We start from the raw sequence: 57531 nt of genomic DNA, 5'->3' as shown, positions 1-57531 counted from the left end.
TCCAGGCGGAATACTTCCGGGATCAAGGTTGGAGGGAACACGAACACTTGATCGAAGCTCTTTAATGAAGTGCTGAGCATCCAAACAAAAGGAAATAGCATAACGAATGAAATAAGACTCAAAAAGGCGTATCCGAACCATCGAAATGCGAATTGTTGCAATCTCATTGATAGTGCACCCACCTTTTGGAGACCTTCATCTGGATAAACGTGATGAGCAGAAGGATAACAAAAAGCGCTGTCGCGGCTGCGGAAGCATAGCCGATATCAAAAAAATCAAAGGCATGTTGGTAAATGTAATAAATCATCATATTTGTGCTTTCAGCAGGCCCGCCTCGCGTCATCGAATACAGCAGATCAAAATCCTCAAAAGCGCCAATTAGCGCGACGATAAGAACAAAAAAGATATAAGGAGAGAGCAGCGGCAACGTAATATTTTTAAACAACTGCAGCCTTCCCGCTCCATCCATCTTGGCCGCTTCATACAGCGAATCCGCTATGTTTTGCTTGCCGGCCAGCAGAATCACCATGTAGTAACCGACCACCTTCCATACTTTCGTAATGATTAGCGCAGCCATGGCCCACCCCGGCTTGGCCAGCCAAGGAGCAGGAGGAATCGAGAAGAAACCGAGCACCCAGTTAATAAGACCGAAATTCTGGTCGTACAGCCATACCCATAGGGTACCAATAGCCGCCATAGGCGTAATGTAGGGCAAAAATACGACCGAACGAAACAACCTGACGCCCCGCAGTTTTTCGTCCAGCACAACAGCCAGTACTGTAGCCAGCAAGACCGTAAAGCCGACTGAGAAGATTCCAAATATAAACGTCTGTCCAACCACCTTCCAAAATTCGGGCGCGGTAAGCATCTTCGTATAATTGCCTGCGAAAATCCAATTAAAATCAGGGGCAATCAGATTCCAGTCCGTCAGGCTCAAAAAAAATGTCATACACATCGGGTAAAGATGAAATACAACGAGCAGAACAACGGCTGGAAAAACCAAAAAATAAGCGGTTAAGTTCGTATACGCCCATTTGGCTCCGTTTTTTTTGCTTTTCACCGATTGCTCGCTCAAACCCCTCTTCCTTTCCAAAATTCTATGGTTATCCATGTGCCATGGATTCAAGTCAGATTCTCCTCTCTCATTTTCAATGGAGACAACGCCGCCCTGATCAATGCAACAGCCTCCTGCAATTGCGTCATGGATGTGGCGTATGAAAGCCGAATAAAATGGGGAGCCTGAAACATTTCCCCCGGCGTCACAACGACACCCGCCTGCTCCAGCAAGTATTCGGCAAAGTCTTTGCTGCTAGCAATCGTCCCCTTCTCATAAACAGAACCAAAGTAACGGGACACATCAACCATCAAGTAAAAAGCGCCTCTCGCATTGGGACATGCCAATCCTCGAATCGATCGAATCTCACGAATCAGATATTGCCTCCGTTCATCAAATGATTCGGTCATTTTCTTTACCGTATCTCCTTCATCTTTGAGCGCGGCAATCGCCGCGTATTGACCGATCGAGCTTGGATTGGAGGTGGTGTAACTTTGAAGGACCGTCATTGCCCGAATCACAGGCAATGGGCCGCAGGCGTAACCGATTCGCCAGCCCGTCATGGCAAACGCTTTGGATAACCCGTTTATCGTAATCGTCCGAGATTTAATTGCCTCGCTTAAAGCCGCGATCGAAGGAACTTTATCGCCGTAGATCAAATGTTCATAGATTTCATCCGCAATGATGTAAAGTTGATGACGAACGGCAATCATGCCAATGGCATACAACGTTTCCCGATCAAGCACCGTTCCGGTCGGATTGTTGGGATTTGTCAGCAAAATAGCCCGCGTCTTGGAAGTTATTTTACTGCTAAGCCGCTCCACGTTTAGTTGAAAATCTTGTTCCGGTTCGGTTTCAACAAACACGGGACGCGCCCCTGCATGTGCGATCATTTCCGGGTAACTCCCCCAGCAGGGAATCGGCAAAAGAACTTCGTCGACTTCGTTGCATATCGAGAGCAACGCATTCGCCACTGCTTGTTTGGCTCCGGTGGTGATTATCACCTCCTCCGGGTTATAACTAAGACCGTTTTCTCGCTTGAGTTTTTCGCTGACTGCCTGCCGAACTTCATATGTACCCTGCACGGGGGTATATTTCGTCACACCTTTAATAATCGCTTCTATACCTGCATGAGCGATATGGATCGGTGTGGGAAAATCCGGTTCGCCCACGTTAAGAGCGATGAGCTTGCGCCCCGATCGGCGGAGCGCTTCGACTTTATCTCTTAATTCCGCTCCGATGTAAGGATTTAACGCACAAACACGATGGCTCAGTTCGTAATTCAATGATTGTTTCCCCTTTCGTTCCATGTGGTTTCTACATAGAAATCTTAACATCTGAATGTAATACAAGTGTAAAAACAACGTAAATGTATTGTTAATTTTATAAAAAACCAATATAAAACAAATTAAAAACAACATTTCATTTGTTTCCAAACGACGTGTTGTTTTTATCGCACTTGAATTTAGATAGAAACCCATTTTAATGAGGACAATTCGATGTGTGTTTTCCATTCTTCAGGCAAGTTCGTATCCGTAATAATCATGTCCACTTCATGTATGGTTGTTACTTTATACAGATGCTTGACTCCCATTTTAGAGGCATCCGCTACAAGCACTTTCTTTTGGCTTTGAGTGAGCAAGCCTTTCATCATTAGCGCGCTCTCGCTTTGAAACGTACTTATATTATCAGGTGTAACGCCTCCGCAGGAAAAAAAAGCTTTGTTTACGGTAATGTCCTTTAACATGTCTTGAGCGAGTACGCCCGACATCCCCATCGAAGAAACTTGAAGCTCTCCGCCTATCTGAATCACTCGCCCGTCAAATACTCCGTTTCGCTTATATTGAGCGAATTCAAAAATGATAGGAACGGAATTGCTGACTACCGTAAGCTCCTTTTTGTCTCTTAAGAATGGCGGCATTTGGGCGATGGTGCTCCCTGCCTGGAGGAATATAATATCGTTGTCCTCCACCCATTTGGCTGCCTCGGCAGCCAGTTTTCTTTTGACCTCCAGATTGATCGACTCTCGATCGTTATATACCCATTCCAGCTTTTGATGGCTCGTTTTGATCGCTCCGCCAAATATTTTTTTTAATTTGTTCAGACCTTCCAGCTTGTCCAGGTCTCGACGAATGGTCTCGGTTGTCACGCCGAATTTTTCGGCAAGCTCTTGTACATAGACTTTGTCGTGTTCCTCCAGTTCCTTCAATATCTCTTTCCTTCTTTTTTCCACTTCACTATAGGAAGAATGCATCCTTACCCTCCAAACTATGTATGTCATTCCATTACATTTATCTTAACTGAATCACACCAAAGAATCCATGGGGAAATGACGTATTTAACCTTGCTTTTTGATCATTTACAATTCAATAACAATGCAATTTCATCCTATTACCACATTCAGTCGGAATTTACAATATAAAAACCACATATTGGATTATTCAAGTATTTGGTAGTATAAGCCGATTAGATTTTGTTCGGTATATATACTAAGCGTTATGTATACAAGATGCAAGAATACTACTACCTGACAGATTAATTTGCTCATTTTATTACGGAGACTTGACATTATTCTGCCCGACTAGATGAGCGAGGCCGCACAAAATTCTTTCGATCTGGACATAAGAAAACACTGCCCGCGAAAGGCAGTGTGCTTCAGCCTTGAAACAAAGATACGCAATCTTGCAGCGCTTATTCGAGTTCCTCTTTTTCTTTTTTAGTGCCATCACACTTTCAACCTCAAAGCCTTGGGAGTCCAATGAATGTGTCGGATCCCCGTCATGCTTTTTCGTGAATTGCGAGGGGTTAATCTGTATTTTTCCCTCCGGTTAGACCATACCGGGATACCGTCCACCGAATGCATTTGGACTAACGGCATCAATACGGGCTAAATCATCAGAAGTAAGTTGAATATCTAATGCCCCAACATTTTCTTCAAGATATTGTCGGCGTTTCGTACCTGGAATCGGCAAAGTGCCTTTAGCAATTGTCCATGCTATTGCCAACTGTACAACCGTGCAGTTCTTCACTTTGGCGATTTCCCCAAGTTTGTCAACGATGTCAACATTCTTTTGGAAGTTTTCACCTTGGAACCTAGGCAAATTTCTACGAATATCATCGACTTTAAGATCCTCATAATTACGAAGTTCGCCGGTGATAAATCCCCTGCTTAGAGGACTGTAAGCTACAAAAGTGATGCCCAACTCTCTTACGGTAGGAAGGATTTCTTCTTCAACGTCCCGACTCCAAAGGGAGTATTCCGTTTGTAATGCAGAAATGGGATGTACAGCATGTGCTCGACGAATAGTAGAAGCATCTGCTTCAGAAAGACCAAGATAACGCACTTTCCCGGCCTTAACTAGATCAGCCATTGCACCAACCGTCTCCTCAATTGGGACATTAGGATCGACCCGGTGCTGGTAATAAAGATCGATATAATCCAGATCAAGACGTCGCAGGCTCTCGTCGATTGCTTTCTTTACGTAATCAGGGTGTCCACCGATGAACTCCCAATTGGATCCAAATGAAAACTTGGTAGCAACAATTGCTTGCTCCCTCCGCCCTTTTAAAGCTTTGCCTAAAAGTTCCTCGTTATGACCGTTGCCATACGTATCAGCTGTATCAAGCAACGTTACTCCAAGTTCCAGAGCTCGATGAATGGTCTTGATGGACTCTTCATCATTGATGGTGCCGTAGATTCCCGGGGACATCCCCATCATACCCAATCCGATAGAAGGAAAATGGACTTCAATCCGTTCGAATGGATGAAATCGCAAAAGTGATGGAGATTAGCAGAGTGACTCTATATAAATATTTTTCAACCAAAGAAGAAATAATCGGATTCATCGTGGATGGATTTGTTGATTACATGAATGATCCGACTTTCTGCCCATTGGATTCGGATCAAAGTTTCGGTACCCGATTCCAGCAAATATTCGAGCAGTCCGTTTCACTTACCGAATATTTCACGGATATTTTCTTAAAGGAACTCGAAACCAGTTACCCGGATTGGTATGATCGATTGAATGCAGCCATGAAGCAGCGAGAACAGCAGGTTTTGACTTTCTACGATGAAGGAATTCAAAAAGGGATTTTTAATCATATCAATGGCAAGCTGTTAATTAAGCAGGATGAAATTCTAAGGGGGATGTTCAATGCTAAATATCTAATGATGAATCAATTAACTGTTCAACAAATTTTATATGATTATTATCAATTAAAGAAAATTCAGTTATTCAAATCCGAAAAGCTTTCAGCAATTGATGATGAAATCATGATACCGAGAATTGAGTATTTGACTCAAAAGATTACCAAAAACCTTTTTTGACATAAATACGCAGATGACCTGCGTGTTTCGGTTTCGTTAAATTGCCCTTTTCAGCGATACCCCAATAACAAGAGGCTCCCACTGATCTGATAAGCTTCTTGACACTATTTCGGTGTTTGAAAGGCAAAAAACCCGCCTTTCCGTTCGGGATTGGCGCGTTCCTCATTCGATTTCCGCTTGGTCCTTGCCGCCACTTCGCATTTTTCATTTTTGGGGCATTTTAACTCGAATCCATGCCGTTACGAACAGGAGCAGTCCGAGAAAAACGTAGAAGAAATCGAACACAACTTGGCTCGTTGCCAAGTAAGTCTCGAATACGTCCACGCTTGAGGGTCCCCACATGCTGATTACGAGAGTAAAAAAGCCGATCGGGAACACAATCGCCCGATATTGTTTGAGTCCGAGCCATTGGGCCGCCCCCAATACTGCCGTATACAAATAGGAAGTCAGTTGAACGAACGTACCGAGAATCCAGACGGCCAACATCAAAACGTCAATGTGCTGGAAAAATTGGCCGACGCCGATATAGCGGACAACTTCAATGAACGGATAATTCAACGTGTGGGCATGCTTGCCGAAAAGTAAGACGGATACGAGCCCGGAAACGGATAGCGTAACCATGAGCCCGAACCAGGTTGCCATCATGCACCTCATCGTTTTCTTCTGATTCGACACGAACGGAAAATACAGTCCGAGCATCATATAGCCGGAGAACCAACTGAACGGGACAATGGCCCCCTTGGCGGAAGGAGCGATCCCTTTGCCCATGATCGGTAAAATACGGTTTGCGTCCCATTCGGGAATCGATAAGATAATCAGCAGTCCGAACACGAGGAATGTGAGCGGCAGGAACAGCTGTGCCAGCCGCCCCAACACCTCGACGCCTCCTCTGACCGCAAAGGAAACAAGCAGCAGCATGCCGCCCATGGCGACAAGTGCCGGTGTTTTTTGCAAAAAGACGACCGATATGAAGTCGCCATACTCTCTCAAGATGACGGAAGTCAAATTTACACCGTAAAAGATGACGGTAAAGCCCGCCGCTTTGCCCAGCCACGGACCGAGCAGCCGCCCGCTGTACTGGATGATGGTTTCCGTCGGAAACATACGGCTAAGCCGAAGCATCGCAAGCACGAAGAGCAAACCGGCCAGGTGGGCCCAGATCGGCGACAGCCACAAATCGCGCTCGGCCTCCTCCCCCGTTATCTTCGGAATAAACAGAATCCCGTCGTATGCGGCTACCGCATAAAAAAGAAGTCCTAGCTGTGCTGCGGAAATCTTCCCTTTCTCCACCATCGGCAAACCTCTCCCCTCACTTCAACCCGGCGGTCAGCGGTTTGAGTACACTATTGAATAGCTCGATCGGTCCGGGCATATTCGGAAAAACAAGGACGAGCACGGCCGCGATCCAGCCGGCAGCTGTGACGGCGATCAATGCCGCCCGTTCTCTCTTGCATTCGAATTCGAGACCGCGCCATTCGGCCCAAACCATCAACGCGGCTGCGCACGTTACTCCCGCTAAGTTCAACCAAGTCACGGGCACAACACCTCTTTTCGCAGTTCATCCGGCGGGCTCGTTATACATCCCGATATGCCGGACGCTCACCTTGACCTTCACCTTGACTTGCATAGAAGGAAAAATCCGCTCCCAGCGGTCTTGCAATTGTTGCCATTCCCTCGGATGACGGCGATTGATCACTTCGCCGAAACCGAAAATGTCGGCCCCCATCCCCTGGGCTTGCTTGATTGTGGTCTTCACACGATGGCGGATGTCGTCGGCCGCCGCTTTTTCGACCTGGCGGATGAATTTCGGATCGGACGTTTTGAAGCGAGTCGTATTTTGAACGACGCTCACCTCAGCTTCGATCCCGACCTCCATTCGCGGCATTCCTTCCTCCAAGCCAGGAACGAATCGGGTGCTGGAAGTAAGAACGCCAATCGATATGAGCGAAGATGTAGGCTCCTTCAACTTCACGGTTTCGACATCGCCTTTCACTTGATGAAGCAGCCATTTCACTCCCGAGAACGACTCCCCTTGGATCACTCCAGCCATGCGGTCGCGGGAAAAAACGGCGTAACCTTTCACATAAGGAACGCTTTCCTTGCCGTCCCGCGTGATATCTAGGTAAGGCAGAATCGCCGTTTCCGATTTTTTGCCGAGCTTTTGCACCAGGAGGTTGAGCGTTATCGGCCAACGGAAGACGCGAGCGGCTTCACCGCCCAGAAAGTCCGCTTTGGTCTGTTCGAGCGGTGAGGCGGAAGTGAGAAAATCGCGCACGGCTCCCTTGCAGACGAACGGCTGAACCCTCAAGCGAATATGATTGTCGCGCACAAAATAATCCAACTGTTCCCGGAACTGATCGCGGGACAACGCCTCCCCTACGACCAACATTTCCAGTTGCCCCCAGTAGATGTCGCGGGGCAGCTTGCGCTGCAGCTTGGAGGCTGCGGCAGCAGCCGTCGCTCCCGAAGCGGACCAGATCAAAGTCGGACCGCTTCTTTTGGAGGTGTTGCCGCTCATCTGCGTCTTGCTTCCTTCCTGCTTCGGCACGACGATCTCCAATGTCAATTCGATCTCCCCGTCATCCTTTCGGTCCAACCCGGCGATCGTCACGATCGCCAGATCGTTCACTTCCTTTCGGTCCCAGCAACCCGTCGACAATAGCAAAGCGGACACCGCTATCACGAGCGAAAGCCGCTTGCAGGCACGTATCCAGGGGAATGCCCTCCTTATCTTCATATTCCGTCAGCGTCCGCCTCCTTTGCCTGGCTCCGGTTTCTGCCCCCGGGCAAGTCGCCGGCGGTTTCGCATACTCGCAAAACCGGGACGCATCGTCATATTCCATCTTGGAGCCCGAATCGCGGTATCCTTCATTTCGTTTGCCTCCAATGGCGCGAACGGGGATAAATAAGGGACGCCGTAGGAGCGAAGCATGCACAAATGGATGGCAACGGCGATAATGCCGAACATAACGCCGAGCATGCCCAGCGTCCCTCCGAGCACGATGAGCGGCAGCCGCAAAAGGCGGATGGCGAGCTCCAGCGAATAATGCGGAGCCGTAAATCCTGCAATGCCCGTGAACGCGATGATGATGACGATCGGCGCCGACACGAGCCCCGCCGATACTGCGGCTTCTCCGACGACGAGCGCACCGACGATCGTAACGGCCGAACCGATTTGCCGCGGAAGGCGAAGCCCGGCTTCGCGCAGCACCTCGAATGCGAGCTGCATCATCATCACTTCCACGAACGTCGGAAACGGAATTGCCTCGCGTGCGGAGGCGATGCTGGTCAACAATTTGCCCGGTACCATTTCATGATGAAAATTCAAAATCGCGACGTACACCGCCGGAAGAACCATGGAAATGAACAGTGTTATGTAGCGTAAGAAACGCAGAACACTGGCGTATAATGCGCGGTTGTAATAATCGTCCGCAGCTTGCAGAAGCGTCGCCAACGTCGCGGGAACGATCAGCGCATCGGGCGTGCCGTTGACCAGCAGAACAATGCGGCCTTCGAGCAGGCCCGCAGCCGCTATATCGACCCGTTCCGTAAATTGCTGTTGAGGAAACGGCGAGAACGGATTGTCTTCCGTCAGTTCTTCTATGTATCCCGATTCCAGCACGCCGTCCAGATCAATGTGCTCGAGCCGGCTTTGCACCTCTTGCAGCAAGGAAGGCTTGGCCAGACCGTCAATATAAGCGATATAGACTTCCGTCCCTGTATAGCGGCCGATCCTTTGTGATTTTAGCTTCAGCTTGACACTCTGAATTTTGCGTCGCAACAGCGATAGATTGGTCGCAATCGATTCGGTGAAGCCTTCTCGCGGCCCCCGCAGCGACGGTTCGGTCTTCGGCTCTTCCACATTGCGCTTGTCCCACTTGGAGATTCCAAGCAGCAGAGCGCCGGTGCAACCGTCGATCAGGAGCACGGTATACCCTTTGATCAATTGCCCGGCGCATTCCTCGACAGTCGCGACCTCATCGGCGGACACGACGGGCAAAAGTCTGTGCTTGACCGCTTGCAAATCGGCGCATACCGCGTCCTGTGATTGCATGAGCGGCTTCAGGACGCTGTTGTCAATCTCCTGCCCGTCCGACATGCCGGGGATGTTGACGAGCTCCGCCCGGATCGTTCCGGCCACCTGGAAGGAGCGGAACGAAACGTCGTCGGCTTCGCCCAAGACCTGTTTCAGCGCCTCTACATTGCGGTCCAACTCCGGAACCAAAGCCGTGTGATCAGCGGATTCGAAGCTGCCGTCACAGGTAGAATTTCGTGTCCGCATGGCCCCCTCCTTGCCGTTCGATTCCATCACTGGCCGTATCATCTTGTTAACGCACCATTATTTTATCCATAAAACGGCTTTTCATCCCATCTTTCACCAGCCGTAGTAACAAGTATGGACATAATTTTCATTCATTTGTGGCGCCGCCACGGCACCGTGGAAGTCTGGATATCCGAAATTTTATTGTGATTGCTTTCATTTGCTTCGCGCGATACAATAGACCAAATAAAGGAAGTGAAATAGGATGGGAATTGATGAGATTATTCGTGTAGTTGCTTATGATGAAAAGTGGCCTACTTTATTTCAAAATGAAAAAGTAAATCTTTTTCAAGCTTTTGGAAATGCTATCGACATACAGCATTTCGGCAGCACCTCGGTACAAGGGATGTTTGCAAAACCGATTATTGATGTTTTGGTAGGCGTGAAAACGCTTGAGTTAAACAACACTGTAACTAACAACCTAATACAGCTTGGTTATGAAGGGTTCGGAGAAACAAAGGGAAGATTATATTTTCGAAAACGCCAAGAACATGCCTATAATCTTGCTGTTGTCATTTGGAATGGTGAGCAATGGGTAAATAACCTTCTCATAAGAAATTACTTAAGAGATAACCCGCATGCAGCCAAGCAATATGGCGAAAGAAAACTCAACGCCATCAATAAAGGATATACGACACTGCTCTCTTATTCGGACGAAAAAGCCGATCACGTATCTAATTTACTCGAACAAGCAAAGAAAAGTAATGGATAGGTACAGACAGAACCGTTACTACTTCAGCGGCCCCTGTTAGTCATGCACAGCTGATTCATATTGTAATTATAATGTAAAAAAAGCCGAGTCAGGGCTTAAACTGCTCCTGAACTCGACTTTTCTCGCGCCCTTACACTTGCGACTGTACATAGTCAATCGTAAATACCGGCTGCTCCATGTTATTGATGTAGATATGAAAACTCCCCGGCTCGACAGTCCATTGCAAATCGGCATCGAGATACTTTAGATCTTCCAAGCTGATGGACATCTGGGCGGCATACTCTCCGAACGCCGGGACTTGAATAACTTGATATGCCTTCATTTCGCGTATCGGGCGAACCGTCTTGGATACAAAGTCTTCAATATATAGGATTACGATTTCCGAGTAGTCATATCGGCTCGGATTGTGAATCTTAAAGGTTACCTTCAGTTCCTGATCCTCGCTGATTCGATGACTCGATATGTTGAAATCCGAGTACGTCGTTCCTGTATAGGTCAACCCGTGTCCGAACGGAAAGAGCGGCCCGATCTCGCAATCCTGATATCGGCTGCTGTAGCTGGACGAATTGGCCGGTCTGCTCGTGCTGTATTCGTTGTAATAAACCGGTGCTTGCGCCGAATAACGCGGGAACGACATCGTCAATTTCCCCGAGGGGGTTGCTTGGCCGGTGAGGAGCGCAGCGACTGCCGCACCTGCGCTGGTACCCGGGTACCAGCACCAAAGCAATGCCGGTATGTCGTCGATAATATCCTGCAAAGCCAACGGCCGGCCGGAATAGCAGACGCATGCGTAAGGCAGATTCGTTTTCTTCACGGCCCGAATCAGCTGCTGCTGCCGTTGTTCCAGCTCAAGCTTGACGCTGCTGTGGCCTTCACCGCTTCGCTCCCAGTGTTCGCCGATCGTTACGATAATATAATCGCAAGTGGCCAAAATGTCATTCGGGCAATCCTCGAGTGTCTCATAAGCGGCGATTTGAAGCGAGTTATCCGCCTGCTTCAAGCCCGTCGCCAGTGTCACCACATCGTCGAAGCTTCCTTTGCAGGCCCAATTGCCGAGCAGCTCCCTCGTATCGGCAAAAGGTCCGACAAGGAGAATATGTTTATGCTCCTTGCGCAGCGGTAAAAGTGCATTTTCGTTTTTCAAGAGCACACAGCTTTTACGAGCCGCATCTTCAGCAGCTTCCAAAGATTCGCGATTCAAAATAATCGTCGGTTCCAAGCCTTCGTCCGCATACGGATTTTCAAAAAGGCCCAACTCATTTTTCAACTGCAGCACTTTCAGGACAGCCGCATCCACATCTTCCAGCAGCGCCGGCTGCTGTTCGATAATCGCTTCAAAATTTTCCAGGTAGAGAGTGGACACCATTTCGATATCGACCCCCGCATTTAATGCCAGCTCAGCCGCTTCCTTGCCATCCTGAACCACACGATGCTTTTGAAGCTCCGCAACTGCGCCCCAATCCGAGATAAGCAAATCGCCAAATTGATATCGATCCCGCAGTATATCTTTTAACATGGTTCGGCTCGCTGTAACCGGAGTCCCATTGAAACTATTAAATGAGCTCATGACGAATTTGGGCTTTTCCTGCAAAGCAATCTCATAGGGCTTGCCATAATAGGCAAAAAATTCTCTCATCGACATATCAACGGCGTTGTAGTCTTTTCCGCCGATGCCCGCCCCATAAGCAGCGAAGTGTTTCAAGCAGGCCGCTACCCCGCTCGGAGAAATTTTCCCCTCGTGAATTTTCTGGTAGCCCTTGATCATCGCTTTTCCCAGATTTCCGGACAGCAAATGCTCCTCCCCGAACGATTCCATGACCCTGCCCCATCTGGAGTCTCGCACGAGATCCACCATCGGGGAGAAATTGACATGGATTCCTGCAGCTCTTAATTCGGACGCGGTCTTTTCGGCCACCGTCTCTACAATCTTTTCATCCCAAGTACAGGAAAGTCCCAACGGGATCGGAAAAATCGTCTTATAGCCATGTATGGCATCGTGCATAAAAAGCAGAGGAATCTTCAGTCTGGATTTCTTCAAATACTCCGATTGAATCAGATTTGTAATCTTGGCGCTGGATGCGCCGATGACGCTGCCAATCGTGTACAAGGTCTCGTCTTCAAGTATGCGCCGTGAATACTCCGGTCCGGTTTCGACCATTTCCTGATCGATTCTGCCTACATAGGGTTCACCTGTAACTTGAGTGAGCTGTCCGAATTTCTCTTTCAGCGTCATTTTCTGAAGCAATTCGTGCAATTGATTGTTATCCATGATCTTATTTCCACTCCAGGGCAGGAAGAATTTCCTTCTGCAGCTCGCACATCTCGTCAATCATGGCACAAGCCTGATAATAAGTCGGCGCTTGCGGATCAAGCAAAATCGCTTGCAGCAGTTTGGTTTTCGATTTTTCAACAAACGCCTCCAACAGCAGTTTATGGATCGTCCCTTGGATATGGATCGTTCCGATAACCGCCGTCGGCAGTTCGACGGTCATTGGCTTCAGGAAGATGCCTTTTCCGTTCACGATAGCTTGAGTTTCCACCACCATATCGTCAGGAAGCCCTTTAATCGCTCCATTATTTGGCAAATTGACCGAATTCAACTGAATTTCATCGTCAAAGAAAATCGCTTCGACGATCGGAATGGCATATTCACCGCTCGACTTCACCGTTTCTTTACGAAACGTATACGCCTCATTCGTCCATGTTTCCTGCGTCTGTACAGGCTCGTACAATCCTTTGTCCAAAATGTTGCCGCTCGCACTATAGACAAAGTCCGGTGTTCTCGAGTCTTTCTTCCAGAGCTGCTCCTGCGTCGGTTCATATCTGTATTGAAGCGCTAGGCCCGCGTAGAAATCCTGCGCATAGGAGATATATTCTCCGATATGATTCGTTCCCGGATACGGGTAATAGCCGTAAAGATGATACATCGTTCTGGAGAGCCCGATGTGGTCGAAATGAGCCAGGCGGTTAGCCTTTTGTTCCTTTTCGCGGAAGAGCGGGTACAAGTCTTCGCCTGTCTTCTTATCCCAAATTTTGGTGAAAAAGCCAAAGTGGTTCAAGCCGCCCCCTTCCATGCCGATTTCTTCGGGCTTCCGCTCGAGAAAATCGCACAGCTGATGAATCCCTATATCCAGACCATGACAGAGACCCACGATCTTAATGGAAGTTAACTTGGAGATGGCTTCCACCAATTTCGCTTCCGGATTCGTATAGTTGATAAACCAGGCGTCGGGGCATACTTTTTCCATCATCCGGGCAATCTCCAGCATCGGCCCCAGGTTGCGGAGCGTATGGAACATGGAGCCCGGACCTCCGTTTTCCCCGTATATTTGCTTGCTTCCGAAGCGACGCGGGATGTGGAAATCTTGAGACCAATAATAATAGCGGTTCACTTCAATGGCTACGATGGCAAAATCCGCATTTTGAAGAGCTTTTTCCAAATCGGTAGTTTGCCAAATGTTGGCCGGATGAGAGAAGGAGGTGAACATCTCATTCGCATACTTAAAAGTCCGATTCACATTTTCTTCCACTATATCCATAAGAGCGATTTCAAGATCGACCTGAGTTTTCAATCTCGCTGACAATACAATATCTTGCAATGCTCCTAAGGCAAACGAAACGCTCCCTGCTCCGATTAATGCAATTTTCATCTTTTTCATGGTTCCAGCTCCTTTGATAATGTAGAAATTATAATTTAGTGCAGGCTATTCCTTTAATGCCCCTACCATAACACCTGACATAATGTTCCGCTGAAAAATAACGTAAATGACAGCAGTAGGCAATGCCGAGATAACCGCTGCGGTAGCAATCATCGGATAATCTATTGTAAATTTGGTTTGGAAAAAATTGAGTCCTACCGGAAGTGTCCGCAGCATGTCGTTTTGAATAAGAATCGTCGGAAGCATGAAGTTGTTCCATGTCCCGATGGCTGTAAACACAATTAGCGAAACTAACGGAGGATACAGCATCGGTACGATGATTCGGAACAAATTTTGCGTTTCGTTCGAACCGTCGATTCGCGCCGACTCAAGAAGCGCTACCGGTATATCCTTCATGAACCCTCTTAATAAAAAGATGGAGAAAGGAATATTCAACGCGATTTGCGGCAAAATGATGGCCCAGAGCGTATTCAGCAAGCCGATGGATTTCAAGTTTGTAAATAAAGGGATAATAATCAGATCCAATGGCACCGTAAGTCCCCACAGGATCAAGAGAAAAAGCATACCCTTCCCCTTGAATCTCATATAAGCGAACGGATAGGCACCGAGCAAGGATAGAAGGACTACCACCGCGACAACAACGATGGTGATAATGACGCTATTCTGAAAATAGGTCACAAAATTTCCGACATCCCAAATGCGTGAATAATTTCCCCAATGCAGCGCTTGCGGCAGTGCCAAAGGACCGTTGATATTGATTTCGTCCGTTGTTTTTAGAGAAGTATTGATAATGAGCAGGAACGGAGCGATCGTCAACAGCGCCGCTGTAATCATGACTGCGTAGACGAGTGTGCGGCTGATATGCGAAATTCTGGTCATAAGCTTATTGATCCTTTTCCCTGATCAGAATGATGGTTCTGGTAACAATTAAAATGAACACTGTCAAAATAATGGAAGCCGCTGCCGCAAACCCCAAACGATTTTCAATAAAGCCTTGGTTATAGACGTAATATGAAATAACATAAGAGCTGTATCCCGGACCGCCCTTGGTCGTTGCCATAACGATATCAAACACGCTGAAAGAGCCGATCGTCATTAAAATGACGACGGTAGTTATCGTTTGCCGCAAGCCAGGAATCGTAACATGGCGGAATTGGCCCCACGCCCCGCATCCGTCTATATTTGCAGCATCATACAATTGCGAATCGACACCCTGTAAAGCCGCAGTAAAGAGCATCGTCGTATATCCGTAGCTTCCCCACAAGAAAATGACGAATAACGCATACATCACAAGATCGGGATTCCCAAGCCAACCCGCGGCAGGCTTGCCGATGCCGATGTTATCCAGAATTGCGGACAAGGGTCCGAAGTTCGGGTCATAGATCCACTTCCAAATAACAGCGGCTATCACAGATGAGATGACTTGCGGAAAGAAGAACCCCATCTGAAACCATTTGGTAAATTTGACATTACCTCTTACAAGCAGGTTTGCAAAAACGAGCCCGAGCCAAACGGGAATCGTAGCCCCGCCGACAACCCACATTAAAGTGTTCTTGATCGCCTGCCAAAACATCGGCTCTTCGCTAAACAGACGATAATAATTTGTAAGGCCTACAAATTTCTTGGGACTAATTCCATCCCAATTCGTCAGGCTGATATAAAAAGTTTGCAGCGCCGGCCAACAAACAAAATAGATGATCATGGCGAATGCCGGAAGCAGAAATAAGTATGCAAGCGGATTTGTTTTCCCCGCATCCTTCCGTTTATTGCTGCGCTGCAATAAGGGTATGGCTTCTTGTTTCACAAGAATCGCCTCCTCTTATAGGATGGATGCCCATTAGCCCATGGCAGGCTAAAGGACATCTTGTTTCAACATTCAATCTTATTGGCCTTGTGCAGCTTGTACCAGCTTGTTATATTGATTTTTAATTTCTGTCCAAGCCTGTTCCGGAGTGGCCTTATGAAAGAACATCAATTGCAGCTGCTTATTCAAAATATCTCCAAGTCCAGGAACAGCATTGTCCAAGTAGAAGCCCATCTGTGTCGATTGTACCGATTGGTCCACTTCTTTTTTCAACTCAGAAGCTTTAGCACTGGACATATCAGCCTTAACCGTCGGTGTAGATCCGCCTTCATACCAGAGTTTCACGACATCAGGATTCAAGAACGTGTCGACGAAATCCAAAGCGGCTTGTTTCTTGTCGCCGCTCAGCTTCGCATTGAGCGCCCATCCGCCGTCTGTCGCATTGACGGTCGGGTTCGCCGAAGCATTTGCATTAGCCGACGGGAAAGCAAATGCGCCGGTCGCAACCTTTGTACCCTCGAATGTCGGAATGTCCCAGTTTCCGGCAAGCACCATTGCTGATTGGCCCTTTGCATAGTACTGCGGTACTGCAGCTCCATCGATGGAAGCATCGTCACTCCGGTAATATCCTTTATCGGTCCAGTCGTTAATTTGATTCAGAGCGTTTACAAACCCTTTTTCAAACGCCGGTGTGATACCTTTTTGGAAATAAAACTGTTTGATGTCGTCCATCGGTACTTGATTGTAGAGAATATCGAACAGCGACCACATCTTCGGCAAGTTGGACAATCCGCCATTTTCCATCGGCACGTAGCCCGCTGCTTTTACTTTATCCAAAATGGCGTTGAATTCATCCATCGTTTTTGGCGGAGTGAGGTTCAATTTACTAAAAATATCTTTATTGTAGAAAACCGTAACAGGTGCCGTCATGAAAGGAACACTGTAATACTTGCCTGAAGTTCTTGCGTTTTGGAAGTCGAATGCGCCGGGAACCTCTTTATCCATCCAACCGCGGCTTTTCACATCATTGGTGATGTCCATCAAGTAGTTATTTTTTTGCAGCATTTGCTGCATCGTGTCATCCACATACACAATATCCTGCCCGGAATCGGTATTGAAAGACAGCTTTAAATTTTGAGCATAGTTGGACCAAGGACTCGGATCGTATTTAATCGTTACGTTCGGATGCGTCTGGTTAAAAATTTTGATCGTTTGATTCATAATGTTAACACGGGCTTCGTCGGTCATCGTAGAAGTTACCGTCAAAGTAACTTTTCCGGCGCCAGCGCCGCCTGAAGCTTTTGCGGCATCATTTGATCCGGATGTGCAGCCGGCCATGCTGAACGCCGTCATCGACAGCAGGAAAAATATTGAATACGTTTTTAATTTTTTCATGTTGCATCCCCCTATTTTTTATTTTGGCCTATATTAACGATGCGGCCGCTTCATCCAGGCAAACGTGCACATTCGGATGCCGCTGCAGTACCGTAACAGGAACTTGATTCGTCACTTCATCGTGCAAAGCTTTTCTCATGATCTCCGCTTTTTTGGCTCCATCGGCGATAAGAATGGCTGTATTCGCTTCCAGCACATGCTTGATTCCAAGCGTTATTCCTTGCTGTACATCCTGCTGCTGATTTTGGAAATATTTCACGGAAACTTGTTTGGTAACGGAATCGAGATCGATAACATGCGTGTACAGATCAAAGCTGACGCCTGGCTCGTTAAAGCCCAGATGGCCGTTCATACCAACTCCAAGCAGCAATAAATCAATGCTCCCATGAGTCTTAATCAGTTCATCCATCGACTTGCATTCGGCTTCCAAGTCGCTGCTTTTGCCATTGAAAAAATGAATGTTTCTTTCCTCGATGCCGCATGGTATAAAAAAGTGTTCATTCATCGTTTGTCTGCAGCTGCCCTCATCCGATTCATCGAGTCCGACCCATTCGTCGAGGCTGATAAAGCGGCACCGGTCAAAATTCACCTCGCCTCGACGTGCTGCTTCCACTAAACAAGATAATGTACCGAGCGGTGAATTTCCGGCTGCAAAGCATACTAAGGAATCAGGCTTTCGATTGATACACTGAATGATCAGTTCGGCTGTCTGCAAAGACATTGCCGTATAGTCGTGAGCTACATACGTTTTCATGCCGCACCTCCTTGTTGGTTAAATATGCCCATTTGTTCGAAAGCAAGAGCAACGGCTCCGACAGCTCCCGCTTCCTCCCCTAAAGCTGTAAGCACGATCTCCGTCGGAATCGGCGTTAAATTGGCTACGGATTCACGAATGAGATCGATTACAAAATGAAGCGATTGAGAAACTCCGCCGCCAAGTATAACTTTTTTGGGGTTCAGCAAGCTGACGATATTGGCAATTCCGATGGACAAGTCGGCGACAAAACGATCAATAATCGAAATCGCTTTTTCGTCCCCTTCGGCATACTGCTCAAACAAAATGTGGGGCAAAATGCCATGCTGAGACAATGCCACCCCGGATATTTTTTTCTCGAAAAGCCCGAATTGACCGAACGCATTGAACTTGTTGTCAAGAACATCCTGCTCCGAAACGAGATAACCGACTTCACCCGCCATATGACTGCTTCCTTGGATGAGGGAGCCGTTCGCAACAATCGCGCTTCCCACTCCGGTTCCGATCGCCACAACCACGAAGTCGTTCGAATTCGGTGCCGAGCCGATCCATCGTTCGCCTAATGCCGCACAATTCACATCGTTTTCTACAAAGACGGGCTTATTCAAATACTGCTGCATTTGATCTCTGAATGGAACATGGCTCCAATTTAATGCGGGAGCTTCGATAATAATCCCTTCTTTGCTATTCGTGACACCCGGCACGCCGAAACCGATTGCAACAACTTGTTCCAGCGATATAGCGGCGGCACTTAAGCTTTTCATAATGTACCCATAAATTTTTTCAAGCCCTTCCGTCGTTTTTACTTTTTCCTTGTAAACGATTTCTCCGTTTTGATTGGCAATTATGACAATAATTTTTGTTCCGCCGATGTCGACTCCAACAGCATAGGTTTCTTCAGCAGAGGTTTGCTGAGAATTGTTCGTACTTAACATAATTTTTTTTTCTGCACCTCAGTTCGGCAATTTGAAAATGCGTTGTTTAGTTAGTTTGTTCTTCGAACGTACTATCTAAAACGAATATACACCGTTTTCATAGTTATGTCAATTAAAAAACAAACTAAAAAAACACAGCTTGTTTGTAGTAGACATACAAACAAGCCGTGTTTAGATTATCCCGTGCATGATAAAAAAATCATTACATAATATTCTGCTCTTGTTCGAAAGCATAAGCAATAACCCCAAGTGCTCCTGCTTCCGATCTCACCGCAGCAGTTTCGATGGTCGTTTGAATCGGCGTCATTTTACTTACCTTGGATTGAACTTCGTTCAAAACAGGCTGCATATAGCCTGACACTTCACCGCTGATAATCACTTTCTCCGGATTGAGCAGACTGACCATATTGGCAATTCCAATAGACAAACTGGTTACAAAGCGGTTCACAGCAAGGACAGACTTCGGTTCCCCCTGCTCGTATGCACGGAACAACTGTTGTACCGAGCCTTGGCTCCCCACGAGTGCAGTTCCCGAAATCTTCTTCTCAAAAACTCCGAATTCGCCGGACACGTTCGTCCGATTGCTCGATACATCTTCCTCAAACAGAAAATAGGCGATCTCTCCGGCCATAAAATCTTTTCCAAGCACCAAATTCCCGTTCGCTATAATCGCACTGCCGACACCGGATCCCATGCCTATATAAATGTATATAAAATCTTCCAGGTCTTTGGCCCCGCCAACCCATCGTTCACATAAAGCCGCGCAGTTCACATCGTTATTGATGTAAATGGGTTTGGCCAAATACTTCTTCATTTCATCGACAAAGCGGACATTTTTCCAGCCAAATTCGGGTACATCAACGATAATTCCTTCTTTGCAGTTGGTTAAACCGGGAATGCAAAAACCGACCGCGACCACAGCATCCATTGGCACGGAAGCTTTATCTAAACTTGAGAGAATGCATTCATAAATCGTCCGATAGTCTTTATCGGTTTCCCTCCGCTCCTTCCAGACAACATTCCCGTCAAGATCCGTGATGCAAATAAACAGCCCCTTTAACAGGAGCTCAACCCCAACTCCAAAGCCGGACCGCGGGTTAAACCCTAGCTCGATCGCCTTCCGTCCGCCTTCTCTGGTAGATGTACCGAACCCGGTCTCCATCACAAACTTCTTGGAGATCAATTCATCGACGATAGCGGAAACGGTCGAGCGGCTAAGGTTTAATTTTTGCGCTACCTTGGCCCGACTGATCGGTTGGTCGGAACGAATCATTTCCAATACGAGGTTGCGATTTAATTTTTTCAAATGTTCCAAACTGCCTTTTTTCAATTTCCCTGTCTCCTTGGATTTCGTATAAATTTAATTTAAACGAAGAAGCCGATCACGTCAATGAACGCAACTTTCCTTACGGCGAACTAGCCAAAACTGGTACAGGACAACTCAATGGAAAAATTTACAGAGGATGCTGTATAATATTCCAATAAGTTGAGGAGGATCAGCATGGCAGGAGATGCTACAGATTGCCAAGGAAATGGTTAGCGAGTGACTGAGAGGAACACGGGGATAGGCTCTTCCTTGAAGCTTTATTAAATAATGAAATTATTGTAAAATATAATAAATCATATCGGAACGAGCAGAAGGGGAAGGCTATGGACGAAAGAACGCTGCTATTACTTGGAATATTAAAGTCCCAAAGTCTGCATGGCTATCAAATTAATGAATTTATCGATAAAAACTTGAGCAGGGTTACCTCCATGAAAAAAGCTACAGCGTATGCCATTTTGGACAAGCTGAACGCTGCAGGTTTTATCAGCGTACGCGAGGACCAGGAAGGAAACCGCCCGCCGAGAAAGGTGTATTCCATTACTCCGGCCGGCGAAGAAGAATTTTACTTGCTTCTTCGTGGAAACCTGTCTGAGCAGGATACTACGTCCTTCAAGGGCGATATTGGACTTATGTTCATGGACTATCTACCCAAAGAAGAAGCGATCGATTGTCTCTTGCTGCGTTTGAATGGGTTGACCGAACAAATCGAAGAATTGCAACAAATGCCTAAACATAAGTTCTCAAGAGGGGTTGATTTATCGATCGAGCATCATCTTGTATGCAAACAGGCTGAGAGGAACTGGTTGCAATCTGTTATTGAAGAATTACAAAAAGAATAGGCCTTCTTTCGATTCGTACATTTCATAGCGGGTTTTGCGCTGCAGCGCAGAGCCTGCTTTTTTTGTGTCGGTTTTAGCATGAATATTACCAAGAAAGAAAATTAAAGATAGTCAAAATTCAAATAGTCAGTATTGACTAATCATATCATGCAATATATAATCAATCATGAATTAGTCAGTTATGACTATTCAAAAATAAACTATTCAGGAGGAAATCATGTTATTATTTTTCGCGGTTCTGTTTATAAACTTAGCGTTGGTTGCTTATACTATCGGTGTCTGGGCTGAAAAAATTTCAGGTCGGCTGAAACCGAAGCATCTCGCTTTCTTCTTTGCCGGTCTATTGTTCGATGGAATAGGTACTGGCTTTATGGGGCAGCTGAACCCAAACAGAGAGATTAATTTGCACGGTATTACAGGCATGGTCGCCCTTCTGCTGATGCTAATTCATGCCATATGGGCAGCAATTGTATTATGGAGAAAGAAGGAAAAGCAAATCGGTCAATTCCATAAGTTTAGCTTAGTGGTTTGGGGATTGTGGTTAGTACCTTACTTGATTGGGGTCGGACTAAGTATTTTCAAATAAGCCATCGCTTTGCCCCATCTCCCGGATATTAAGGGATATGGGCATGGCAAAAAACGCCTCTGTTATACTTCATAACAGAGGCGTTGCTGTCTTGTGGTCCCCGACTCCGGCGCGTACCGGAACTTCACGTTTTTCGTTCCCGCGGAAGCACAATAGATGCTGTTCCACCGAACGGCTGCATCGGTTAAAGCATTAAAGTTGAAAATGATGAAACTCGGTCCCCCCATAGAGAGAGAACCGAGTTCATTAGGCGGTTAAGGATTATTTTTTGTAAAATTGTTGATACGCCTGTCTTCTTTCTTTCATAATGGCTTCGCCCCCCGCATCCTTCCATTCCTTGAGCTGCTGGTCATAGATACTGTCGACTTCGGTAGACTTGGCGGTAATAATCTTAGCCAACATCTGCTTGACCTTGTCGTTCAGAATCTGCGAATACTTGATTTCCGCTTGAATTGGAATGTCGACGCGAGGACCTGTATAGCCGTCACGCGCACCGGTCTTAATGCTGCTGATTGTAAAGTCTTTAAATTGCGGATCGGCTGCGTTGGCTGCAATGTTCTTGTCTGGCGAGTCCGTGCTTACATATTTGCCGTTCATAATCATGGCGTAATCTTGATTATTAAAGAGAATTTGGGTGGCTTCAGGCGTTGTCAATGCAAATGGAATGCCGTCGTCGCCTGTTTTGTAAGAAACGCCTTCTTTTCCGAATTGCAGTGCGATAAGATTGTTCGGTTCCGCCATCCAGTTCAAATATTTGATAACCGAATCGACGTTTTTGCTCGCTGCCGGAACCATCAGATAAATACCGCTAGGGGAATACATCGGTTTAGGATACTTGCCGTTCGACGCTTTGAACGGATCGATCGTCGCGAGAACAGCTTCAGGATTGTTTTTCTTCAGGTTCGCATAGTAGCCGCTGTAAACCGGATCATTTGTGTTCGGTGTAGCAGACCCTGCGAGGCCGTTGACGACTTGTTTGTTGAATGTCTGACTGAAGTCTGCCGCAAGCGGGAAGTCTTTATCGAGCAGACCTTCATTATATAGTTTGTTTAAGAACTTGAAGGCTTCCTTGTTGCCAGGCAGCGTCCATCCATCCGGATCGGCGAACAGATCCTCTTCTGTGATTTTGCTCCAATCCCAGAAGGAGTTGGTTAGCGGCTTAATATGGAACATATCGATCAACGAAAAAGGAATAACCTTTCCGCCGGTATTGCCCGGATCCTTCTCTTTAAACGCTTTCAATGTTTGATACCACTCGTCCGTTGTCGTTGGCAGCGGCAGATTCAATTTATCCAGCCAATCTTTACGAACGATTGTTGTCGTTTGCGATTGAATGACCCGCAGCGCCGGAATGGTATACTGCTTGCCGTTAAAAACGCCGTCCTTCAACGTAGGAGCAAGAACTTTCTTCAACTGTGGACCGTATTTGTCGATCGCCGGCCCGAGATCTGCGATACCGCCGCTTTGCACGTAGCTTTGAACGGTTGGCTTGTCATACGTAAAAACGAGATCCGGGGCTGTTCCTGATGCCATCAATACATTCAGCTTCTTGACTTCCTCAGAGCGAGGAATGGTGACGAACTTGACAGTAATGTTGTTCGGATCGCCAAAGTTTTTCTGGATGTACTGCGTCATGAAATTGTCAGTGATTGGCGGGGCGCCTGCCGGCGCATTACTTCGATCAAACAGCTCGACCGTTAAAGTGATCGGCGGACCCTTCGGGGTCTCGTTCGCCGCTGGCGAACTTCCCGGAGTGGTCGAGTTACTTGAGCTGTTTTGCGAGCTGCTGCAGCCTGCAAGCGAGATAGCGGTCGTCGCTAAAACTGCCATTGCTACGTTAATGGTTTTGCGAAATTTGACTCGCATGTTTGTATCCTCCCTTTAATCTGTCGAATGTATAGTGAATTCAACCGCTTGAAACGGTCGAGACAGCTATCAGCCTTTTACTGCACCTACAAGCATGCCTGAGATAAAATAACGTTGGAGCCACGGGTATACGAGTAGAATGGGCACCGTTGCGAACATGATGCTCGCCGCCTGCAAGCTCTGCGGCACCGGGGCAGAGCCTCCAAAGCCTTCTTGGGCAGTGGCGTCGTTCACCTGGCTGTTGATCACGATCTCATAAAGCTTCTGCTGAATCGGATAAAGATGTGAGTCGTTGATATAGAACAGCGCATCCTGAAACATGTTCCATCGATCGACCGCCGAATAAAGAGCCAATGTCGCTATAATCGGCAACGACAGGGGCAGCGCGATCCGTATCAAATAACGGAAGTGCCCGCATCCGTCCATCCAGGCGGAATCTTCTAATTCAGCCGGGAGCTGAGAGAATGAAGTTTTTAAGATAATCAATAAGAAAGCATTGATAAGCAAAGGAATCACTAGCGACCAAACACTGTTCAACATATGCAGCTGTTTAATCAACAAGTAATTCGGGATAATCCCAGGATTAAAAAACATCGTGATGATAATGAGGGCAAACAACAAGTTCTTTCCCTTGAAATTCCGCCTGCTAAGCGGATAGGCAGCCAAGATAGTGGCGATCAAACTCACGCCCGTATAACCGGTCACGAGCCAGACCGTAAACATTAGCGAGCGAATCATACTCATGTCGCCAAACACGTTCTTGTACGGTTCGAAATTCAAATCAATTGGCCACAAAGTCACTTCGCCGGACATAACAGCCCGGTTGCCGCTAAGCGATAGAGCAAAAATATGAAGCATCGGCACAACACAGAATAAACAAAAGATGCCCAGCAGGAACATAATAATGATATTGCCGATTTTCTCAGTCGGATTTTGAATCATGGATGTACCCCCTTTAGAAAATGCCCTGATTGTTGATTTTTCTCGAAATGAATTCTGCTGACAGAAGGAGAATCAATCCGACTACAGATTGGAACAAACCGACGGCCGTTGCGAGAGCGAATCTTGCCGACTGAATCCCTACGGAATATACATAAGTGCTGATTACTTGGGCGTAGTCCATAACATACGAATTTTTCAGCACATACGGCTGCTCGAAGCTAATGTTGGCCATATTGCCGATTTGAAGAATGAACAGGACAACGATCGTCGGCTTGATGCCCGGCAAAGTGACATGCCAGATCTTGCGCATCCGGGTTGCGCCGTCCACTTCTGCCGCTTCATACAATTCCTTATTGATTCCTGTAAGCGCTGCGAGGTATAGGATCGTTCCCCATCCCGCATTACGCCAAACTCCAGTCCCCACATAGGTTGTAATCCATAGCACCGGTTTCTCCAAGAAAGGAATAGGGGAAGCGCCGATCGCCGTCAGCATATGATTGATCGAACCGTTATTGGTTGAGAGCAATTCAATGGCCATTCCCCCTACGATGACCCAGGAAATAAAGTGGGGCAGATACATCAATGTCTGGCTTACCTTTTTGTACCATTGAACCCGCAACTCGTTCAGCAGAAGCGCTAAAATAATGGGAACTGGAAATGTAAGCAAGCCAAGCACGTTCAACATCAAAGTGTTGCGAAGCGCCTTATAAAACTCGGGCATGGCGAAGATTTCTTTAAAGACTGCCAACCCTACCCAAGGACTGGCCCAAACGCCCTTGAATATGTTGTAATCTTTGAAAGCAACCATAACGCCGGCCATCGGAATGTACTTGAAAATGATGAAGAATGCCATCGGAACGACCATCATGATGTAGAGCGGCCATTGTCGTTTCAAATAGGCGATGCCACCTCCTTTGACTGCAAGAATGGAGGTTTTCGTGCTTGCTTCCGTTTTCATTACATCGTTCCTCTCCATTTGGTGTACTCTCCTTTTTGTATTTTTTATATTTGAATTGTAATTTTAAGCGCTTTCAATATCCATGGACAAACTTTTAACCGTTTGTATTAATTATGGATAACATTTTTATTAAACTCCCCTATCTTTGCATAAAAAAAGACCTATCGCTGCTTCCGCGATAAGTCCGATTTATTCTACTTATTTAGGGTTTCAAATTCCTGCCGATCAGATCTGCTATTTTCTATTAAAATTCTGGAGGGGGGAAAACCCTTTATTTTTTTGAATAGCTTGCTGAAATAATAAATGTCTTCAAAACCGCATTTATAAGCAGCTTCCCGAACGGTAAACTCACCGCTAAGGAGAATATTCTCAGCATTGTTGATTTTCATTCTATTGATATACTCTTTAACGGATGCCCCCATGTATTTCTTAAATAGAGTTCCAAAATACGCGGTAGTCAAGCCGGCAACAGATGCCAGCTCCTCAACTTCAATTTGATTCTGCAAGTTGCTTAAAATGTATCTAATAGATTTCTGAATGCGTTTGTCTATATTCGCATTGTTGTCTTTATAGTACAAAGACTTGAAATAATAATGAAGAATCAGAAACAGCAATGCACGCGCTTTCAATTCATGACCTTTATTTTTCTTTAACCATTCAAATGTCAACTCATTGTACAATGAATGCAATTCTTCTGGCTCGTCGATATGTGAAATTAAAGGAAACGGCAAATGAACGTCCTTGCCTTCCAGATCATAGAGTTGGATGTTCAGTGCATAACTGGTCATCAAATTTGTGGGGTCAGTGGTTGCGCTTCGGCGGCTGCCTTTAGGAATACATATGAGTTCCCCTTGATTGACTTCATGGACAGTGCCATTAATGGAGTAGTAAGCCCTTCCCTTAAAAATATATGTTAAATCGACAAAATCTGTCGTCGCATCTTCAATAATCCAAGTGGGTGTGGAGTGTCTGTTGATGAATGATTCAATTCGAGGATTAATTTCGACATATTCCATAGAAATTATCCTTTCTAATATAAAATTATACAATTAACCCAATACCTACTGATTGAATCTATTATATTATGATCTTTTTGTGGATTCAAGGAAACTCTACATGGAAAGATATAGGGACATGCTGCCGAAGAATGAAATTTCAAATCCCCCCCTTTCGTTTTGAATATTGTAAAACTTTGTTCAATGCGTCTTCACAGTTTATGTGAAATAAATCACAACCATGCGGTAATATAAAACTAAGCAGTCCCAACATGATGATAAGAAGGTGATCCGCTTGAGCCCGTCGCAAAAACACGAAAAACGCCTCATGATTTTAATGTTTGCCGTCGCTTTTGTAATGCTTGCCTCTTTTGTCAGAAAGCTTTTTTGAAACCCGCCAACACCATGCCAAAAGGAGATGAAACCTTATGCCTAACTACGATCCCGTTTTTTACAGCCGCATGCTCACGGAGCTTACTTTATCGTTTCATATCATTTTCGCAACGATCGGCGTCGGCGTGCCGGTGATGATTATGCTCGCCGAACTTGTCGGCATACAGCGCAAAGATCCTTACTACACGCTGCTCGCCCGCAGATGGGCGCGCGGATTTGTCATTACCGTGGCCATTGGCGTCGTAACCGGGACGGCCATCGGCCTCCAGCTCAGCCTGCTTTGGCCGAATTTTATGAAAATAGCCGGTCAGGCCATCGCCCTGCCGCTTTTTCTGGAAACGTTCGCCTTTTTCATCGAAGCGATTTTCCTCGGCATCTATTTGTACACCTGGGAACGGGTCAAACCGAAGCTTCATTTGCTGCTTCTGGTGCCGGTCGTTTTGGGCTCCTCGGCTTCCGCATTTTTTATTACAACGGTTAACGCGTTTATGAATACTCCCCAAGGATTCACCTTGAAGGACGGAATGATTACGAACGTGAAGCCGCTGCTCGCGATGTTCAACCCTTCCATGCCGACCAAAGTGGCCCATGTGCTCTCCTCGGCCTACATGACCGGCGCTTTCATACTGGCAGCTATTGCCGCCTACTCGCTTCTCCGAAAAAGAGGCGACGCCGTATACGCCAAAAAAGCACTGAAACTGACGGTCGCCGCAGGTCTCGTTTTCTCACTGGCTACCGCCTTCATCGGGGATTTGTCGGGGAAATTTCTGGCCAAAAACCAGCCGGAAAAGCTGGCCGCAGCCGAATGGCATTTCGAAACTTCCACGAATGCGCCGCTCGTGCTCGGCGGTATTTTGACGGAAGACCGTGAGATCAAATACGGGTTGAAAATCCCGTACGCGCTCAGCATTTTGGCCGGAGGCACACCGGGTGCGGAAGTCAAAGGACTGAACGATATTCCGGAGGATTTGCGCCCTCCGCTGTACGTTCATTATTTTTTCGATATCATGGTCAGTATTGGCATGTTTACGATTGTCGCGGCGGTTTTGCACCTCTGGTTTTCCCGCAAAGCCTATGGCAAGCCGTATCCGAAGTGGCTGCTGTTCGTCATTATTTTGTGCGGACCGCTGTCGATGATCGGGATTCAATCCGGATGGTTTTATGCGGAGGTCGGACGGCAGCCCTGGATTTTGCGCGGGTATATGAAGGTTGCGGAAGCAGCCACGTCTTCCCAACAGGTCGATACGATGCTGCTCCTGTTTTGTCTGCTGTATCTGGTGCTGGCGCTGACTGCGGTTAAAGTGCTGTCCAAGCTTTTCCGAAAAAACAACGTCTCGAACGAGCTAATCGCGCTTGGCATCGCAAAGGAGGGCGGTCAACGATGAATTTGGAACTATTGGGAATAACGGTGTTATGGATATTTTTGTTCGGTTATTTGATCGTGGCGTCCATCGACTTCGGCGCAGGATTTTTCAGCTACTATTCCGTGATCACGATGAAAAAGCATATCATTCATAAAGTCATCGAAAGATACTTGTCGCCCGTCTGGGAAGTCACCAACGTCTTCCTCGTCTTTTTCTACATCGGCATGGTCGGCTTTTTCCCGGAAACAGCCCGCTATTACGGGACTGCGCTGCTCGTTCCGGGCAGCATCGCCATCGTCCTGCTTGCCGTCAGGGGAGCCTACTATGCGTTCAGCACGTACGGTTCCAAAGACAACAAATGGTACATGCTGATCTACGGCGCAACGGGCCTGCTCATCCCGGCGACGCTGTCCGCGGTGCTGATCATTTCCGAAGGCGGCGTTGTTTTCGAACGCGGCGGAGACATCGTCTTGGACTGGAGCGCGCTTCTCGGAAGCATGTACACCTGGGCAGTTGTCCTGCTTGCGCTTGTCAGCGTGCTTTATATTTCGGCCATGTTTCTGACCTACTATGCTTACAGGGCGCACGATTTTCCGGCGTTCAAAATCGTACGCGGCTACGCCCTCTTTTGGAGCGCTCCGACCATCGCAGCCAGCCTGTTCGTATTTTTCGCGATCAGCAGGCAAAATCCGGACCATTTTCGGAGCATGCTCGATCTGGGCTGGATGTTCGGCGCTTCGCTGCTTTGTTTTTTGGCCGCCGTCTGGCTGGTCTGGAAGCAGCGCCGGCTTGGGTTAGCTTTTGTCATGGTCATTTTGCAGTTTGCGTTCGCCTTTTTCGGTTACGGAAAAGCCCATTTGCCGTACATTCTTTATCCGTACATTACGATCCACGACAGCTTTACCAACCCGTCTATGGGCATGGCGCTGGTGATTGCCTTTATTGCGGGACTACTTATTTTGATTCCGTCCCTAATCCTGTTAATGCGCCTGTTCCTCTTTGACGCCGATTATGTGCAGGGCAAGCGGGTTTGAGCCAGGCCGGTCGGTCAACTATGTTTGACGTGCTGGAGCGTCTGCGTAAAAATTTGCTCGATATGGCTGTCATCAATCGAATAAAAAACCGTCTTCCCCGCCTTGCGCCGTTTGACGATCCGCAAATTGCGCAGGTAGCGGAGCTGGTGGGAGACGGCAGATTGTCCCATGCCGAGGATAACCGTTAAATCGTGGACGCATAGCTCGCTCTGCAGCAGAGCGTAGATCAATTTGACCCGCGTCGGATCTCCTAAAGCTTTGAAAATATCGGACAAATCCGCCGCGGTAGTTTCGGAAATCATTTTTTCTTTAATTTCGGCAACATTGGATGTCCCTTCGCAGGAATCATCGCACTGCTCTTGAAATGGTGTTATTTCTGCGTGTACGTCCGCCATTATGACCGCTCCCTTTTTTTTCTGATTGATTCATTATAACAAAAAAGAAAAACCGGCTCTACACTACCGGGCATATCACATACTTGCACGGGAACAAGTTTATACTAAAACTTGTTCTTTTGTTATGCGCCTATGGCGGCGCGGCCGTTCTTTCCCAACCCACGACTCTCCTGCTCGATTTGTGGTGCTGAAGTGGGCCTTCCCTCTCCTGCACAGGTAGCGGCGCAGAAGTGAGGAGGGCAAGGCGGCTTTGCAAGGAAAAGCCTGCGAAAGTGCAGTTTTTTTCCTCGGAAATGGTTCATTTTGGCGAAAAGCCTGCGATTGTGCAGGAATTTTCGATGAAAATGTACCTGTGCCCATGTTCGCGGCGAAAAGCCTGCACAATTGCAGCAATTTTTCGTTACCAGGAGATCACCGGGCAAAAAGCTGCACTTTTGCATGTTTTCTTCACACAACCTGGCAAATTGCGCGATCGGCTCCGGCGTGTGGGTTTCCGGTCAGGCCTCATATGGTCGACCGACCGCCATCATGCAGCGTGACACCGAACGCTCGGAGCTGCGCGCGGTGCACTTTTACAAGCATGTTTCGCATTGCGCTAGTGCCGGCTCCAGCAGTCTCAACAAGCCTAAATTAAGGCTTGTTCTTTTTTATTGCCAATCGGCGCATTCTGGAATATAATACATATGAACAAATGCTCATATATTAATTCAGGAGGGATCACATATGTCGTCGCACAACCACTCCCATCGCGATCATTCCCATGATCATTCGCATGAACACGATCACTCGCACGGGCATCATGACGGACAGAATCACGGACATAACCATGGAAACAGTCACGGCCACCACCATCACGGACACGGGCATGGACACTCTCACGCCCCCAATAGCAAAAAAGGGCTGACCATTGCGCTGATCATTACGAGCGCCATCATGCTGCTGGAATTTTTCGGAGGACTCGCTACGAACAGTCTCGCCCTTCTCTCCGATTCCGGCCATATGCTAAGCGACGCGGCTTCGCTCGCATTAAGTCTGACAGCCATGTGGTTCGCGACCAGACCTTCGTCCCCACGCAAATCGTTCGGGTACTACCGCTTTGAAATATTGGCGGCTTTGTTCAACGGAGTCTCCTTGTTCATCATCGCCGCGTTTATTATCAAAGAAGCTATCGACCGTTTCTTCGCTCCGCCCGAAGTTTCCAGCGGCTCGATGATTCTTATTGCCGCTGTCGGATTAATCGCAAATCTGGCAAGCGCCTGGGCGCTGATGAAGCAAGGGGATATCGAGGGCAACATCAATGTAAAAAGCGCCTACTTGCACATTATCGGGGACGCACTAGGCTCGGTTGGCGCGATCATAGCCGGATTGTTCATGCTTTCCTTCGGCTGGTACGTTGCGGACCCTATTATCAGCGTGGTCGTCTCCGTCCTTATTTTGAAAAGCGCTTGGGCTGTAATCCGCAATGCGATCCATATTTTGATGGAAGGCACGCCGATCACAATTGAAATGGATCAGGTGAAACAAACGCTGGAACGCATTGACGGAGTTATTAACGTGCATGACCTTCATGTGTGGACCATTACCTCCGGCCTCGATTCTTTGACCTGCCATATGCTGATCGAGGATGATAAGGACGGTCAAGACATTTTGCAGAAGGCGATTCACGAAATGGAAAACAAATTTCAAATCCGTCACACGACGATTCAAGTGGAAAAATCCAACCTGCAGCATGCGGAATGCAAGATGTAAAGCTGCAGGCAACAACAAAAAGGCTACGATGAAGTTAGTTATCGTAGCCTTTTATAATGCATAATCGGCCGTCATAAAGTGACCGTTGCCTCCTGACAAGTCCCTTCCTCGTTCCATATGACGCGTTCCCCGTAATTTTTCCCCCAGTTGTACATCATTTTCAATACGGGCATTAAGCTTTCGCCGTGTTCGGTCAACGTATATTCGACACGGGGCGGAACTTCGGGATACACTTTCCGGTAGACCAACTGATCTTCTTCCAATTCGCGCAGTTGATTGGTTAACATCTTTTGCGTAATATGAGGGATCAGCTTTTTCAGTTCGCTAAACCGTTTGGTTCCTTCCAGGCCGAGATGCCACAATATGATTAATTTCCATTTCCCCCCGATAACCGCCAAAGTTAATTCTTTCTCGCAATTTATCTCCATAAGATTGATTCGTTCTTTGACTTCACTGGCCATGATCATCATCCTCCTTTCCTTAGTATACTATAAATTCACGCTTCGTTTTTATATAGTTTGCGCTATTTAATGCCGGCGCCGATTTACCGAAGCGGCAAAAGGTCAATGCATCCGCTCATGCGGACACATTGACCCTAACATCATGAGGCGCTTTCGCGCCCCGCGGCTTATTCCAGGTTGGCGTGTCTGCCGTACATCCGGCCGGAGTCCAGCCCCTGTTTGTCCATCAGCCTGAGAATGACGGCGTCGTAAAACACCAACAAAGTTTGCTCGAATAAAGAAGCCATAGGCTGAATAGTCGTATGGCCGCCGCTCGCTTGATCTTTGGGCGAACCCGGCAGTTTCACGGCAACATCCGCCAACCTTCCGATGGTGGACTCGGGAGCAATCGTGACGGCAACAACGGACGCCCCGAGACTTTTCGCTTTCTCGGCCATCGGAACCAAGCTTTTCGTTTCCCCCGAGCCCGTGCCGATGACGAAAATATCGCCCCTGCCGATGCCCGGAGTCACCGTTTCACCGACCACATAGGCGTCAATCCCGGTGTGCATCAGGCGCATGGCGAATGCCCGCCCCATTAAACCCGATCTCCCGGCTCCGGCCACAAACACCTTCCCGGATTGCAAAATAAGATCGGCCAATTTCTCGGCCTCTTCCTCGCCGATTTGCTCCACCGAGCGCCCGAGCTCCTTGACGATCTCGGCTGCGTATTCGATCGTTTCCATGGCGGTTAAACCTGACGGATCAAACGTTTCATTTCCGCCGCGGCCGCCTTTTTATCTTCATGGCCGGTAATGCCGCCGCCTACGATGACCAGATCCGGATTGGCTTTGATAACTTCCGGCAGCGTATTCAGCTTGATGCCTCCTGCGATCGCCGTTTTCGCATGCTTGACGACGCGCTTGATCGCCGTAAGCTCTTCGAAAGAGTTTTTGCCTGCGGCCTGATGGTCGTAACCGGAATGAACGCAGATATAGTCAACACCGAGAGCGTCGATTTCTTTTGCCCTGCCTTCAATGTCCTTCACGTTGATCATGTCGACCATAATTTTTTTGTTTTGCTTTCTCGCTTCCTCTACCGCGCCGCGAATCGTCGAATCGTCGGACGCTCCCAGAACGGTAATGATATCCGCTCCCGCTTCGGACGCTTTCATGACCTCATACCCGCCGGCGTCCATAATTTTCAGATCGGCCAGCACGCGCAGCGACGGAAACGCCTCTTTGATTTCTTTTACGGCTTTCAGCCCTTCGTTAATGACGACCGGCGTGCCGATTTCGACGATATCAATATATTCCCCTACCTCCGCAACCACTTGCTTCGCTTCGGGAATATCTACTAGATCCAGTGCTAATTGCAGTTCCATCCTCGTATCGCTCCTTCTGAAATAAAGTTGTTCTTCAACACATGCTTATTGTAGAACCTTAATTTCATTTAAGGAAGTAGGCACTTTGGCGTGCGGTAGTTACGCGGAGGATACTATTGGCGTATTACACGGCCCGGCCTCTCGGATTTTTGGCGGAAGATCCCTGCAGCAACCGTTCGTATTTTTTCTCCAGCGAATCCCAGCGGTTACTGAAAATAATAATCCCGATCGTAGGCAGCACAACAACCCGCGCAATCATATAGCTCAAAATAAACGATCCGTTCGTAATCAGTTCGATCATGCTGAAAAGCAGTGCGAGCCCGACCCCAAAACCGAGAAAACCGTGCATGAGCACGTATTTTCTTCTGCCCATTTCACGTTTCGCCCGCCACTTCGATACAAATTGTTTTTTTCCATTATCCATGCTCTCTCTTCTCCCCCCGCGGATTTTGTCGACTATACCCGGAATTATTCCGGCGCAGTCAAAATGACAGGTCCCGCTTTCGTAATGGCAATTGTATGTTCATACTGAGCGGACAACTTCCCGTCAGCGGTTCGCGCGGTCCAACCGTCGTCGTCGATCGTCATGCGATACGTTCCCGCGTTCAACATCGGCTCAATGGTAAAAACCATTCCTTCCTTAAGGCGGAATCCTTTGCCCGGCGACCCGACGTGCGGAAAATTAGGCTCCTCATGCATGCTTCTACCCACTCCATGGGCAAGCAAATCGCGCACGACGCCAAAACCGTTTTGCTCCGCATGGTGTTGAATCGCATGGACGACATCGCCGATCCGGCTGCCGACGGTTGCCCGTTCGATACCGATGTACATGCACTCTTTCGCGACCCGCATCAACTTCTCGGCTTCCTCCGAGACGGGGCCGACCGCATAGCTCCATGCGGAATCGCCGACCCAACCGTTCAACTCCGCGACGATATCAATGGTGACGATGTCTCCCTGCCGAAGCGGCTTGCTGTTCGGGAACCCGTGCGCGATCACATCGTTGACGGAAGCGCACGTTGCATACCGGTAGCCATTGTAGCCCAAAGTGGGCGATCTCCCTCCGGCGTTCGTGATAAGCCGCTCCACTTCGTCGTTAATCTCCTGCGTCGTTATGCCCGGGCGAATCAACTCGGCCACTCTTTTGTGGCATGCCGCCACGAATTTCCCGGCTATTTTCATTTCTTCGATTTCCGCCGCCGATTTCAAAGTCACCATACTACCTGCTCCCTCCCGGCAAAATTCCCGTAAGCAGCGTTTCCGCAGCCTCGTCGCCATCCATCTCTTCATGCTGATGATGAATATGCAATCCGGCATAGCCGACCAGCGAGCCAATCAGCATGTTAGCCGCCTTTTCCGGGCTTCGCCCGCCGGCGCATTCCCGCACAACCTCCGCCAGCGGCAAGTACAGCTCTTCGTGGAACCGCTGGGACAGCTCCCGGTAGCGGCCGCCGGGCATCTGGTGAAAATTTTCCGCCGACATTTTGTACAGGATGAACACCGAAAGATCCTCCGACCACTGGCGAAGCATGAGCACGATATAATTCCGCAGCCGCTCAGGCCATGGTCCTCCGCCGCCCAAAGCGGTTTCCGTGACCGATTTCGCCTGTTCGAAAGCACACCACAGCAAATCGTCAAACAATTCGTGTTTATTTTTGTAATAATGATAAACCGTTCCATAACCGAGCGCGGCTTGGGCCGCTACATCGCGCATTTCCATAGTTATGCCTTTATCGATATACACCTGCGCAGCCGCCCGCAGCATTTGCTGCATCCGGTTCGCACGAATCTCTTCGTTCTGTTCCTTCGTTCGGGGAGACATGATCGGAAAGCCCTCCTTTTTTGACCCACTGCAATGTCAAAATAAAAATACAATAATTTTCCTTTCCCGTCAACCCGAAAATACACTGCACGAATTCCCCGCTTCAAAAGAGGCGTCGACAAGCCGTATATTTGAGGTGAGGCACCCATCTATGTGGGAAAAGGTCCATCGCCGGCCATTTCCTCCAACATTTGCTGTGTAAACCGAATCCACTCCCGGGCTGCGAAGGATAAATATCCGTTGCGCCTCCATATCATGGCCAGCTGCCACGGAATTTCCGGCTCGACCAGCGAAAGCAGGCGCACCCGGCTCCGATCGAGCGCTGCGCATATCGTCTCGGGCAGCATTGCGATGCCGAGGCCGGCCGCGACCATCTCACTGATGAAATCCCATTGCGAGCTTTCAAAAAGCACGGCAGGCTCGAAGCCTTGCCGTTTGCAGGCCGCAAGGATCCGGTCGTGAAGGGCGAAGTCTTCACGGAATAAAATAAACGGCTCGGCGGCAAGCTCGGCCAGCGATACCTGCGTGCGCCCAGCCAACGGGTGGGACGGGTGCACGACCAGCTTCAGCCGTTCCTTGACGAAAGAGAACGCATGAAACAGCTCCTCATCCGTCGGCAGCAAAATGACGCCCATGTCCAGCAAGCCGCCGGCGACGCCGGTCTCGATTTTTTTGGAGCCGTCTTCGACCATATGGATCGCAAGGCCGGGATAACGCTGCCGAAACTTGCTCATGACGACCGGAAAAAAGCTCGATCCTACCATCGGCGGCAGTCCGATCCGAATGCTTCCGTGCTTCAAGTGCGTCAAATCGTTCAGCTCCGACTTTAAATATTCGAACGATTTCATGATCGGCTCGGCGTGTTTGACAATGACCTGCCCTGCATCCGTCAGCTCGATCCGCTTCCCGTTGCGGACAAACACCTCAACCCCCAGCTCGTCCTCCAAATTTTTGATCGTCTTGCTGATGGTCGGCTGTGTCAGATGCAGCTCCTCGGCCGCTTTTGTAAAGCTGCTCCAGCGAACTACCTCCAGCACATACTGCAAATGGCGCAAATCCATAAGACTCCCCCACTCTCCCATTCTGTATAGATAAATGGAATGCATGACATTCATACTATTCATTTTACCTATGAAAAGCTTTCATGTACACTTGCATGAGATAAACCTCTATCGAGGTCTTTTCGAAGATGAGCGACCGCGTTTAGAGGTAGGTTTAATCGCCAATAAGAATGCGGTTCAAAAAACGAAGGAGGCTGGGGAATGAGAAAAGCTCTCCTGGTCGCGGCGCAAGTTTTGTTTTTCACCGCGGTTTCGTTCGGAATGAATGCCCTGACAGGCTGGCTGCACGTCCCTGTTCCCGGCAGCATTGCGGGCATGCTGCTCATTTTTGCGCTGCTGCAAACGCGAGTTCTCCGGCTGGAATGGGTTGACCTCGGCTCGAAATGGCTGCTGGCGGAAATGCTGCTGTTCTTCATCCCTTCCGCCGTCGGAATGATTCCTTATAAGTCCCTGCTGCTCACGAACGGGCTGCGCATTTTTATCGTTATTTTCGCAAGCATGATCATCGTGATGGCCGGTGCAGGCCTGCTGGCGCAGCTGCTCGCCAAACGCAAAGAAAGGAAGCGGGAAACATGCTCCCATTAGGCTGCTTCATCATGACGGTGCTGTTTTATTACGCTTGCCGACAGCTTTACCGCCTGTTCCCGTTTGTGTGGCTGTCCCCCCTGCTGCTCGTTCCGATCGCGCTGATCGCGGCGGTAGCGTATACGCACATTCCTTATGAAGCCTACGCCGCAGGCAATCGCGTGCTGACGGACATGATCGGTCCGGCTACTGTGGCCATGGCTGTTCCGCTGCACAAAAACTTTGCCATGCTCAAAAAGCATGGCGCTACGATCGTGATCAGCGTGTTTTGCGGAGCTGTCCTTGCGATATTGACTTCGGCGCTGTTCTCCGCCTGGCTTCACCTGGGGGCGAATCTGACGGAAAGCCTCGCACCGCGCTCCGCAACTACGCCTATTGCGGTTGCGGTTTCCGCATCGATCGGCGGCATACCGAACATCACCGCCGTATTCGTCATGGTGACGGGGCTGCTCGGCATCATCGTCGGGCCGCTTGCGGTGCGGGCATTCCGCATCCATAACGACATCGCCCGAGGCATTATGTTCGGAACGAGTGCACATACGGCCGGAACGACCAAAGCGTTCGAATTCGGCTCCGTGTCCGGTTCCATCTCTTCGATCGCAATGATTTTGACGGCTTTCTTTACGTTGTGCGCCGCGCCATGGGTGATGCGGCTTCTGGAACGGTTTGTTTTTTAGCCCGGCCTCCTTCATGTTCTGATAATTTTTCAGGTATTGGCGTATGCTAGTTCCTAACAGATCAACATGACATTGGAGGCAAAATGAGAATTCTGATAACGCTAAGCATTTGCTTTTTGCTGTTTCAGACCGCTGCGGAGGCGGCCCCCCAGAAGGATCGAAAATATTATGAATCCCGCGGAGAAGTTGTTTGGGAGGTAGCGACGAGTGAGAAAGTGATTGCCTTAACATTCGATGACGGCCCTCATCCCGTGCATACGCCGCAAATTTTGGATCTGCTTAAACAATATGACGCGAAAGCGACTTTTTTTGTCGTCGGCAATAAAGTGAAGCTGAATCCGGACCTGCTTCGGCGGGAGGTCAATGAAGGACACGAAATAGCCAATCATACGTACAGCCACGCCTATTTAAGCCGCAGAACAAATATGAAAAAAGAAATCAATCAAACGGAGGAGCTGATCGGCTCCATTACCGGACAACGCAGCCATCTCTTTCGTCCGCCGGGCGGCGTTTTTAACGAACGGCTTGTCGATATCGTCAAGCAGGAAGGCTATAAAATGATTATGTGGACATGGCAGCTCGACACCAGAGATTGGAGCACCCCGGGGGTGGACAAAATCGTCAACCGAGTGTTGAAACACTCCAACAATGGAAATATCGTCCTATTTCACGATTATGTAGAGGGTCCCACTCAGACCATTGACGCTTTGAAAAAGATATTACCGGAATTGAAACAGCGGGGCTACCGTTTTGTCACAGTTACCGAGCTGTTGAGCTACAGCAATGCGATTCCCGCCAAAAAGCCGTAAAGCGCATCGACGGCTGCGCTAAATTCCCTTCATCCTGCACCTGCCTTTGGTCCCGTGCGGGATTCTTTGCTGTCCCCCGCCGGCCGAGCCGGTGAAGTGGCCAATTTTATGGCGGATGATCATCCATTACATAGACAAATGTTTATGACCGTTACGACAAAATGAGGTGAACTTCAGTTTGTGGTATTTCCGGCCCCCGGCGATTGTCCTCCACCTGGTATAACCAGCCGTTTGTAGGTCGCTTTAGAAAGCACTGCTTCTATCAGCCTACCGGAGCCACCTGCGAAAACAATTATAATACGTATTAATACCTATTATTTTCGAACAAATTCGTGACAAACTGGCAAATTTCGCAAACATCTAGTACAATGAAACTATGATTGAGATCTGCTCGAAACGGCAAACTTGGCGAAAGCCAAGGACGCAAAGCTACAGGGACTGCGGTTTTTCCAAACCATGTCAGCCAGCTGCCGAAGGATTGAGAGCGAGCAATTGCCTCCCTTTGGCCACCTGTAAGAGTGGCTTTTCCAATCAATTGATGGAGACCCAAGGAGGAACATTCTCAGATGAGCGACTTACAAAGATTCGACCTTTCCGTGCGTGAACTTAGCGAAATGATCGGCAACGAACCGGCGCAAGAATTAGTCAATTGTCTGCAATCTCTTTCTTTGCAAGAGCTGGAAGAACTCAGCGAATCATTTGAGATCATGATGTCTGCGAAGTAATCAAGAAATAAGCTTAGTCCGAACCCCGCCTGCCGGGGATATCAGACTAAGCTTTTTTTCTACGCTTGCATGGTGCTACCTTGTTTGCGAAACACCCTGGATACGATGGCCGTCCGAATATAAGGACGTATGGTCAGCCCCATCCGATCAGCTGTGTCTAGCCTGTTACACTTTCCACAAACTTCTCCAAAGCGGAAATGTCCGTGATGTTTTTGTTGCATTCATGGCCGTTCATGCACAAATAATTGCCTACCGCTTTATAATAATCGGGCGAAGAATGAGCCGGCCTTTTTTTGGATATCGCCGTAAATAAAGCGAGCTCCTCGTATCTGCCGCATAAAAAGCAATAACTTTTCTTGTTAATGGGCGTAAATCGGCCCTCAACCCCAACGAACTGCCCGTCTTTATGGTAAACCATGAACAATTTATTGGTCGAGATGTCGGTCCAGCTCAAATAAGTTACATAACGGTAGTCTATCGTCGATAAATCAGGAACCTTTAGTTTCTTGTTTTTCGGAAAAAGCTTCTGAATCTGTTTTTCCGAAATTTGCGGAAATGCCGCCAAATGCGGCTCTACCGCCCTCAAATACGTTTGGAAATCGTCTGCCGTTTCCAATGCGGAGATCCGTTCCACGATTTGTTTGCGGTCGTCGTCTGCAGCTTCCTGCAGCAGTTCCGCTATTTTCGTTTCCGTGCCGTATCTGACGGATTCCAGCACCTTCGGATCGGCAACCGTTCTGAGCGTTTGCAGCAGCAAATGCGTCTGCTTTTTAATAAAATTATATTGATGGTTTCTAATAAATGGTTCACACATACAGGTCCAGCCCCTTATTTGTTAATAGATTGAAATAAGGTGCAAAGCCAAGTATTAGAAACGATGTATGCTTTGTTCGGGCGATTATTTTGGAACAATTGTACGCCCATGCAAAGTATCGCCTCTAAAATGGGCTTTGCATGAGACTGTGCCAATCCGGCAATCTCTAATTGCCATCTGTACCACCTCCACGTCCGGCGATATGGATATTATAAACAAAATTGCCCGTTATCTCAATCCCGTCCGGGGATTGTGTCCCAGCCGAGGATTGCCGCATCGGCTTTAGTGGATATCTTTTTTGCGGAAATTTCCGCCTTTGACATCGTGAATATTGCCGACAGCAAGAAACGCCGAAGGATCGATCTCATCCACGATCGACTTGAGCTTGGCCTCTTCCAGCCGCGAAATGACGGTGAAAATGACTTTTTTGTCGCCGCCGCTAAAGACGCCTTCGCCATGGAGATAAGTAACTCCCCTGCCCAATCTGTCGTTCAATGCGGCCCCGATGTCCTCGGAATTGTCGCTGATGACCCATACGGCTTTGGACTGGTCCAGCCCTTCGATCGTAATATCGATCATTTTGAAAGCGATATAATAGGCGATCAGGGAATACATCGCATGATCGAAGCCGAAGACGAAGCCTGCGCTCCCGAGTATAAATAAGTTGATGAACATGACGATTTCGCCTACGGAAAAAGGAGACTTCTTGCTGATCAGGATAGCGACGATCTCGGTCCCGTCTAGGGAACCGCCCGAGCGGATGACCATCCCGACGCCGATGCCCAGAATGACGCCGCCGAATACCGCGGCAAGCAGCGGGTCTACCGTAATCGCCTTGACCGGTATGAGCAGTGCGGTGCCGACGGACATCAAGATGACGGCGAACAGCGTCGAAACGGCAAACGTTTTGCCGATTTGTTGGTAACCGACGTAAAGAAAAGGGAGATTGAGCACGGACAGCAGCAGCCCGAGCGGCAGATGAAACAAATGCGCCAGCATAATCGAAATGCCTGTAATGCCGCCGTCGATAATTTGATTAGGGACGAGAAAAATTTCCAGGCCAACGGAAAATAAAGCCGATCCGAGCACAAGTAAAAAGATGCGCCGAATCAGCTTTATTTTCGAAAGTTTGGGATGTTGGGCGATAACGGTATGCATGCGGGAATCCTCCGAAAGTTTCTTCCGCCTATTATATCCAATCCGACGGGTTCTACTCTCTTCTTCCCTTGCGCTCTTACATGGTGCCGCCGCCTTGCCTGATCTCGGGAGGAATAACCTCCGGTCCTTTATTTATATACTGATAAATGAAAGTGCCGATCTGCTTCTCGTCAAACGCCGTCAATTCCATCGTCCTAGTCCACGCGTTCACGACGATCTGTTTGTCGGCTGGAATGTCCGTGTTCGGCACTCCGAGTACGCCTGAACCCGCTTTTTTGTACTTGGAGAGCGTTTTGATTTGCTCGATTACGCTTGCGTCCGCATCCGGTTTGTAGTAGATGATGATATCTCCATGCTCCAAATTGTGGACAAGCTTCTCAGTCGGCGGTTTTTCCGTGTAAAAGCCGAATTTCAGATCGTGGGGACTGTGCGTGCCCGATGTCGGAATTTTCATCTCGTAATGCTGCGGATCGTCGGAATGCCCTCTGCCGTAATCTTTATCGGTCGTTACTTGAATCGGAACGCCGAAATTTAAAGCCTCAACGTTATATTTGCCGCTTGCGTTCACGATGAAGTACGTTCCGGTAACAAGGACGGCGGCAGCGAGCAGCGCGTGCGAAACGAGCAGCGCGGTTTTGCTTTTCTTTTTCAAAGCGGCTTTCTGATCTTTTTTCAACCGGCTCGTATTTTCTTTGTTCAGTCTGGACGCATAGACGTATCCGATTACAGCGAGCGCAAGAAGACCGATGCCGAGTAACAGCAGCCATAAGTATGAAGAACTTGCTGCATGCGATGAATGATCCATTTGATTCATATCCATAATTGTGTTAACCTTCCGTTCTTCGAGTAAAAAGTGAGAGTTTGGACAATATCAACACATCAAGCACAAACAAAATCAATCCGATATTAATCGCGTAATCCGCAGCATTCAATATCCCGTTCTTGGATTGAAAATGAATGAAATCCGTTACCTGGTTAAACAGGATCCGGTCCACTGCGTTGCCGGTAGCACCGCCGACGAGGAACGCGGCTGCCGCTTGCTTAACGGGACCTTGCAGCACGCCTTTCCGGCGGTAATACAAGACGGCGCCGACGAAAAAGACGGCGACCGGAACGAACAAGCGGCCGTAACCCTGAAAGGAGCTGAAAGCCGCTCCGCTATTTTCGTAACGGGTAAACTCCAGAACGCCGTTCCAGATCACGATCGAATCGCCGACCTGCATGTGCAGGCGGATCCATATTTTGGACAACTGATCGACGCCTACAACCAGCAGTGCTATAAGATAAAAAAGCATCTCAAACAAGGACCAGTCTTATGGCGATATTGGACGGATCTTGAATAACCCATGCTCCGTCCTGCTCGGCAACCGGAATTTGCGCTTGCCGCAGCCGTTCGAGCGTAGGCGCAAGTGCGGCTTGATCGGGGAATCGGATCGTAAAATAAGCAAGCCCCGTTCCGTTCGGCGGCGTCGCCGGCGTCCCTACTCCGGCCCAGATGTTGAGTCCGATGTGATGATGGTAGCCGCCTGCCGATATGAACAATGCGCTCATCAGTCTCCGGGCGTCAGCGGCAATGTCGAACCCCAGCACGTCACAGTAAAATTGCTTCGCCGCCTCAAGGTCGCTTACATGAAAATGGACGTGCCCGATCGTCGTACCCGCTGGCAGCCCTTGCCAGTCGCGGCCTTTGGTTTCTTCCAGCAAGCCGTCCCAATCGATGGGATCGCTTGCCATCACGTAGTTGCCTTCCGCGTCGCGGCGCCAGCTGTCGCGGGGGCGGTCGCGGTAAATTTCGATGCCGTTATGATCGGGATCGGTAATGTACAAAGCTTCGCTCACCAGATGGTCCGCTTGACCGATGTGAATGCCGGACTCGATCAGATTGCGCAAGGAAAGTCCGAGGTCTTTCCTTTCGGGCAGCAGTATCGCGAAATGATACAGCCCTGCCGCAGACCGCCGGGGTGTGACGATGGCGTTCGGAACTTCCTCAAGCACGATCAAGGTGCTTTCCCCGTCCGCGGTAAGGTTGGCTGTATTGGCCCCGAGGCTCAGCACCTTCAGGCCGACGACATCCTGATAAAACCGGACGGACCGGTCCAGCTGACTGACTTTCACTTTCAATTCTCCAAGCCGGATATTTGCATCCATTAGCCCAGCCATACGATCATTCCTTTCTGAAAATCATATCATCGAATTACGAAAGTTAATTACTTTTCGTAACTTAGTGTATAATAATAAACTTCGTGTGTAAAGTTTTATGTTTTTGCGCACCCGCTCCGCTCATTTCGCCGGCAGCGGTCCTGTATAAACCGACTGCGGGCGGTAAATCGACGGCTCTCATGACAGCGGCGGTATGGAACTCCACAAAAAACGCCAAAAGAGCTTAACCCGCAAGTGAGTCGGTCACTGGCACGACTTAAGCTTTTGGCGCATTAATTTAACCGGAATCTGTAACCCGCTCCCCATACGGTCTCAATGTATTGGGAATTGGAGGCGCCAGCTTCGATCTTTTCCCGCAGTTTGCGGATGTGGACGGTAACGGTCTGGGAATCGCCGAGCGCGTCCATCCCCCATATCCGCTCAAAAAGGTGGTCTTTGCTGAATACGCGGTTCGGGTTCACAGCGAGGAAATAAAGCAGATCAAACTCCTTCGTCGTCAAAATCGCTTCCCGCTCGTTCACAAAAACTCTCCGCGAACCGTAATCGATCAGCAGCCCGTGGACGCGAATTTCGTCCTTGTTGTCCTTGGCACCGGTCAGCCGCTCGTACCTGGCCAAATGCGCCTTGACTCTGGCGACCAATTCCCCGGGCTTGAACGGCTTCGTAATGTAGTCGTCGGCGCCGAGTCCGAGACCGCGGATGATGTCGATATCTTCCTTTTTGGCGGTTACCATCAGAATCGGAATGTTATGCTTCTCGCGAATTTGCCTGCATACCTCGAAACCGCTGATCAGGGGCAGCATCAAATCCAAAATGATCAGGTCGTACTCCCCGCTCATGCCCAGCGTCAAGCCCTGCTCGCCGTCGGTTGCGATATCGACTTTGTAGCCGTTGACCTCCAGGTAGTCTCGTTCCAACTCGGCAATAAGCTGTTCGTCTTCTACGATTAAAATACTCTGGTTCATCGTTTATCACCGTCTTTATCCGTTTTAAGCGGCAGTGTGATCGTTATGGAAGTGCCTTCGCCCTTCACGCTGCGCGCTTCGATCGTCCCGCCGTGGCCTTCGATCATTTGCTTGGAGATGGCCAGGCCAAGCCCGCTGCCGCCCGTGTGGCTGTTTCTGGAAGGATCCGCCCGGTAGAACCGCTCGAATACGTAAGGAAGCGCAGCCGCATCGATCCCCTGCCCGTTATCCGTCAGTTCGATGACGGCATGTTCATCCGTTTTCCAAGCCCGCAAATGAATGCGCTTCTCCGGCTTGTTCATATATTTAATGCAATTGTCCATAATGTTGGAAAATACCCGTTTTATTTTATCACGGTCGATAGACACTTTCGTCTGCTGTTCGAATATGATATCCGAATCATAATGGACGCCTTTTTTTCCAAGTTCAAATTCCAGTTCATCCGACCAATCCAATAAGAAAGCGCGAATATCTACGGTTTCAAAATGGAACGGCAGCCGTTTCAAATCCAGTTTGGAATACAAAAACAGCTCATCGATCAAATGATCCATTTCCTCGGCTTTGGATGAGATGATCTCGATATATTTTTGCCGTTTGTCCGGCGTATCCGCAATTCCGTCGCCGATTCCGTCGACATATCCCCGAATGGCCGTCAGCGGCGTGCGCAAATCGTGGGAAATGTTGGAGATCAACTCTTTGCGGTTTTCTTCGTATTGCAGCTGCGTTTGAATCGATTGGTGCAGCTGTCTGCGCATATCTTCAAATGCGATGCTGAGCTGCCCGATTTCATCCTTGCTGGTCGGTTCCATATGAAAATCCAGATCGCCCGACTTCATTCGTTTCATCGCGTTTTTAAGCTTCTGAAGCGGTTTGATGATGCTTCTGGATACAAAATAAGTCAGCAAAGTATGCGTAAGAATAAGAATAACGACAAGAGTTATGAACAAGATCGGGAAAAATTTTTGGGCAAAATTCACCAGCGGATCGACGGCCGTCACCGCGAATGCGCTTCCCGGGGACTGGTCTGCGTACATAAAATCGAAATGCATGATTTCTTCCAGCTGGTTTCCGTACCGGACGGGCTCTTCTTTTTCCGTATGCCCCGGACGGTCGAAAGCTGGCAAATGGTTCAAAACTTCAGCCTGCTGAAAAGCGGGCGAAACGTAGACAACATGGCCGCCCTTGCGGACGATCAGATACGATTTGTTCGCCTGCAGCTCTTGATCCAGATCGGCCAAATAAGCCGCGTCCGCCAGCATCGACGGATTTTTTTCGGCTGTACGCCGCATCTCTTTCATCGTCCGCTCCACGTTGTGGTTCTCGAAAAACCCTTCGCCGGTGCCGTACTGGTCGCGGATGCTTTGAAAATCGCCGCGGAAAACGACGACCAGCAGCAAGGCAGTAATGATCATCATGACTAGCGGAATAATGAGCATGGCTGCGTAAGAGAGCAGCAGCTTTACACGTATCGACATAAGCGGATTCCCCGTTTACACTTCTTTTCGGTCAAATTTATAGTAACCAAGCGCCAAAAACAACATGCAGCTGGAAATCAGGAAAAGCGAAGCTGTCAGCAATTTGCCGGCCGCGACCGTCGGACTGAGCCAAAGCATGTGCCAATCCGTGTAGGAAGCCGGCGAAAAGGCGGAAACCGGGCTGTACAGGAACGGAGCGATTTTGGCGGCGGCGTACACGACGATAGTAAATACCATGAAGCCGCTGGCGCTTTTAAAAAACTGGGCGATGCAAACAAAGACAGCGGACAGAGCGACCATGGAGACGAAGGCGGCCGCATAAGCTTTGATGATGCCGATTCCTTCCGCAAGGCCTGCCGTCGTACCTGCAACCAGGTTGCAAATCCACGTAACGATGGCCAAAATAACGAGCAAAGCTGCGATACCCGTGGCCAGTGCCGCCGTTTTGGCGAAAAATACTTGCAGACGCGAATTCGGCCGCAGCAGAGCTAGCTTCAAGGTCCGGGAAGCGACCTCATGCGGAAACAGATCGGCCGTAATCGTCAAAATAAACAGCGGAATCCATACGGCGGTGTAGATGTCCAGCATTTGGACGGGAAACGATTGGCTGACGGCGACGAGCCCTAATACAGGCTGAAGCGCGTGCAGCGAAAGCGCAAGCAGTATAGGCAATATGGCCGAAAAGATGCCGAACATGACCACTTTTTTGCGGTACAGGAGCAGAAGCAGTTCGTTGATATACCCCGCTTTCCATCTATGCACAATGCTGATCCCCCTTTGCGAGCTGCAGCTCGTCGATATAAAATTGCTCCAGCGATTGATTGCTGTGCAGCAGGTCGGAGACGTGCCCCTCTTTTTGCAGCTGCCCCTGCACAATGATGCCTACCCGGTTGCACAGCTGCTCCAGCTCATGGATCATATGGCTTGAAATGATGAACGATGTCCCTTTTTCTTCGGACAGCCGTTTGATCAGCTTTCGGAACATGACCGTGCCTTCGATATCGAGGCCGTTCGTCGGTTCATCCAGAATAACAAGCTTCGGTTCCGGTAAAATGGCCGTGGCTAACGCCAGCTTTTGCTTCATGCCTGTCGAGAAATGTTTGATTTTCTCTTTGCGTACTTTCAGCAGGCCGACCGCATCCAGCGCTTCTTCCATGTGCCGTTCACCGATGCCCGGATAAAATCGCGCGACCAGCTGCAAATACTGCCATGCGGTCAGAAAATCGTGAAAATCGGCCGATTCGATCATGCAGCCGACGTGCCGCATACCCGCCTCGTATCGATCCGACATATCGGCGCCAAATAAGGTGACCGTGCCTTGATCCGCGCGGATCAGCCCGGTGATCAGCTTCAGGAACGTCGTCTTCCCCGCCCCATTGGGACCGAGCAATCCATACACGTCCCCTTCGTACAGCTGAAGGCTGATATCGCGTATCCCTCTTTCATTGCCGTAAACTTTCGTTAGGCACTGCGTTTCCAGTATAGGGTCCATCCGGCATTCCTCCTCGGAATTGTGGTGAAGCAGGCAGGCCGTACAGATAAAAGGCCTGTCTGCTTCAAATATGTGTAAAAGCATAAGAACGAATTTATTCGTTAGTCGTTGTTTTCGTGCTTGCCGCCGCGCTCATGCTTGATTTGCTGTACGGTCTTGCCCGTAAGGTCGATCGTATCCGGCGTCGTGCTGCCGTAGCCCGAAAGATCCGCCTGCAGGTGCAGCGTCACCTGGTGTGCAGTGCCGGAGGCATCTTTTCCGGACACCGTTACGTCGGCTTCCTGGTGATCGATATAGTTGGACGCATTCACGTCCGCTTTGACAGCTACTTTTTCAACCTTGATGTCTTGAGTCAATTGAGGCACGGCCGCTTTCAGGAAATTTTCCTGGAACGGCAAATCTTGAGGATCGCTGTTGCCTGCCGCGCTCCGCTGTCCGTGCTCTTTGGCCGCTTCTTTGATGGCGATTGGCGCGATCGCATTGACGACGGCCGGAAGCTGCGTGCTGTCAAGGGAAACGGAAATTTGTTTCGAACCGTCTGCCTGTTCGTTTACCGCAACGTAATCTTTCAAATTGCCCACCAGCGCGTCGATGACCGTTTCGACTTGCTGGGAAATGGCCGGATCAGCGGTTTCTTTTGCTTTTTTATGCTTTTGCTCCGATTCCTGTTTCACGTAATAGACGTCGCTTGCACCGGATTTGAATACAGTTTCATTGTCTTGCTTATAAATGTCAAACGATTGCTTCGAGCCATTCGAAGTTACGTCCGCACTTCCGCTCAACGTTTTGGTATCCGGGCTCACTTTAAAACTTCCGCTTGCCTGAATCAGTGAAGCTCCATTGTCCTGCAGATTCGCAGCGGCTTGGACGGTTACATTTTTGACGGTTTTCGTGTTTTTGAGCGCGGACTTGTAGGCATCGTAGCCGGACGTGCTGGCTAGTGCGCTAAACCCGGTCGTTACCATGACGATGCTGCTAATCCCAACAGCGCTTCCCAGAATCAACCACTTCTTTTTCATGTTATCCTCCTATACGGTGTATATATTTGTCTTACACCGCTAATCATAGGTGCCAAAAATGAAACCCTTGTGAAACATTTCTTAAATATTTCTTAAATCAGATTGATGTGGAAATAAAACAAAGAGCTGCCGGCAGCTCTTTGAATATGAACGATTATAGCACTTCCTCGACCTGGGCGGCGCTCCACCCTTTCGAATCGACTTCCAATTGTACGTCCGGGCGGACCGGATATCTGCGCAAAAATTCTTTGGCCGAAATGGCGATGATTTTAGGCGAGGCGAGGTTTCCCGGCGCTTTGAGCCGCTTCTTGCCTTCCGGATGCATCATATAAAGCAAGAGCCGCAAGTACAGCTTCGATAGCCGGGCAAATGCGCCTTTCGGCAAATCCTCCACGGTAAATCCCAATTTCCCGGTGCCCTGATGAATCATCGTGACGCCGTATAAGGCCTTTACATCGTTTCTCTCGGACAGCCACTCCGATATGTTAGGGAAACATCGCCTGGCTTCGCGAATCATATGGACTGCGAGATGTACGACCGAACCCGATTTGGAAGCCATCTCGAACAACTGCTCATTGTTGAAATGCAGCTCGACAACAACGTCCCCCGAACGCAGCTCATCCCCTTCTTGCAGTTGGATCGTCTTCCCGTAATACTTGCATTGTCTGATATAGAACATCCGGTTGTGCGGGCTTACCGGTTTTACTTTGAAAAAAAAGTGAAATAAGTGCTCCCACTTTAACCATACATACACGAGAATTCTTTTCGATAAAACAACCGGTTCTTTGTCCGCTTCTTCGTCCAGCCGCATCTTTTCGTCAATCCGCAAAAATACGCACCCCCTCAGCTTGCATACTTCGAGGAATTCCTGGAGAGCTTCCAGCATATAATCGGGGGCATCGGCGTCCGCGCCGAACGTCTGGCCGCTATCGTGCAACACGATCACATCGTTGCTGTTCAGCTTGGACAACAGCTCCCGCTTGATCCTTTCCTTTCCCCCCGTACTGCTCCAGTCTCTCACCATCAAGGACCACAATATCATTCGAAACCGCTTGAGCAGCAGCAAGTCGAATAAATTGATAACGCCCCACGGAGGACGGTAGTGCACCGGCTTCTCTCCGATGATGTTCTCGATCGCCTGCACGGATTGCTCAATTTGCTTTCTGACTTTTTTCGGGGTCATTAGCGCATTGGCCCAATGCACATAATTATGTATCCCCAGCAAATGGCCTTCCCGATGGATGCGCGTGATCAGCTCCGGATGCTTCTCCGCCTTCGATCCAAGAACGAAGAACGTCGCTTTCACGTCGTAACGCTTGAGCAGATCCAGCAGCTGCGGCGTATATTCGGGATCGGGGCCGTCGTCGAACGTCAGCGCGATTCCGCTTGCGCTTGCGTTTTTCCCTTTTTTGTACACGCCGAATCCGAACAAACGGATCAATAACGTCGGAAGTATCGTATAGATCAAAAATATGATAATGATGAACCACATAAAGTCATCCATGCTCAGCGCACTCCCCCTGGAAGATCGTCTTTATGCTTGTTTCCCGAGCCCTCGGGCGAAAAGATCAAGTAATATACGGCGATAAAGCCAAGCAGCACGGAACTTGTCAAGACAGCGGCGTTCTCACTCCAGACAGCTGCCAGCCAGCCGCCCAGCACCGGTCCGATGATGCCTCCGATTCCTTCCACGCTGGAGAACAATCCCCAACCCATGCCCGCTTGCTGCTTCGGCACATATTGAGCCAGCAGCGCGTTCCACGCAGGAAGCACCGCCGCGTAGGACAAACCGAGCACGGCAGCCATAACTACAGCCGCCCAAAATGCGGGATGCAGCGTCAATCCGTACAAAGAAAGGGCAAAGACGGAAAAACCGATGATCAAAAACCATCTTCTTCCCCATTGGTCGGAAAGCTTGCCCATCGGAATCAAAAACAGCATCGTACACAAACCGCCCGCAATCAAAATATAAGAATATTGCGAATAATGCAAACCCAGCTGTTTCACGGCAAAGCTCGGCAAAATCGGGACTAACATGCCTGCGGCCGTCGTCTGCAAAATCATGCCCGGAATGAGTGACTTCATCGTCCGCAAACGATCCCACAGCATGCCCAGCTGCTTGTCGAATGAAACTTGCATCACCGCGCTTTGCCTGGCATTGCTTATAAACAGCGACAATGCCCAGCTTGCGGCCCACAGCAGCAGCATCAGGATGAAAGCCGTCTTGTAGCTTTGGTCGATGATAAAATTGATGATGATCGGACCACTACCGATGCCGGCCAGCCAAAAGGAATACAGCATCCCCATCTGCGAAGCGCGGTTGTCCGGCTTTACTTTGCTGAGGCATACGAGCCATATAGGCGAAATGCCGATGCCAAAAACCGCCGCGGCGGCCACCAGAACCCACGGATAGTAAGCGTACCGGACCATCAAAAGTCCGGCGAACGATATGCATAAGCCCAAATTGACGATCCATCTCAAAGAAAAACGATCCAATAAATAGCCGGCAAAACTTTTTAGGAGCGTGTCCGTTATATAATGAATGGAAACGGCGATTCCTACGGTCGCAACGGAGAAACCTAATTGATTCACCGCATACGTCGGCAAAAACGAAACGAGGAACGCTCCCCTGACAAACTCCACTAAAAATAGAACGGCGGCATATAAAATAAAGTGCCGGGGCAGGAACTTGCTTAGATTAGGGATCAAGTCATTCACCTACCTATACAAATTGCGTGAATCCATCGCTCTTATACAGTGGTATCCCCTTGTGCTTCGAGAATCATGCACCCGCCTCAAGAATAAGCGGAGGCAGGGTCCGATCGGCCCAATTCGGTTAATATGTCCCTTACGATGAGGTCCGCGGCGTTTGTTTTCTGCAGCGAGGCCATCCGCAGTTTGATTTCGTCAAAGCGTGATTCATCGGATACAAACCGTTCCATTTGGACAATCAATTCATTCATATGATTGGAGATGGACGTCACGCCTTTTTCCGAGAAATAAATGGCATTTTCCCTTTCCTGGCCGGCAAACGGTTTAAATATAAATACGGGAACCTGCAGGGCGAGCGATTCGGCCAGTGTAAGCCCTCCGGCTTTGGTTATGATGCAGCCAGAGTGCGCCATCAGCTCGTGGATATTTTCCACAAAGCCGAATATCCGCACATGAGGCCTGTCTGCAAACCGCTGCTTAAGGACCTGTTCAAGCCGCTGATTTCGGCCGCATACAACAGTGACCCGGATGCCCTGAATCGCCAAAAGTTTGCCGATCATTTCCGCGGTAGTCCGGGGCACGCTGTGCGAGCCCGCCAAGATCAGAACCCGATTTCTCGCAGCATCCGTGCGCAAATTTTCGTCAAACGTTTCCCGCAGAGGAATTCCCGTGACGGCGATTTTGTCCGGATGAACCCCGGACGAGATGAGGGCATTCATTAAATCGCCGGAGGCGACGTAATATTTATCGATTCCGGTATGTACCCAGCGGGAATGAAGCGTGAAATCCGTTATGATCGTGTAGACCGGAATTTGCAGTGCCCGGCCGACCGAAGGCGCCGCTCCGTAGGGAAACGTGCTGACGATCGCATCCGGCCTCTCGCGGGCAATGATTTGCGTCAATTTTTTTTTGCCCATCAGGTTGAGGCATGTGCTTAACGGATTTTGCTCGCTGGATTGGCTTGTTAAATAGTAGCTCCAGCCATAATAATTAAGGCCGAAGCGGGAAGCCTGAAAGCTCCATGAATATGTAATGGTCGACATTTTATTGATCAACGGGTGAGCTTCCTGCATTAAATCGATTGTCTGGACGTGCGTAATACCGCGCTTATGAAATCGCTGTTTCAAAGCATGGGCCGCTTTCAAATGCCCATCTCCGTAACTGGCCGTAAGTAGCAAGATTCGCGGATTTTCATTCAAAGCGAAGGCCTCCTCCTTTATTCTCCCTACTAGTATGGGACAAAAATGAGAAAAACATCGATTGCATCTATATAGAAGTATATCAAACCGGGATGAAAAGAGTATATATGGAAATCATCAAAAATGAGCGCTCATGATGATCCCAGCCTGCCGGAGGCCGTTCAACAGGCTAAAAAAGCCATTTTACAGCAGTTTGCGAATTTGAAAATTGTTTTCGAGCAGTATCCAATTTTGTGGAAAAGGATAACCCAGCACCCAATAGCTAATTCCTCTCAACCGGTATTCCTTGACCAGGTCGAACTTCGCTTGAGCGCTTCTTGCGTCCTCGAACCATACTTCATGCAGCCGCCGCCTCTCATCGGCATAACGGAAATACGGAGTTTGGGATTTGCGGTCATATTTGATCTCGGCTCTGTGCCGGATCGCGCGGCGCACCGCTTCCTGCATATCGAATGTTTCCGCCTGCTGTCCATGTACATGAGGAAGCAGCCAATCTCGCGCATATAGTTGGAAGCCCATCATAATTTTGTTTCTGGGAATTTCGGTAACGGCGTAATCCAGAACCCGTCTGATCTCCTGAATCGGCGATATGGCTTGGGGAGGACCGAAGCGGTATCCCCACTCATAGGTCATGAGTATGACGAAGTCGACACTTTCTCCGTGCGCGGCATAGTCGTGCGCTTCGTAGAGCAGGCCTTTTTGTTCCCTTCTCGATTTCGGAGCGAGTGCGGATGAGACGAAAAACCCGCGTTCATGCAAACGGCGTACGGCAAGCCGGAGAAATTGATTGTACGATTCGCGGTCGGCAGGATACACATTCTCAAAATCGACATTAAGGCCGCGGTACCCTTTTGCTTCCATGATCCGAATGATGTTCGTCAACAGCTTTTCCTGCGTGTCGGCGCTTGACAATATGTCATGTGCCAGCCTTGAACCTGTTTCTACGGCCGAAAAATTAGTAATCGACATAACCGGTACTACGCGGTTCGCATAGGCTTCGGCAATAAGTCTCTCATCGCGAACGGGCGACAAGGTCCCGTCCCTCTTCATGCGATAGGCAAAAGGAGTCAAGTAAGTCAAATGCTTGCCGTCCTCCCTGACCGCCTGCACGTCTCTCTCGCCAAATGCGTTCGTATAGGCGTTAACGTCGATCATCGGCTTCGGTTGCTCCGGAATTTTCAGAATTTGTCCCGGGTAAATGCGGGTCGTATCGGTAATCGAATTGATTCGGGCCAGAGCCTCGACGGTAACGCCGAAGCCGGCGGCAATCGAGCCGAGTGTGTCCCCTTGTCGTACTATATATTCGGGATACAGCCCGGGGATGACTAACGCCTGACCGACGGCCAGACGATTCGGGTCCTCGAGCCCATTGGCTTCGGCAATCCTCTTCGTATCAATCCCATAACGCCCGGAAATCAGCCACAAATTTTCTCCTCTTCGCACCACATGAATGAGCACGGCCTTCCCTCACTCTCGCCTAAAGCATTCTATATCCACATTATTCCGCCGGTGCCTTAGAGGTTCCAAACATAGTATCGGTCAAAATTCGTATTAACCGTCCATAATATGGTATACTACTTAAACTTCGTCCATTTTACATACAGCAGGTGAACCCGTTTCATGAAATCAAGCTCGAAAATTGCATTTGTACCGATTTTGGCCGTTTTGTGCTTCCTTTGCTTCGCGGTGATTGCTTCCATAATCAACGGAAGGCGAGTCGCGAATTTTGACAGCAGCGTTATAGGTTTTGTGCAAGGTTTGGAGTCACCGTGGCTCACTGTAATCATGAAATGCTTTACGCTGATCGGCTCGACCCAAAGCGTGGTCGTCATTTCGGTCTGCAGTCTGTTGTTTCTTTTTTTCATCCTGCGGCATCGCCTGGAGCTTATCCTGTTTCTCGCCGTTGTTGTCGGGACCCCAATAATCAACTCCATTCTCAAAAGCATATTTCGCCGTGAACGGCCCACCCTTCACAGACTGATCGAAGAGACGGGCTTCAGCTTCCCTAGCGGCCATTCCATGGCGGCTTTTGCTCTGTATGCCTCGATCGCTTTTCTGCTTTGGAGACACATTTCCACCCGCCTCGGAAGAACGGCCGTTATTCTGTTTTGCGTCTTTATGACGGTCATGATCGGCGTCAGCCGCATTTATTTGGGCGTACACTATCCGAGCGACGTCGTCGGCGCCTACTTTGCGAGCGCGTTTTGGTTCGCTTTATGCGTCTGGCTGTTTCAATGGTACATGGAGCATCGCGCTCCGCAAAAGATCGGTCATCAAAAAACCTCCAAGCCCACTTAATGTGGATTTGGAGGTTTTTGTTTTCATGAAAACCGGCGCTGGCGAAGCCTGCTTTTGATACAAAATATCCCGATTCCGATAAGCGCCAGCACGACGATCCCGACCGGGTGGTGCAAAAACGCGAAAAGCTGGTGCCAATGCTGTCCGACCTTTTGACCGACCAGCACCAGAATAAGAATCCAGCCTAACGCTCCGGCGTACGCAGTCCATAAAAACCGGGAAAACCGCATCCGGATAGCGCCGGCAATAAAAGGCGAAGCGTGTCTGAGACCTGCTACAAAGTAGCCGAACAGTACGAGCATGAAACCGTATTTGGTAAAGGAATCGGCCCATTTCTCCAATTTGCTTTCCGAAAGCCCGACCCATTTGGTGACGTAACCGATTCGTTTGAGCCCGACGCTTCGTCCGAGCGCGTAGTTTAAAGTCATTCCCGCGCTGGCTCCAAGCCAGGCGAAGAAGACGATCCAGACGATATGAAGATTTGTTTTGAGGGCGATGGTGCCTACCCCCAGCAGCAGTAGTTCTACGGGTAACGGCAAACCGACAATACCTACGAACAGCAGCGCGAATACGGCCGCGTACCCATAATGGGAAATAAATGTCATAAAAGAGTGACTCATCAGCAGCACCTGCCTTTACTTACATGATCGTAACACATCCGGCGGCAATTAACATGAGAGAACAATGAGAAAAAAGTCTGCTTTGCAAAATTAATGAAATTCTCATGAAACTATGGATCGAGATTGATATAGTAGTTGAGGCTGGATTTGACAAATGTATGGGAGGCAATTGAATTATGGGATTTTGGGAAACGATTTTATTTGCGATTATTCAAGGTATTACCGAGCTATTTCCCATCAGCAGCGTAGCTCACGGAGTGCTTACACCTTTTGTATTTCAATGGAATTTGGACGATCAATTTTTAAAAGAGCATTTTTTGCCTTATGTCGTGATGCTCCACTTGGGGACCGCCGCGGCCCTGCTCGTTTTCTTTCGCAAAGAGTGGTGGCAAGTTATCCGCTCGCTCTTTGACCGGACTGACGGCAAAGCGAAGCTGCTGCTGGGCAGACTCGTGATCGCGACGATCCCCGCGGCGATCATCGGCGTTGTTTTGGAAAAAGCGCTGCGCCATATGTTCAGCAATGTCGGCTCTACGGCATTTTTCCTTATCGTAAACGGCTTTCTCCTCTACATAGGGGAAAAATCGGCGCACCGCGGAACGAAGGAGATTGAGGAACTCAGTTGGAGGCAGGCGCTTATCGTCGGGCTGTTCCAGTCGCTTGCGCTCATTCCCGGATTTTCCCGCTCCGGCGCCAGCATGACGGCCGGGTTCTGGGTAGGGCTCAAGCACGAAGCTGCCGCGCGCTTCTCGATGCTGCTGGCCACTCCGATCATCATCGGCGCGGGAATTATCGAAGTGCCCAAGCTCGCCAAATCCGGCGTCGGAGGCCTTCTGCAAATGTCCCTGATCGGCGGGCTTTTTTCAGGTATTTTCGCCTACCTCAGCGTCTGGTTCCTGATGAAATGGTTTAAAAAGCATGAATTTCATGCGATGCGCCCTTTCGCTATTTATTGCTGGGTCGTCGGCGTCGTGATGCTGCTGTTGTACTTTTTGTAGTGCGGGCGGTGGTGAGCGCCTGGACGCGGCAGGTTTGCTGTCCCCGCTGTGAATAGCGGGGTTCCTGCGCGCGGTGTTGCGCTGCATGGCGGCGGTCGGCAGGACGAAGTCTGCTCCAGCCGAAGGCTCTGCAGCGCGCAGTTCCTCCGCGCAGTGTCGCGCTGCATGACGGCGGTCGGCAGGACGAAGTCTGCTCCAGCCGAAGGCTCTGCAGCTCGCAGCTCCAGCTCGCAGTGTCGCGCTGCATGGCGGCGGTCGGCCGGACGAAGTCTGCTCCAGCCGAAGGCTCTGCTCAGCGGCAGCAGCACGCCTGCCTGGTTACGCCAGGAAAACCTGCGTAGAACCCCCGCGTCAGAGGCGATAACCACACTTTGCTTGGCTGCACGAAGAAAACCTGCAAAAATACATGAATTTGCGTCCTTGACCACTGTCCACGAACAATTCCTGCAAAAGTGCAGGTTTTTCACCGAACTAATGGACCCAGATTCATTTTCAGCGAAAATTCCTGCACTTTTGCAGGCTTTTCGCCAAAACAAGCCCATTCCAGCGAAAAAACCTGTACTTTCGCAGGTTTTTTCCCTACCACGATGTCTCTCTTCCATTTTGTTCAGTTCCGCGATCTCAGAAGGAGAGGTGCGCGCCCGGAAAAAGCGGCTGTCCCTCTAATTTAGGGCCTCACTGTTTCCCGTAGCCCTATCGAGGGTAGCAACTTTCGTGGGCAGCCTGACTTTTGCAGGTTTTCTTCGCGCAACCAGATTGTGCGACCGGCTCTGGCTTGCGGGTTCCTGGATAGCCAGCACAATTTTCGCAGACTTTTCGGACTGCCTTACTTGGCCGCTTCATGAGCGGCTGCGTCCAAATTAGGCCCCCCTCTGGCTGCCCTAACAAAGTACAAAAGCAAAAGCCCACAAGTGTACGGCTCTTCCTCTGTTCCTTTCCTCCATATCCCTGCGGATTTGCATGCTTTCCTTCGCCAACATCTCTTGATGTAACATTCCATAGCCGTGGAGTTTCTTTTTTGCACTTGCTCTACTTGTCGCATTCACGATACAATGTGCAGATAAACACAGAAGCTGGAACAGCCACCCCGGGCGTGAAAGGAGATACAGCATGGAAACGGAAAAATGTACCGGCAATGCCCAACCGAAGTGGTTTGGATTAGCGGTTCAGGCACTAATCATTTTGTCCAGGGAACATACGCTCACGTGCCCGAGCGTCGAAATCGCGGGTTATTTGCAATCGGAGGCGACGCTGCTTAGGCGGGTTCTCGCCGTTCTGGCGCGCGAAGGATTTCTCGAAACGCGAGAGGGGCGCGACGGCGGCTATCGGCTGAAAAAGAACCCGGAATCGATTACGCTGGCTGAATTGTATCATGTTTTTCAGGCCGGCAACCCGCTATGCTGCGGGATGACGGATAAAACGGGAACGCATCCGTTGGGCATGCAAATGAGAGCGCTCCTCGGCGATATTTCGCAGGAAATGGACCGCAGCGTGCGCGAAGTGCTCGGCAGTTACACGATCGCCGATTTGGCGGAAAGGCTCGACAATTACGAATATGGAATTGACATCCGGCGATGAGGTCGCTATACTGTGAATTATCTGTAACAGTTTGGCAATATTTTTTTATATGATACTGTGGGATATTTCACACAGAATACAGGAGGAGAAAACCATGTCCGTTTCACAACCGTCTCAAGCGCTGGAACAGC

Annotated in this window: 59 protein-coding genes, 1 pseudogene and 1 riboswitch (2 of these 61 running past the window's edge); of the genes and pseudogenes, 16 read left to right on the top strand and 44 right to left on the bottom strand. The window is 49.1% G+C overall.

Annotated features, from left to right (window positions below):
• The 5 genes from AC0LWT_RS08575 to AC0LWT_RS08555 form a co-directional block, all read right to left on the bottom strand.
• Positions 1-167, bottom strand: the beginning of a protein-coding gene (locus AC0LWT_RS08575; RefSeq protein WP_474680817.1) for a carbohydrate ABC transporter permease. 658 nt of this gene lie to the left of the window's left edge; 167 of the gene's 825 nt are visible here — the first part of the coding sequence; it begins with the start codon at positions 165-167; the stop codon falls past the left edge of the window.
• On the bottom strand, positions 164-1075 hold the full coding sequence (locus AC0LWT_RS08570) for a carbohydrate ABC transporter permease (protein WP_474680816.1): 912 nt from the start codon (positions 1073-1075) through the stop codon (positions 164-166). The genes AC0LWT_RS08575 and AC0LWT_RS08570 overlap by 4 nt, the downstream gene beginning before the upstream one ends.
• 47 nt (positions 1076-1122) lie before the next feature.
• The gene (locus AC0LWT_RS08565) at positions 1123-2340 is read right to left on the bottom strand and encodes a pyridoxal phosphate-dependent aminotransferase (protein WP_474680815.1); all 1218 of its coding nucleotides are present in this window, start codon (positions 2338-2340) and stop codon (positions 1123-1125) included.
• A 179-nt stretch (positions 2341-2519) separates the two neighbouring features.
• Positions 2520-3308, bottom strand: coding sequence for a DeoR/GlpR family DNA-binding transcription regulator (locus AC0LWT_RS08560; RefSeq protein WP_474680814.1), 789 nt, complete (start codon positions 3306-3308; stop codon positions 2520-2522).
• Positions 3309-3882: 574 nt separating this feature from the next.
• On the bottom strand, positions 3883-4773 hold the full coding sequence (locus AC0LWT_RS08555; RefSeq protein WP_474680813.1) for an aldo/keto reductase: 891 nt from the start codon (positions 4771-4773) through the stop codon (positions 3883-3885).
• 77 nt (positions 4774-4850) lie between these two features.
• On the opposite strand from AC0LWT_RS08555, the gene AC0LWT_RS08550 reads away from it, so the two are divergent.
• Positions 4851-5381, top strand: coding sequence for a TetR/AcrR family transcriptional regulator (locus tag AC0LWT_RS08550; RefSeq protein WP_474681050.1), 531 nt, complete (start codon positions 4851-4853; stop codon positions 5379-5381).
• 204 nt (positions 5382-5585) lie between these two features.
• Here the strand turns inward: AC0LWT_RS08550 and AC0LWT_RS08545 are convergent, their stop codons facing one another.
• The 4 genes from AC0LWT_RS08545 to AC0LWT_RS08530 are packed head-to-tail and all read right to left on the bottom strand — an operon-like array spanning position 5586 to position 9663.
• The gene (locus AC0LWT_RS08545; RefSeq protein WP_474680812.1) at positions 5586-6674 is read right to left on the bottom strand and encodes a GerAB/ArcD/ProY family transporter; all 1089 of its coding nucleotides are present in this window, start codon (positions 6672-6674) and stop codon (positions 5586-5588) included.
• Between the two features lie 16 nt (positions 6675-6690).
• Positions 6691-6915 carry a hypothetical protein gene (locus tag AC0LWT_RS08540; protein WP_474680811.1) on the bottom strand — a complete coding sequence of 75 codons (225 nt, stop codon included), beginning with the start codon at positions 6913-6915 and terminating at the stop codon, positions 6691-6693.
• A 24-nt stretch (positions 6916-6939) separates the two neighbouring features.
• Complete coding sequence (locus AC0LWT_RS08535) at positions 6940-8118, bottom strand: Ger(x)C family spore germination protein (RefSeq protein ID WP_474680810.1); 1179 nt, start codon at positions 8116-8118, stop codon at positions 6940-6942.
• A 6-nt stretch (positions 8119-8124) separates the two neighbouring features.
• Positions 8125-9663 carry a spore germination protein gene (locus AC0LWT_RS08530; protein WP_474680809.1) on the bottom strand — a complete coding sequence of 513 codons (1539 nt, stop codon included), beginning with the start codon at positions 9661-9663 and terminating at the stop codon, positions 8125-8127.
• A 244-nt stretch (positions 9664-9907) separates the two neighbouring features.
• Between AC0LWT_RS08530 and AC0LWT_RS08525 the strand changes: the two genes are divergently transcribed.
• On the top strand, positions 9908-10414 hold the full coding sequence (locus tag AC0LWT_RS08525; RefSeq protein WP_474680808.1) for a GrpB family protein: 507 nt from the start codon (positions 9908-9910) through the stop codon (positions 10412-10414).
• Between the two features lie 130 nt (positions 10415-10544).
• On the opposite strand, the gene AC0LWT_RS08520 is transcribed toward AC0LWT_RS08525, so the two are convergent.
• From AC0LWT_RS08520 to AC0LWT_RS08485, 8 genes are all read right to left on the bottom strand, one after another.
• Entirely contained in the window at positions 10545-12683 is a 2139-nt protein-coding gene (locus AC0LWT_RS08520) for a glycoside hydrolase family 3 N-terminal domain-containing protein (protein ID WP_474680807.1), read from the bottom strand.
• A 4-nt stretch (positions 12684-12687) separates the two neighbouring features.
• Complete coding sequence (locus AC0LWT_RS08515) at positions 12688-14073, bottom strand: family 4 glycosyl hydrolase (RefSeq protein ID WP_474680806.1); 1386 nt, start codon at positions 14071-14073, stop codon at positions 12688-12690.
• A 45-nt stretch (positions 14074-14118) separates the two neighbouring features.
• A complete protein-coding gene (locus AC0LWT_RS08510; RefSeq protein ID WP_474680805.1) occupies positions 14119-14952 on the bottom strand; it encodes a carbohydrate ABC transporter permease in 834 nt (277 codons plus the stop codon).
• Positions 14953-14956: 4 nt separating this feature from the next.
• Entirely contained in the window at positions 14957-15877 is a 921-nt protein-coding gene (locus AC0LWT_RS08505; RefSeq protein ID WP_474680804.1) for a carbohydrate ABC transporter permease, read from the bottom strand.
• Between the two features lie 78 nt (positions 15878-15955).
• Positions 15956-17272, bottom strand: coding sequence for an ABC transporter substrate-binding protein (locus AC0LWT_RS08500; RefSeq protein WP_474680803.1), 1317 nt, complete (start codon positions 17270-17272; stop codon positions 15956-15958).
• 28 nt (positions 17273-17300) lie between these two features.
• The gene (locus tag AC0LWT_RS08495) at positions 17301-18026 is read right to left on the bottom strand and encodes a glucosamine-6-phosphate deaminase (protein WP_474680802.1); all 726 of its coding nucleotides are present in this window, start codon (positions 18024-18026) and stop codon (positions 17301-17303) included.
• Positions 18023-18961 carry an ROK family protein gene (locus AC0LWT_RS08490; protein WP_474680801.1) on the bottom strand — a complete coding sequence of 313 codons (939 nt, stop codon included), beginning with the start codon at positions 18959-18961 and terminating at the stop codon, positions 18023-18025. The genes AC0LWT_RS08495 and AC0LWT_RS08490 overlap by 4 nt, the downstream gene beginning before the upstream one ends.
• Before the next feature lie 202 nt (positions 18962-19163).
• Positions 19164-20291 (bottom strand): ROK family transcriptional regulator, encoded by a 1128-nt coding sequence (locus AC0LWT_RS08485; protein ID WP_474680800.1) that lies wholly within the window; start codon positions 20289-20291, stop codon positions 19164-19166.
• 320 nt (positions 20292-20611) lie between these two features.
• Between AC0LWT_RS08485 and AC0LWT_RS08480 the strand changes: the two genes are divergently transcribed.
• On the top strand, positions 20612-21127 hold the full coding sequence (locus AC0LWT_RS08480) for a helix-turn-helix transcriptional regulator (protein WP_474680799.1): 516 nt from the start codon (positions 20612-20614) through the stop codon (positions 21125-21127).
• Between the two features lie 217 nt (positions 21128-21344).
• Complete coding sequence (locus AC0LWT_RS08475; RefSeq protein ID WP_474680798.1) at positions 21345-21713, top strand: HsmA family protein; 369 nt, start codon at positions 21345-21347, stop codon at positions 21711-21713.
• A gap of 261 nt (positions 21714-21974) precedes the next feature.
• Here AC0LWT_RS08475 and AC0LWT_RS08470 read toward each other — a convergent pair whose 3' ends face one another.
• The 4 genes from AC0LWT_RS08470 to AC0LWT_RS08455 all read right to left on the bottom strand — a co-directional run bounded on the left by AC0LWT_RS08470 (position 21975) and on the right by AC0LWT_RS08455 (position 26495).
• Positions 21975-23579, bottom strand: a complete 1605-nt coding sequence (locus AC0LWT_RS08470) for an extracellular solute-binding protein (protein WP_474680797.1) — start codon at positions 23577-23579, stop codon at positions 21975-21977.
• 69 nt (positions 23580-23648) lie between these two features.
• The gene (locus AC0LWT_RS08465; protein ID WP_474680796.1) at positions 23649-24521 is read right to left on the bottom strand and encodes a carbohydrate ABC transporter permease; all 873 of its coding nucleotides are present in this window, start codon (positions 24519-24521) and stop codon (positions 23649-23651) included.
• A gap of 13 nt (positions 24522-24534) precedes the next feature.
• Positions 24535-25389 carry an ABC transporter permease gene (locus AC0LWT_RS08460; protein ID WP_474681038.1) on the bottom strand — a complete coding sequence of 285 codons (855 nt, stop codon included), beginning with the start codon at positions 25387-25389 and terminating at the stop codon, positions 24535-24537.
• 284 nt (positions 25390-25673) lie between these two features.
• The gene (locus AC0LWT_RS08455) at positions 25674-26495 is read right to left on the bottom strand and encodes a helix-turn-helix domain-containing protein (RefSeq protein WP_474680795.1); all 822 of its coding nucleotides are present in this window, start codon (positions 26493-26495) and stop codon (positions 25674-25676) included.
• 407 nt (positions 26496-26902) lie between these two features.
• On the opposite strand from AC0LWT_RS08455, the gene AC0LWT_RS08450 reads away from it, so the two are divergent.
• Together AC0LWT_RS08450 and AC0LWT_RS08445 are read left to right on the top strand one after the other, a co-directional pair.
• Positions 26903-28252: a cytochrome ubiquinol oxidase subunit I gene (locus tag AC0LWT_RS08450; protein WP_474680794.1), complete on the top strand. Its 1350-nt coding sequence runs from the start codon at positions 26903-26905 to the stop codon at positions 28250-28252.
• Positions 28249-29265, top strand: coding sequence for a cytochrome d ubiquinol oxidase subunit II (locus AC0LWT_RS08445; RefSeq protein ID WP_474680793.1), 1017 nt, complete (start codon positions 28249-28251; stop codon positions 29263-29265). The genes AC0LWT_RS08450 and AC0LWT_RS08445 overlap by 4 nt, the downstream gene beginning before the upstream one ends.
• A 14-nt stretch (positions 29266-29279) precedes the next feature.
• Here the strand turns inward: AC0LWT_RS08445 and AC0LWT_RS08440 are convergent, their stop codons facing one another.
• Positions 29280-29660 (bottom strand): ArsR/SmtB family transcription factor, encoded by a 381-nt coding sequence (locus AC0LWT_RS08440; protein ID WP_474680792.1) that lies wholly within the window; start codon positions 29658-29660, stop codon positions 29280-29282.
• Positions 29661-30383: 723 nt separating this feature from the next.
• On the opposite strand from AC0LWT_RS08440, the gene AC0LWT_RS08435 reads away from it, so the two are divergent.
• A complete protein-coding gene (locus tag AC0LWT_RS08435) occupies positions 30384-31409 on the top strand; it encodes a cation diffusion facilitator family transporter (RefSeq protein ID WP_474680791.1) in 1026 nt (341 codons plus the stop codon).
• Between the two features lie 71 nt (positions 31410-31480).
• Here the strand turns inward: AC0LWT_RS08435 and AC0LWT_RS08430 are convergent, their stop codons facing one another.
• From AC0LWT_RS08430 to cidR, 7 genes are all read right to left on the bottom strand, one after another.
• Entirely contained in the window at positions 31481-31870 is a 390-nt protein-coding gene (locus AC0LWT_RS08430) for a winged helix-turn-helix transcriptional regulator (protein ID WP_474680790.1), read from the bottom strand.
• Positions 31871-32037: 167 nt separating this feature from the next.
• Positions 32038-32595 (bottom strand): 6-phospho-3-hexuloisomerase, encoded by a 558-nt coding sequence (hxlB, locus tag AC0LWT_RS08425; RefSeq protein WP_474680789.1) that lies wholly within the window; start codon positions 32593-32595, stop codon positions 32038-32040.
• A 5-nt stretch (positions 32596-32600) separates the two neighbouring features.
• On the bottom strand, positions 32601-33233 hold the full coding sequence (gene hxlA / locus AC0LWT_RS08420; RefSeq protein ID WP_474680788.1) for a 3-hexulose-6-phosphate synthase: 633 nt from the start codon (positions 33231-33233) through the stop codon (positions 32601-32603).
• Positions 33234-33357: 124 nt separating this feature from the next.
• Positions 33358-33657 (bottom strand): hypothetical protein, encoded by a 300-nt coding sequence (locus AC0LWT_RS08415; RefSeq protein WP_474680787.1) that lies wholly within the window; start codon positions 33655-33657, stop codon positions 33358-33360.
• A 44-nt stretch (positions 33658-33701) separates the two neighbouring features.
• Positions 33702-34451, bottom strand: a complete 750-nt coding sequence (map, locus tag AC0LWT_RS08410) for a type I methionyl aminopeptidase (protein ID WP_474680786.1) — start codon at positions 34449-34451, stop codon at positions 33702-33704.
• A 1-nt stretch (position 34452) separates the two neighbouring features.
• Positions 34453-35055, bottom strand: a complete 603-nt coding sequence (locus AC0LWT_RS08405) for a TetR/AcrR family transcriptional regulator (protein ID WP_474680785.1) — start codon at positions 35053-35055, stop codon at positions 34453-34455.
• 149 nt (positions 35056-35204) lie between these two features.
• A complete protein-coding gene (cidR, locus tag AC0LWT_RS08400; protein WP_474680784.1) occupies positions 35205-36116 on the bottom strand; it encodes a cidABC operon transcriptional activator CidR in 912 nt (303 codons plus the stop codon).
• Positions 36117-36317: 201 nt separating this feature from the next.
• Here cidR and AC0LWT_RS08395 point away from each other — a divergent pair, with 201 nt between their 5' ends.
• The 5 genes and pseudogenes from AC0LWT_RS08395 (at position 36318) to AC0LWT_RS08375 (ending at position 38912) form a co-directional block, all read left to right on the top strand.
• Positions 36318-36701, top strand: coding sequence for a CidA/LrgA family holin-like protein (locus tag AC0LWT_RS08395; RefSeq protein ID WP_474680783.1), 384 nt, complete (start codon positions 36318-36320; stop codon positions 36699-36701).
• Positions 36689-37378 carry an LrgB family protein gene (locus AC0LWT_RS08390; protein ID WP_474680782.1) on the top strand — a complete coding sequence of 230 codons (690 nt, stop codon included), beginning with the start codon at positions 36689-36691 and terminating at the stop codon, positions 37376-37378. Before AC0LWT_RS08395 ends, AC0LWT_RS08390 begins: the two co-directional genes overlap by 13 nt.
• Positions 37379-37461: 83 nt before the next feature.
• Entirely contained in the window at positions 37462-38187 is a 726-nt protein-coding gene (locus tag AC0LWT_RS08385) for a polysaccharide deacetylase family protein (protein WP_474680781.1), read from the top strand.
• A 169-nt stretch (positions 38188-38356) separates the two neighbouring features.
• Positions 38357-38495: pseudogene (locus AC0LWT_RS08380) on the top strand (cell wall hydrolase); the annotation flags it as partial.
• Between the two features lie 80 nt (positions 38496-38575).
• Positions 38576-38662: riboswitch (cyclic di-GMP riboswitch) on the top strand.
• Between the two features lie 91 nt (positions 38663-38753).
• On the top strand, positions 38754-38912 hold the full coding sequence (locus tag AC0LWT_RS08375; protein ID WP_474680780.1) for a hypothetical protein: 159 nt from the start codon (positions 38754-38756) through the stop codon (positions 38910-38912).
• 157 nt (positions 38913-39069) lie between these two features.
• On the opposite strand, the gene AC0LWT_RS08370 is transcribed toward AC0LWT_RS08375, so the two are convergent.
• From AC0LWT_RS08370 to AC0LWT_RS08305, 14 genes are all read right to left on the bottom strand, one after another.
• Positions 39070-39726: a FusB/FusC family EF-G-binding protein gene (locus AC0LWT_RS08370; RefSeq protein WP_474680779.1), complete on the bottom strand. Its 657-nt coding sequence runs from the start codon at positions 39724-39726 to the stop codon at positions 39070-39072.
• A 282-nt stretch (positions 39727-40008) separates the two neighbouring features.
• A complete protein-coding gene (locus tag AC0LWT_RS08365) occupies positions 40009-40884 on the bottom strand; it encodes a YitT family protein (RefSeq protein ID WP_474680778.1) in 876 nt (291 codons plus the stop codon).
• A gap of 76 nt (positions 40885-40960) precedes the next feature.
• On the bottom strand, positions 40961-41704 hold the full coding sequence (locus AC0LWT_RS08360; RefSeq protein ID WP_474680777.1) for a DUF3105 domain-containing protein: 744 nt from the start codon (positions 41702-41704) through the stop codon (positions 40961-40963).
• Between the two features lie 7 nt (positions 41705-41711).
• The gene (gene lspA / locus AC0LWT_RS08355) at positions 41712-42179 is read right to left on the bottom strand and encodes a signal peptidase II (protein WP_474681037.1); all 468 of its coding nucleotides are present in this window, start codon (positions 42177-42179) and stop codon (positions 41712-41714) included.
• A 1-nt stretch (position 42180) separates the two neighbouring features.
• Positions 42181-43044, bottom strand: coding sequence for a VOC family protein (locus tag AC0LWT_RS08350; RefSeq protein ID WP_474680776.1), 864 nt, complete (start codon positions 43042-43044; stop codon positions 42181-42183).
• Positions 43045-43316: 272 nt separating this feature from the next.
• Positions 43317-44009: a response regulator transcription factor gene (locus AC0LWT_RS08345; protein WP_474680775.1), complete on the bottom strand. Its 693-nt coding sequence runs from the start codon at positions 44007-44009 to the stop codon at positions 43317-43319.
• Positions 44006-45484, bottom strand: a complete 1479-nt coding sequence (locus AC0LWT_RS08340; RefSeq protein ID WP_474680774.1) for a sensor histidine kinase — start codon at positions 45482-45484, stop codon at positions 44006-44008. Before AC0LWT_RS08340 ends, AC0LWT_RS08345 begins: the two co-directional genes overlap by 4 nt.
• 15 nt (positions 45485-45499) lie before the next feature.
• Positions 45500-46246 (bottom strand): DUF2705 family protein, encoded by a 747-nt coding sequence (locus AC0LWT_RS08335; protein WP_474680773.1) that lies wholly within the window; start codon positions 46244-46246, stop codon positions 45500-45502.
• Positions 46239-46976, bottom strand: a complete 738-nt coding sequence (locus AC0LWT_RS08330) for an ABC transporter ATP-binding protein (protein WP_474680772.1) — start codon at positions 46974-46976, stop codon at positions 46239-46241. The genes AC0LWT_RS08335 and AC0LWT_RS08330 overlap by 8 nt, the downstream gene beginning before the upstream one ends.
• 101 nt (positions 46977-47077) lie before the next feature.
• Entirely contained in the window at positions 47078-47995 is a 918-nt protein-coding gene (locus AC0LWT_RS08325) for a hypothetical protein (RefSeq protein WP_474680771.1), read from the bottom strand.
• 154 nt (positions 47996-48149) lie between these two features.
• Positions 48150-49499: a polysaccharide deacetylase family protein gene (locus tag AC0LWT_RS08320; protein ID WP_474680770.1), complete on the bottom strand. Its 1350-nt coding sequence runs from the start codon at positions 49497-49499 to the stop codon at positions 48150-48152.
• 2 nt (positions 49500-49501) lie between these two features.
• Positions 49502-50704 carry an MFS transporter gene (locus tag AC0LWT_RS08315; RefSeq protein WP_474680769.1) on the bottom strand — a complete coding sequence of 401 codons (1203 nt, stop codon included), beginning with the start codon at positions 50702-50704 and terminating at the stop codon, positions 49502-49504.
• Between the two features lie 86 nt (positions 50705-50790).
• A complete protein-coding gene (locus tag AC0LWT_RS08310; protein WP_474680768.1) occupies positions 50791-51906 on the bottom strand; it encodes an MGDG synthase family glycosyltransferase in 1116 nt (371 codons plus the stop codon).
• A 183-nt stretch (positions 51907-52089) separates the two neighbouring features.
• Entirely contained in the window at positions 52090-53364 is a 1275-nt protein-coding gene (locus AC0LWT_RS08305) for a glycoside hydrolase family 18 protein (RefSeq protein ID WP_474680767.1), read from the bottom strand.
• 162 nt (positions 53365-53526) lie between these two features.
• On the opposite strand from AC0LWT_RS08305, the gene AC0LWT_RS08300 reads away from it, so the two are divergent.
• Positions 53527-54204 (top strand): phosphatase PAP2 family protein, encoded by a 678-nt coding sequence (locus AC0LWT_RS08300; protein ID WP_474680766.1) that lies wholly within the window; start codon positions 53527-53529, stop codon positions 54202-54204.
• 23 nt (positions 54205-54227) lie between these two features.
• Here AC0LWT_RS08300 and AC0LWT_RS08295 read toward each other — a convergent pair whose 3' ends face one another.
• Positions 54228-54809: a DedA family protein gene (locus AC0LWT_RS08295; RefSeq protein ID WP_474680765.1), complete on the bottom strand. Its 582-nt coding sequence runs from the start codon at positions 54807-54809 to the stop codon at positions 54228-54230.
• Positions 54810-55000: 191 nt separating this feature from the next.
• Here AC0LWT_RS08295 and AC0LWT_RS08290 point away from each other — a divergent pair, with 191 nt between their 5' ends.
• From AC0LWT_RS08290 to AC0LWT_RS08280, 3 genes are all read left to right on the top strand, one after another.
• Positions 55001-55822 carry an undecaprenyl-diphosphate phosphatase gene (locus AC0LWT_RS08290; RefSeq protein ID WP_474680764.1) on the top strand — a complete coding sequence of 274 codons (822 nt, stop codon included), beginning with the start codon at positions 55001-55003 and terminating at the stop codon, positions 55820-55822.
• A gap of 1110 nt (positions 55823-56932) precedes the next feature.
• A complete protein-coding gene (locus tag AC0LWT_RS08285) occupies positions 56933-57400 on the top strand; it encodes an Rrf2 family transcriptional regulator (RefSeq protein ID WP_474680763.1) in 468 nt (155 codons plus the stop codon).
• Positions 57401-57494: 94 nt separating this feature from the next.
• Positions 57495-57531, top strand: partial view of a nitroreductase family protein gene (locus AC0LWT_RS08280; RefSeq protein ID WP_474680762.1) — the beginning only. The gene runs 626 nt beyond the window's last position; only the first 37 of its 663 coding nucleotides appear in the window; the start codon lies at positions 57495-57497; the stop codon falls past the right edge of the window.

The sequence above is a fragment of the Paenibacillus sp. sgz302164 genome, assembly GCF_056120505.1.
Note: the sequence above shows the minus strand (reverse complement) of the source record. Positions and strands in the feature narration are given on the sequence as shown.

Excerpts from the sequence above, each read along its gene's own strand:
- AC0LWT_RS08560 (WP_474680814.1), bottom strand. The coding sequence starts at position 3,308 with ATGCATTCTTCCTATAGTGAAGTGGAAAAAAGAAGGAAAGAGATATTG.
- AC0LWT_RS08555 (WP_474680813.1), bottom strand. The coding sequence starts at position 4,773 with ATGATGGGGATGTCCCCGGGAATCTACGGCACCATCAATGATGAAGAG.
- AC0LWT_RS08545 (WP_474680812.1), bottom strand. The coding sequence starts at position 6,674 with ATGGTGGAGAAAGGGAAGATTTCCGCAGCACAGCTAGGACTTCTTTTT.
- AC0LWT_RS08535 (WP_474680810.1), bottom strand. The coding sequence starts at position 8,118 with ATGAAGATAAGGAGGGCATTCCCCTGGATACGTGCCTGCAAGCGGCTT.
- AC0LWT_RS08530 (WP_474680809.1), bottom strand. The coding sequence starts at position 9,663 with ATGCGGACACGAAATTCTACCTGTGACGGCAGCTTCGAATCCGCTGAT.
- AC0LWT_RS08525 (WP_474680808.1), top strand. The coding sequence starts at position 9,908 with ATGGGAATTGATGAGATTATTCGTGTAGTTGCTTATGATGAAAAGTGG.
- AC0LWT_RS08520 (WP_474680807.1), bottom strand. The coding sequence starts at position 12,683 with ATGGATAACAATCAATTGCACGAATTGCTTCAGAAAATGACGCTGAAA.
- AC0LWT_RS08515 (WP_474680806.1), bottom strand. The coding sequence starts at position 14,073 with ATGAAAAAGATGAAAATTGCATTAATCGGAGCAGGGAGCGTTTCGTTT.
- AC0LWT_RS08510 (WP_474680805.1), bottom strand. The coding sequence starts at position 14,952 with ATGACCAGAATTTCGCATATCAGCCGCACACTCGTCTACGCAGTCATG.
- AC0LWT_RS08500 (WP_474680803.1), bottom strand. The coding sequence starts at position 17,272 with ATGAAAAAATTAAAAACGTATTCAATATTTTTCCTGCTGTCGATGACG.
- AC0LWT_RS08495 (WP_474680802.1), bottom strand. The coding sequence starts at position 18,026 with ATGAAAACGTATGTAGCTCACGACTATACGGCAATGTCTTTGCAGACA.
- AC0LWT_RS08490 (WP_474680801.1), bottom strand. The coding sequence starts at position 18,961 with ATGTTAAGTACGAACAATTCTCAGCAAACCTCTGCTGAAGAAACCTAT.
- AC0LWT_RS08480 (WP_474680799.1), top strand. The coding sequence starts at position 20,612 with ATGGACGAAAGAACGCTGCTATTACTTGGAATATTAAAGTCCCAAAGT.
- AC0LWT_RS08475 (WP_474680798.1), top strand. The coding sequence starts at position 21,345 with ATGTTATTATTTTTCGCGGTTCTGTTTATAAACTTAGCGTTGGTTGCT.
- AC0LWT_RS08470 (WP_474680797.1), bottom strand. The coding sequence starts at position 23,579 with ATGCGAGTCAAATTTCGCAAAACCATTAACGTAGCAATGGCAGTTTTA.
- AC0LWT_RS08465 (WP_474680796.1), bottom strand. The coding sequence starts at position 24,521 with ATGATTCAAAATCCGACTGAGAAAATCGGCAATATCATTATTATGTTC.
- AC0LWT_RS08460 (WP_474681038.1), bottom strand. The coding sequence starts at position 25,389 with ATGATGGTCGTTCCGATGGCATTCTTCATCATTTTCAAGTACATTCCG.
- AC0LWT_RS08455 (WP_474680795.1), bottom strand. The coding sequence starts at position 26,495 with ATGGAATATGTCGAAATTAATCCTCGAATTGAATCATTCATCAACAGA.
- AC0LWT_RS08450 (WP_474680794.1), top strand. The coding sequence starts at position 26,903 with ATGCCTAACTACGATCCCGTTTTTTACAGCCGCATGCTCACGGAGCTT.
- AC0LWT_RS08445 (WP_474680793.1), top strand. The coding sequence starts at position 28,249 with ATGAATTTGGAACTATTGGGAATAACGGTGTTATGGATATTTTTGTTC.
- AC0LWT_RS08440 (WP_474680792.1), bottom strand. The coding sequence starts at position 29,660 with ATGGCGGACGTACACGCAGAAATAACACCATTTCAAGAGCAGTGCGAT.
- AC0LWT_RS08435 (WP_474680791.1), top strand. The coding sequence starts at position 30,384 with ATGTCGTCGCACAACCACTCCCATCGCGATCATTCCCATGATCATTCG.
- AC0LWT_RS08430 (WP_474680790.1), bottom strand. The coding sequence starts at position 31,870 with ATGGCCAGTGAAGTCAAAGAACGAATCAATCTTATGGAGATAAATTGC.
- hxlB (WP_474680789.1), bottom strand. The coding sequence starts at position 32,595 with ATGGAAACGATCGAATACGCAGCCGAGATCGTCAAGGAGCTCGGGCGC.
- hxlA (WP_474680788.1), bottom strand. The coding sequence starts at position 33,233 with ATGGAACTGCAATTAGCACTGGATCTAGTAGATATTCCCGAAGCGAAG.
- AC0LWT_RS08415 (WP_474680787.1), bottom strand. The coding sequence starts at position 33,657 with ATGGATAATGGAAAAAAACAATTTGTATCGAAGTGGCGGGCGAAACGT.
- map (WP_474680786.1), bottom strand. The coding sequence starts at position 34,451 with ATGGTGACTTTGAAATCGGCGGCGGAAATCGAAGAAATGAAAATAGCC.
- AC0LWT_RS08405 (WP_474680785.1), bottom strand. The coding sequence starts at position 35,055 with ATGTCTCCCCGAACGAAGGAACAGAACGAAGAGATTCGTGCGAACCGG.
- cidR (WP_474680784.1), bottom strand. The coding sequence starts at position 36,116 with ATGGATTTGCGCCATTTGCAGTATGTGCTGGAGGTAGTTCGCTGGAGC.
- AC0LWT_RS08395 (WP_474680783.1), top strand. The coding sequence starts at position 36,318 with ATGAGAAAAGCTCTCCTGGTCGCGGCGCAAGTTTTGTTTTTCACCGCG.
- AC0LWT_RS08390 (WP_474680782.1), top strand. The coding sequence starts at position 36,689 with ATGCTCCCATTAGGCTGCTTCATCATGACGGTGCTGTTTTATTACGCT.
- AC0LWT_RS08385 (WP_474680781.1), top strand. The coding sequence starts at position 37,462 with ATGAGAATTCTGATAACGCTAAGCATTTGCTTTTTGCTGTTTCAGACC.
- AC0LWT_RS08375 (WP_474680780.1), top strand. The coding sequence starts at position 38,754 with ATGAGCGACTTACAAAGATTCGACCTTTCCGTGCGTGAACTTAGCGAA.
- AC0LWT_RS08370 (WP_474680779.1), bottom strand. The coding sequence starts at position 39,726 with ATGTGTGAACCATTTATTAGAAACCATCAATATAATTTTATTAAAAAG.
- AC0LWT_RS08365 (WP_474680778.1), bottom strand. The coding sequence starts at position 40,884 with ATGCATACCGTTATCGCCCAACATCCCAAACTTTCGAAAATAAAGCTG.
- AC0LWT_RS08360 (WP_474680777.1), bottom strand. The coding sequence starts at position 41,704 with ATGGATATGAATCAAATGGATCATTCATCGCATGCAGCAAGTTCTTCA.
- lspA (WP_474681037.1), bottom strand. The coding sequence starts at position 42,179 with ATGCTTTTTTATCTTATAGCACTGCTGGTTGTAGGCGTCGATCAGTTG.
- AC0LWT_RS08350 (WP_474680776.1), bottom strand. The coding sequence starts at position 43,044 with ATGGCTGGGCTAATGGATGCAAATATCCGGCTTGGAGAATTGAAAGTG.
- AC0LWT_RS08345 (WP_474680775.1), bottom strand. The coding sequence starts at position 44,009 with ATGAACCAGAGTATTTTAATCGTAGAAGACGAACAGCTTATTGCCGAG.
- AC0LWT_RS08340 (WP_474680774.1), bottom strand. The coding sequence starts at position 45,484 with ATGTCGATACGTGTAAAGCTGCTGCTCTCTTACGCAGCCATGCTCATT.
- AC0LWT_RS08330 (WP_474680772.1), bottom strand. The coding sequence starts at position 46,976 with ATGGACCCTATACTGGAAACGCAGTGCCTAACGAAAGTTTACGGCAAT.
- AC0LWT_RS08325 (WP_474680771.1), bottom strand. The coding sequence starts at position 47,995 with ATGAAAAAGAAGTGGTTGATTCTGGGAAGCGCTGTTGGGATTAGCAGC.
- AC0LWT_RS08320 (WP_474680770.1), bottom strand. The coding sequence starts at position 49,499 with ATGGATGACTTTATGTGGTTCATCATTATCATATTTTTGATCTATACG.
- AC0LWT_RS08300 (WP_474680766.1), top strand. The coding sequence starts at position 53,527 with ATGAAATCAAGCTCGAAAATTGCATTTGTACCGATTTTGGCCGTTTTG.
- AC0LWT_RS08295 (WP_474680765.1), bottom strand. The coding sequence starts at position 54,809 with ATGACATTTATTTCCCATTATGGGTACGCGGCCGTATTCGCGCTGCTG.
- AC0LWT_RS08290 (WP_474680764.1), top strand. The coding sequence starts at position 55,001 with ATGGGATTTTGGGAAACGATTTTATTTGCGATTATTCAAGGTATTACC.
- AC0LWT_RS08285 (WP_474680763.1), top strand. The coding sequence starts at position 56,933 with ATGGAAACGGAAAAATGTACCGGCAATGCCCAACCGAAGTGGTTTGGA.